This is a genomic window from Lysinibacillus xylanilyticus, assembly GCF_001708185.1.
GTDB lineage: Bacteria > Bacillota > Bacilli > Bacillales_A > Planococcaceae > Lysinibacillus > Lysinibacillus xylanilyticus_A.
The window spans coordinates 57,672-115,342 of record NZ_MDDN01000005.1 but is presented as its reverse complement, the minus strand read 5'-3'; the positions used below and the strand labels follow the sequence as shown (position 1 = coordinate 115,342).

62 protein-coding genes, 1 riboswitch and 1 other annotated feature (2 of these 64 cut by a window edge) are annotated in these 57,671 nt (G+C 37.8%); of the genes, 52 read left to right on the top strand and 10 right to left on the bottom strand.

The genetic code is table 11. The features are described 5' to 3' along the window. The 7 genes from BFJ97_RS12500 to BFJ97_RS12470 form a co-directional block, all read left to right on the top strand. Positions 1–179 carry the 3' end of a FecCD family ABC transporter permease gene (locus BFJ97_RS12500; RefSeq protein WP_068984988.1) on the top strand. Its footprint begins 829 nt before the window's first position, so the window shows 179 of its 1,008 coding nt (coding positions 830–1,008); the start codon falls outside the window, past its left edge; its stop codon occupies positions 177–179. Beyond that, entirely contained in the window at positions 172–1,203 is a 1,032-nt protein-coding gene (locus BFJ97_RS12495; protein WP_302621797.1) for a FecCD family ABC transporter permease, read from the top strand. The genes BFJ97_RS12500 and BFJ97_RS12495 overlap by 8 nt, the downstream gene beginning before the upstream one ends. A 30-nt stretch (positions 1,204–1,233) precedes the next feature. After that, positions 1,234–2,016 (top strand): ABC transporter ATP-binding protein, encoded by a 783-nt coding sequence (locus BFJ97_RS12490; protein WP_068985095.1) that lies wholly within the window; start codon positions 1,234–1,236, stop codon positions 2,014–2,016. Beyond that, the gene (locus BFJ97_RS12485) at positions 2,013–2,792 is read left to right on the top strand and encodes an alpha/beta hydrolase (RefSeq protein WP_068984987.1); all 780 of its coding nucleotides are present in this window, start codon (positions 2,013–2,015) and stop codon (positions 2,790–2,792) included. The genes BFJ97_RS12490 and BFJ97_RS12485 overlap by 4 nt, the downstream gene beginning before the upstream one ends. A gap of 162 nt (positions 2,793–2,954) precedes the next feature. Continuing rightward, positions 2,955–3,611: a hypothetical protein gene (locus BFJ97_RS12480; protein ID WP_175401746.1), complete on the top strand. Its 657-nt coding sequence runs from the start codon at positions 2,955–2,957 to the stop codon at positions 3,609–3,611. Positions 3,612–3,685: 74 nt separating this feature from the next. Then, positions 3,686–4,168 carry a hypothetical protein gene (locus tag BFJ97_RS24185; RefSeq protein ID WP_068984985.1) on the top strand — a complete coding sequence of 161 codons (483 nt, stop codon included), beginning with the start codon at positions 3,686–3,688 and terminating at the stop codon, positions 4,166–4,168. 138 nt (positions 4,169–4,306) lie between these two features. Beyond that, positions 4,307–4,819, top strand: coding sequence for a YfiT family bacillithiol transferase (locus BFJ97_RS12470; RefSeq protein ID WP_068984984.1), 513 nt, complete (start codon positions 4,307–4,309; stop codon positions 4,817–4,819). 271 nt (positions 4,820–5,090) lie between these two features. Here the strand turns inward: BFJ97_RS12470 and BFJ97_RS12465 are convergent, their stop codons facing one another. After that, positions 5,091–5,723, bottom strand: a complete 633-nt coding sequence (locus tag BFJ97_RS12465) for an exosporium glycoprotein BclB-related protein (RefSeq protein ID WP_068984983.1) — start codon at positions 5,721–5,723, stop codon at positions 5,091–5,093. Between the two features lie 250 nt (positions 5,724–5,973). Continuing rightward, positions 5,974–7,338, bottom strand: a complete 1,365-nt coding sequence (locus BFJ97_RS12460) for a hypothetical protein (RefSeq protein WP_068984982.1) — start codon at positions 7,336–7,338, stop codon at positions 5,974–5,976. A 246-nt stretch (positions 7,339–7,584) separates the two neighbouring features. On the opposite strand from BFJ97_RS12460, the gene BFJ97_RS12455 reads away from it, so the two are divergent. The 4 genes from BFJ97_RS12455 (at position 7,585) to BFJ97_RS12440 (ending at position 10,030) form a co-directional block, all read left to right on the top strand. After that, entirely contained in the window at positions 7,585–8,223 is a 639-nt protein-coding gene (locus BFJ97_RS12455) for a hypothetical protein (RefSeq protein WP_068984981.1), read from the top strand. A gap of 121 nt (positions 8,224–8,344) precedes the next feature. Then, positions 8,345–8,920: a hypothetical protein gene (locus BFJ97_RS12450; RefSeq protein ID WP_068984980.1), complete on the top strand. Its 576-nt coding sequence runs from the start codon at positions 8,345–8,347 to the stop codon at positions 8,918–8,920. Continuing rightward, positions 8,913–9,224: a hypothetical protein gene (locus tag BFJ97_RS12445; RefSeq protein WP_068984979.1), complete on the top strand. Its 312-nt coding sequence runs from the start codon at positions 8,913–8,915 to the stop codon at positions 9,222–9,224. Before BFJ97_RS12450 ends, BFJ97_RS12445 begins: the two co-directional genes overlap by 8 nt. Positions 9,225–9,238: 14 nt before the next feature. Continuing rightward, the gene (locus tag BFJ97_RS12440) at positions 9,239–10,030 is read left to right on the top strand and encodes a hypothetical protein (RefSeq protein ID WP_068984978.1); all 792 of its coding nucleotides are present in this window, start codon (positions 9,239–9,241) and stop codon (positions 10,028–10,030) included. 111 nt (positions 10,031–10,141) lie between these two features. Here the strand turns inward: BFJ97_RS12440 and rpmG are convergent, their stop codons facing one another. Continuing rightward, positions 10,142–10,291: a 50S ribosomal protein L33 gene (gene rpmG, locus BFJ97_RS12435; RefSeq protein ID WP_004231780.1), complete on the bottom strand. Its 150-nt coding sequence runs from the start codon at positions 10,289–10,291 to the stop codon at positions 10,142–10,144. Between the two features lie 184 nt (positions 10,292–10,475). Here rpmG and BFJ97_RS12430 point away from each other — a divergent pair, with 184 nt between their 5' ends. Next, a complete protein-coding gene (locus BFJ97_RS12430) occupies positions 10,476–11,669 on the top strand; it encodes a GTP-binding protein (protein ID WP_068984977.1) in 1,194 nt (397 codons plus the stop codon). A gap of 24 nt (positions 11,670–11,693) precedes the next feature. Here the strand turns inward: BFJ97_RS12430 and BFJ97_RS12425 are convergent, their stop codons facing one another. After that, on the bottom strand, positions 11,694–12,236 hold the full coding sequence (locus tag BFJ97_RS12425; protein WP_068984976.1) for an isoprenylcysteine carboxyl methyltransferase family protein: 543 nt from the start codon (positions 12,234–12,236) through the stop codon (positions 11,694–11,696). Position 12,237: 1 nt separating this feature from the next. Then, positions 12,238–13,320, bottom strand: a complete 1,083-nt coding sequence (locus BFJ97_RS12420; protein WP_068984975.1) for a type III polyketide synthase — start codon at positions 13,318–13,320, stop codon at positions 12,238–12,240. 371 nt (positions 13,321–13,691) lie between these two features. Here BFJ97_RS12420 and rsgA point away from each other — a divergent pair, with 371 nt between their 5' ends. From rsgA to metG, 4 genes are all read left to right on the top strand, one after another. Beyond that, a complete protein-coding gene (rsgA, locus tag BFJ97_RS12415) occupies positions 13,692–14,768 on the top strand; it encodes a ribosome small subunit-dependent GTPase A (protein WP_068984974.1) in 1,077 nt (358 codons plus the stop codon). Between the two features lie 163 nt (positions 14,769–14,931). Further along, positions 14,932–15,357, top strand: coding sequence for a FosM family fosfomycin resistance protein (gene fosM / locus BFJ97_RS12410; RefSeq protein ID WP_068984973.1), 426 nt, complete (start codon positions 14,932–14,934; stop codon positions 15,355–15,357). A 54-nt stretch (positions 15,358–15,411) separates the two neighbouring features. Then, entirely contained in the window at positions 15,412–16,059 is a 648-nt protein-coding gene (locus BFJ97_RS12405) for an HAD hydrolase-like protein (protein ID WP_068984972.1), read from the top strand. Positions 16,060–16,776: 717 nt separating this feature from the next. Continuing rightward, positions 16,777–18,411, top strand: coding sequence for a methionine--tRNA ligase (gene metG / locus BFJ97_RS12400; protein WP_068984971.1), 1,635 nt, complete (start codon positions 16,777–16,779; stop codon positions 18,409–18,411). Positions 18,412–18,503: 92 nt separating this feature from the next. Here the strand turns inward: metG and BFJ97_RS12395 are convergent, their stop codons facing one another. Further along, entirely contained in the window at positions 18,504–20,075 is a 1,572-nt protein-coding gene (locus BFJ97_RS12395; RefSeq protein WP_068984970.1) for a 2-isopropylmalate synthase, read from the bottom strand. Positions 20,076–20,202: 127 nt separating this feature from the next. Then, positions 20,203–20,440, bottom strand: a binding site (T-box leader). 218 nt (positions 20,441–20,658) lie between these two features. On the opposite strand from BFJ97_RS12395, the gene BFJ97_RS12390 reads away from it, so the two are divergent. Further along, positions 20,659–21,105: a hypothetical protein gene (locus BFJ97_RS12390; protein ID WP_068984969.1), complete on the top strand. Its 447-nt coding sequence runs from the start codon at positions 20,659–20,661 to the stop codon at positions 21,103–21,105. 84 nt (positions 21,106–21,189) lie between these two features. Beyond that, positions 21,190–21,939, top strand: a complete 750-nt coding sequence (locus BFJ97_RS12385; RefSeq protein WP_068984968.1) for an HAD-IIB family hydrolase — start codon at positions 21,190–21,192, stop codon at positions 21,937–21,939. A gap of 357 nt (positions 21,940–22,296) precedes the next feature. Here BFJ97_RS12385 and BFJ97_RS12380 read toward each other — a convergent pair whose 3' ends face one another. Beyond that, a complete protein-coding gene (locus BFJ97_RS12380) occupies positions 22,297–23,991 on the bottom strand; it encodes a methyl-accepting chemotaxis protein (protein ID WP_068984967.1) in 1,695 nt (564 codons plus the stop codon). Positions 23,992–24,305: 314 nt separating this feature from the next. Between BFJ97_RS12380 and BFJ97_RS12375 the strand changes: the two genes are divergently transcribed. The 5 genes from BFJ97_RS12375 (at position 24,306) to BFJ97_RS12355 (ending at position 27,591) form a co-directional block, all read left to right on the top strand. Then, positions 24,306–24,800: a DUF1648 domain-containing protein gene (locus tag BFJ97_RS12375; protein ID WP_068984966.1), complete on the top strand. Its 495-nt coding sequence runs from the start codon at positions 24,306–24,308 to the stop codon at positions 24,798–24,800. 105 nt (positions 24,801–24,905) lie between these two features. Next, positions 24,906–25,562 carry a YdeI/OmpD-associated family protein gene (locus BFJ97_RS12370; protein ID WP_068984965.1) on the top strand — a complete coding sequence of 219 codons (657 nt, stop codon included), beginning with the start codon at positions 24,906–24,908 and terminating at the stop codon, positions 25,560–25,562. Between the two features lie 144 nt (positions 25,563–25,706). Further along, positions 25,707–26,144 (top strand): DUF1801 domain-containing protein, encoded by a 438-nt coding sequence (locus BFJ97_RS12365; protein ID WP_068984964.1) that lies wholly within the window; start codon positions 25,707–25,709, stop codon positions 26,142–26,144. Next, positions 26,141–26,518 carry a VOC family protein gene (locus BFJ97_RS12360; protein WP_068984963.1) on the top strand — a complete coding sequence of 126 codons (378 nt, stop codon included), beginning with the start codon at positions 26,141–26,143 and terminating at the stop codon, positions 26,516–26,518. The genes BFJ97_RS12365 and BFJ97_RS12360 overlap by 4 nt, the downstream gene beginning before the upstream one ends. Positions 26,519–26,610: 92 nt before the next feature. Next, positions 26,611–27,591 (top strand): GNAT family N-acetyltransferase, encoded by a 981-nt coding sequence (locus tag BFJ97_RS12355; RefSeq protein WP_068984962.1) that lies wholly within the window; start codon positions 26,611–26,613, stop codon positions 27,589–27,591. Positions 27,592–27,631: 40 nt separating this feature from the next. Here the strand turns inward: BFJ97_RS12355 and BFJ97_RS12350 are convergent, their stop codons facing one another. Further along, complete coding sequence (locus BFJ97_RS12350; protein WP_068984961.1) at positions 27,632–28,069, bottom strand: Rrf2 family transcriptional regulator; 438 nt, start codon at positions 28,067–28,069, stop codon at positions 27,632–27,634. A 190-nt stretch (positions 28,070–28,259) separates the two neighbouring features. On the opposite strand from BFJ97_RS12350, the gene hmpA reads away from it, so the two are divergent. The 14 genes from hmpA (at position 28,260) to BFJ97_RS12280 (ending at position 40,798) form a co-directional block, all read left to right on the top strand. Next, entirely contained in the window at positions 28,260–29,426 is a 1,167-nt protein-coding gene (hmpA, locus tag BFJ97_RS12345) for an NO-inducible flavohemoprotein (protein WP_068984960.1), read from the top strand. A 265-nt stretch (positions 29,427–29,691) separates the two neighbouring features. Beyond that, complete coding sequence (locus BFJ97_RS12340; RefSeq protein ID WP_068984959.1) at positions 29,692–29,952, top strand: metal-sensitive transcriptional regulator; 261 nt, start codon at positions 29,692–29,694, stop codon at positions 29,950–29,952. A gap of 94 nt (positions 29,953–30,046) precedes the next feature. Continuing rightward, on the top strand, positions 30,047–30,337 hold the full coding sequence (locus BFJ97_RS12335) for a rhodanese-like domain-containing protein (RefSeq protein ID WP_375200830.1): 291 nt from the start codon (positions 30,047–30,049) through the stop codon (positions 30,335–30,337). Between the two features lie 12 nt (positions 30,338–30,349). Then, on the top strand, positions 30,350–30,646 hold the full coding sequence (locus tag BFJ97_RS12330; RefSeq protein WP_068984957.1) for a rhodanese-like domain-containing protein: 297 nt from the start codon (positions 30,350–30,352) through the stop codon (positions 30,644–30,646). Between the two features lie 71 nt (positions 30,647–30,717). Then, positions 30,718–31,272, top strand: coding sequence for a sulfurtransferase TusA family protein (locus BFJ97_RS12325; protein ID WP_068984956.1), 555 nt, complete (start codon positions 30,718–30,720; stop codon positions 31,270–31,272). Between the two features lie 13 nt (positions 31,273–31,285). Then, entirely contained in the window at positions 31,286–31,681 is a 396-nt protein-coding gene (locus BFJ97_RS12320; RefSeq protein ID WP_068984955.1) for a DsrE/DsrF/DrsH-like family protein, read from the top strand. Positions 31,682–31,755: 74 nt separating this feature from the next. After that, entirely contained in the window at positions 31,756–32,883 is a 1,128-nt protein-coding gene (locus tag BFJ97_RS12315) for an MBL fold metallo-hydrolase (protein WP_068984954.1), read from the top strand. Positions 32,884–32,973: 90 nt separating this feature from the next. Continuing rightward, complete coding sequence (locus BFJ97_RS12310; RefSeq protein ID WP_068984953.1) at positions 32,974–33,201, top strand: sulfurtransferase TusA family protein; 228 nt, start codon at positions 32,974–32,976, stop codon at positions 33,199–33,201. 95 nt (positions 33,202–33,296) lie between these two features. Then, entirely contained in the window at positions 33,297–34,073 is a 777-nt protein-coding gene (locus BFJ97_RS12305; RefSeq protein ID WP_068984952.1) for a sulfite exporter TauE/SafE family protein, read from the top strand. A 14-nt stretch (positions 34,074–34,087) separates the two neighbouring features. Next, positions 34,088–34,792, top strand: coding sequence for a DsbA family oxidoreductase (locus tag BFJ97_RS12300; RefSeq protein ID WP_068984951.1), 705 nt, complete (start codon positions 34,088–34,090; stop codon positions 34,790–34,792). A 233-nt stretch (positions 34,793–35,025) separates the two neighbouring features. Next, on the top strand, positions 35,026–35,976 hold the full coding sequence (locus BFJ97_RS12295; protein WP_068984950.1) for a c-type cytochrome: 951 nt from the start codon (positions 35,026–35,028) through the stop codon (positions 35,974–35,976). A 255-nt stretch (positions 35,977–36,231) separates the two neighbouring features. Beyond that, positions 36,232–37,113, top strand: a complete 882-nt coding sequence (locus BFJ97_RS12290; RefSeq protein ID WP_254660164.1) for a M23 family metallopeptidase — start codon at positions 36,232–36,234, stop codon at positions 37,111–37,113. 169 nt (positions 37,114–37,282) lie between these two features. Beyond that, the gene (locus tag BFJ97_RS12285) at positions 37,283–39,271 is read left to right on the top strand and encodes an ABC1 kinase family protein (protein ID WP_068984949.1); all 1,989 of its coding nucleotides are present in this window, start codon (positions 37,283–37,285) and stop codon (positions 39,269–39,271) included. Between the two features lie 345 nt (positions 39,272–39,616). After that, positions 39,617–40,798, top strand: coding sequence for a C40 family peptidase (locus tag BFJ97_RS12280; RefSeq protein ID WP_302621796.1), 1,182 nt, complete (start codon positions 39,617–39,619; stop codon positions 40,796–40,798). Between the two features lie 113 nt (positions 40,799–40,911). Here BFJ97_RS12280 and ytvI read toward each other — a convergent pair whose 3' ends face one another. Beyond that, positions 40,912–41,970, bottom strand: coding sequence for a sporulation integral membrane protein YtvI (gene ytvI, locus BFJ97_RS12275; RefSeq protein WP_068984948.1), 1,059 nt, complete (start codon positions 41,968–41,970; stop codon positions 40,912–40,914). Positions 41,971–42,061: 91 nt separating this feature from the next. On the opposite strand from ytvI, the gene BFJ97_RS12270 reads away from it, so the two are divergent. From BFJ97_RS12270 to BFJ97_RS12230, 9 genes are all read left to right on the top strand, one after another. Beyond that, positions 42,062–42,610, top strand: a complete 549-nt coding sequence (locus BFJ97_RS12270) for a hypothetical protein (RefSeq protein WP_068984947.1) — start codon at positions 42,062–42,064, stop codon at positions 42,608–42,610. Positions 42,611–42,969: 359 nt separating this feature from the next. Further along, positions 42,970–43,515, top strand: coding sequence for a glutathione peroxidase (locus BFJ97_RS12265; protein WP_068984946.1), 546 nt, complete (start codon positions 42,970–42,972; stop codon positions 43,513–43,515). A 275-nt stretch (positions 43,516–43,790) separates the two neighbouring features. Then, a riboswitch (cobalamin riboswitch) is annotated at positions 43,791–43,982 on the top strand. A 166-nt stretch (positions 43,983–44,148) separates the two neighbouring features. Beyond that, the gene (locus BFJ97_RS12260; protein WP_068985092.1) at positions 44,149–44,691 is read left to right on the top strand and encodes a hypothetical protein; all 543 of its coding nucleotides are present in this window, start codon (positions 44,149–44,151) and stop codon (positions 44,689–44,691) included. A gap of 1 nt (position 44,692) precedes the next feature. After that, positions 44,693–45,655, top strand: coding sequence for an ABC transporter substrate-binding protein (locus tag BFJ97_RS12255; RefSeq protein ID WP_068984945.1), 963 nt, complete (start codon positions 44,693–44,695; stop codon positions 45,653–45,655). 239 nt (positions 45,656–45,894) lie between these two features. After that, a complete protein-coding gene (locus BFJ97_RS12250) occupies positions 45,895–46,662 on the top strand; it encodes a tyrosine-protein phosphatase (protein WP_068984944.1) in 768 nt (255 codons plus the stop codon). A gap of 147 nt (positions 46,663–46,809) precedes the next feature. Then, the gene (locus BFJ97_RS12245; RefSeq protein ID WP_068984943.1) at positions 46,810–48,195 is read left to right on the top strand and encodes an MATE family efflux transporter; all 1,386 of its coding nucleotides are present in this window, start codon (positions 46,810–46,812) and stop codon (positions 48,193–48,195) included. Then, positions 48,195–49,025: a putative RNA methyltransferase gene (locus tag BFJ97_RS12240; protein ID WP_068984942.1), complete on the top strand. Its 831-nt coding sequence runs from the start codon at positions 48,195–48,197 to the stop codon at positions 49,023–49,025. Before BFJ97_RS12245 ends, BFJ97_RS12240 begins: the two co-directional genes overlap by 1 nt. A 302-nt stretch (positions 49,026–49,327) precedes the next feature. Then, positions 49,328–49,936, top strand: a complete 609-nt coding sequence (locus tag BFJ97_RS12235; protein ID WP_068984941.1) for a lysophospholipid acyltransferase family protein — start codon at positions 49,328–49,330, stop codon at positions 49,934–49,936. 96 nt (positions 49,937–50,032) lie between these two features. Next, on the top strand, positions 50,033–50,497 hold the full coding sequence (locus tag BFJ97_RS12230) for a low molecular weight protein-tyrosine-phosphatase (RefSeq protein ID WP_068984940.1): 465 nt from the start codon (positions 50,033–50,035) through the stop codon (positions 50,495–50,497). A 31-nt stretch (positions 50,498–50,528) separates the two neighbouring features. Here BFJ97_RS12230 and BFJ97_RS12225 read toward each other — a convergent pair whose 3' ends face one another. After that, positions 50,529–50,765 (bottom strand): hypothetical protein, encoded by a 237-nt coding sequence (locus tag BFJ97_RS12225; protein WP_068984939.1) that lies wholly within the window; start codon positions 50,763–50,765, stop codon positions 50,529–50,531. Between the two features lie 290 nt (positions 50,766–51,055). On the opposite strand from BFJ97_RS12225, the gene BFJ97_RS12220 reads away from it, so the two are divergent. From BFJ97_RS12220 to BFJ97_RS12195, 6 genes are all read left to right on the top strand, one after another. Next, a complete protein-coding gene (locus tag BFJ97_RS12220; RefSeq protein ID WP_068984938.1) occupies positions 51,056–51,775 on the top strand; it encodes a YebC/PmpR family DNA-binding transcriptional regulator in 720 nt (239 codons plus the stop codon). Between the two features lie 99 nt (positions 51,776–51,874). Continuing rightward, a complete protein-coding gene (locus tag BFJ97_RS12215; protein ID WP_139114435.1) occupies positions 51,875–52,378 on the top strand; it encodes a hypothetical protein in 504 nt (167 codons plus the stop codon). A gap of 363 nt (positions 52,379–52,741) precedes the next feature. Then, entirely contained in the window at positions 52,742–54,484 is a 1,743-nt protein-coding gene (locus BFJ97_RS12210; RefSeq protein ID WP_068984936.1) for a methyl-accepting chemotaxis protein, read from the top strand. Between the two features lie 86 nt (positions 54,485–54,570). After that, positions 54,571–55,146, top strand: coding sequence for a YdcF family protein (locus tag BFJ97_RS12205; RefSeq protein ID WP_068984935.1), 576 nt, complete (start codon positions 54,571–54,573; stop codon positions 55,144–55,146). A gap of 74 nt (positions 55,147–55,220) precedes the next feature. Beyond that, on the top strand, positions 55,221–56,918 hold the full coding sequence (locus tag BFJ97_RS12200) for a M3 family oligoendopeptidase (RefSeq protein WP_068984934.1): 1,698 nt from the start codon (positions 55,221–55,223) through the stop codon (positions 56,916–56,918). Positions 56,919–57,146: 228 nt separating this feature from the next. Further along, a protein-coding gene (locus BFJ97_RS12195) for an AI-2E family transporter (protein WP_083227023.1) crosses the window boundary here: on the top strand, positions 57,147–57,671 show its 5' portion. Its footprint extends 561 nt past the window's final position; only the first 525 of its 1,086 coding nucleotides appear in the window; it begins with the start codon at positions 57,147–57,149; its stop codon lies off the right edge, out of view.

Below are 57,671 nucleotides of genomic sequence, written 5' to 3'. Positions count from 1 at the left end.
ACCGCTTTATCATTCCATGTGCAGCTGTAATCGGTGCGTTCTTCTTAGCACTTTGTGAGGTGCTTAGTCGTTTTGTTAATTACCCATATGAAACTCCAATTGGCGTATTAACAGCATTAGTTGGTGTCCCGTTCTTCTTATATTTAGTTCGTAAACACGGAGGTGAAAAAGGTGCGTAAAAAAACCTCGCGTGTATTCGTTATGACTGTTTCAATACTCATTTTATTTATTTTGGGTGCCAGCTATCTCCATATGACAAATGGGGTCTTTGATATGTCGGTGATGGATGTTGTCAAAACATTGCTACGTATTGAACCAAATCCAAAATTTGATCTTGTCATTTTTGAATTCCGTTTACCACGTATTGTCATTGCAGCGCTTGTTGGTGTTGGCCTAGGGATGGCAGGGGTGGTGCTACAGGGCATAACACGAAATGGCTTAGCTGATCCAGGTATTTTAGGGATTAATGCGGGTGCTGGGGCAGCAGTGGTTATATTCATGTTTTTCTTTCAATTACGTCTCACATCTGCAGATATGAGTAGCTGGTTATCGATTTTAATGATGCCCATGTTCGGGTTTGTAGGCGGTGCTTTGGCTGCGCTACTTATTTTTTCATTTGCCCAGAAAAATGGTCATTTAGATATGCAGCGACTTATTTTAACCGGGATTGCTATAAACAGTGGTTTTGGGGCACTGTCACTGTTTTTATCATTAAAAATGAGTGCTCAAGATTTTGAATCTGCCGCAGTTTGGATGGCAGGCTCTATTTATAATGCAAACTGGATTTTTGTTGTGACTATGCTACCTTGGCTTATATTATTGGGCTTTTATGTCCATCGGAAAGCGTATTTGCTCGATTATTTTCAACTGGAAGAGGATAGTATTACAAGTTTAGGGATAGCGGTAGAAAAAGAGAAAAAGAAGCTGTTATTGGCAAGCGTTGGCTTAGTCAGTGCTTGTGTATCAGTATCAGGTAGTATCGGGTTTATCGGATTGATGGCACCACATATTGCAAAACAGCTTGTCGGTATACAACATCGTTATGTCATGCCAGTAAGTGCATTGATTGGCGCAGGATTGCTTATTATAGCTGATTTTATAGGAAAAACAGTATTTGCACCGTCTGAGCTAGCGGTTGGGATCGTTGTCTCGATTATTGGGATTCCGTATTTCTTATATTTACTAGTGAAATCAAAAGCATAGGAGGAAATAGGTGTGCAAACGGCATTTAGAATGGAAAATTTATCTTCTGGCTATGAGCAGGTTCGTGTGTTTGAAGGCTTAAATTTAACGATAGAGGATGGGAAGATTACGACCATCATAGGACCTAATGGATGTGGAAAATCAACATTATTAAAAACAATTGGTCGTATATTAAAGAAGCAGCAGGGCACGGTTTATTTGCAGGACCAAAACATGCAAAATTTATCGACAAAGGAAATTGCGAAAAAGCTAGCGATCTTATCTCAGACGCCTATTGCACCAGGTCAGCTAAAGGTTGAGGAGCTTATTGCTTATGGTCGTTATCCGCATCGAAATAATGTGAATCGCTTAACAAAGAAGGACGAGGAAATGATTGAGTGGGCCTTAACTGTTACAAATACAAATGACTATCGCAATCGCGAGCTTGGACAGTTGTCAGGGGGACAGCGCCAGCGTGTATGGCTTGCAATGGCCTTAGCGCAAGAAACAAATATTTTGTTATTAGACGAACCGACAACTTATTTAGATATGGCGCATCAGTTAGAGGTACTAGAAATTGTTAAAAATCTGAACGCGCAGCATAGTTGTACGATTGTTATGGTATTGCACGACATTAATCACGCTGCACGATATTCCGATCATTTAATTGCGATGCGACAGGGAGTTGTGATGAAAACGGGAACACCTCAGGAAATTTTATGTGCAGATGTAATGCGAGAAGTATTCAATATAAATGCACGTATTATGGAAGATCCTGTTACGAAAACACCCGTATGCTATGGCTATGATGTTTTGAAGGAGGCCGACAAATGATGATAGACAAAATTGCAGCAGCATCTGATTATACATCGCAGCAAATAACATCGAATTTTACGGATTATACGTATACAGTAAACATTTATGTACCGAACGGAGACGTACCAGAAGGTGGTTTTCCAGTTTTATATGTATTGGACGGTTCATCATATTTTCACCTTGTGAAGGAAGCAGTCCGCCTGCAAAGTCGTAATGCATCGAAAACAGGTATTTTACCAGCTATTGTAGTTGGCATTGGGCATGGAGCTGATATGCACGAACGACGGTTTTATGATTTTACAGGACAAGCTGAGACGTATACGTATCCTGCAAGATTTAAAGGGAAGGGCCATAAGAAACATGGAGGAGCTGAGAACTTTAGTAGATTTTTAGAGGAGGAATTAAAGCCAAGCATTCAGGCGCAATTCCCTGTAAATGTACAGCAACAAGCACTGTTCGGTCATTCATTAGCGGGTTACTTTGTACTTTGGCAATTATTCCATCATCAAGCAAACTTCCAACGTTATATTGCGATTAGCCCTTCTATTTGGTGGAATGAGCATGAACTATTAAAGTATGCTCCAACATTTATAAAAGAGCGTCCATTTGCTTATGAAAAATTATTCATAGGGGTGGGGGAACTGGAAACCTTTATGGTTGATGATGCAAAACAGATTGCCGGCGATTTAGAGAAAATTATGGATATTGCTTTTTATGAAGCGTTGGAGGAAAATCATGCTTCAATTGTTCCAACGGTTATGAGTAGAGCAATTCGTTTTTTAAATAAAAATTAATAGGACAAACTGCATTATCTTGTGATGATGTGGTTTGTTTTTGATTATAAATGCAATGTATTGTATTTTTAATCTAAAGGAGTGTTGACACAGGGAGAAAACTGTAATGGGATTTCTCTTGCTATCGCAACCATGGAAAAACAGCTTACGTAATAGGGGGGACTGCTCTTGAGGAAAAGGCTTGGCTGCTTACATGCACACCATTCAAATATTGAGTATATAGAATATGCATTTCAAAACATTGAGAATGTAGAGCTAGTTCATTTTGTGGATCCAGGTCTTATACAGCAAGTTTCAAAAGGGACTGACGGGTTAGCTTTTGAGGTTAAAGAGCAACTTAAATGGATGGAACGTTGTGATATGGACGCCATCTTAATAACGTGCACGAATTATATTGCAGTGTTAGAGGAAGAACTGCTGGAACTCTCTATTCCAATTATTAAAATAGATGAGCCCTATTTTGAAACCATATGTGAAGAAAAGCAGCCTCAAACGATTCTTTTTACAAATCCGGAAACCGTAGAAGGTACGATGAACAGACTTCAGCAATATGCCGAACAGCATGGAAAGTCGATAGATGTTGTAGCAAAGGTTATCGACAATACGTTTGAGCTAATTATGCAGGGGAAAAAGGAAGCGTATAATAACGCTATTATACAAACCTTTCATGATATAGCGAGGGAGCAACGACGACGAATTTCAGCTGCACAGCTTTCGATGGTTGATGCTGCACAGCAATTCGAAAAGGAGTCTGCGTCAACGATTACTCACCCATTAAAGTCATTAGTTAAATTTGTAATGAGATTAATAGAGGGGTGATTTTCTGAATAATCTGTAACAAAGTGTGTGAAAGAATCGTTTCATAGGAAATACCCTGAACTAGGAGTGATGTTTTGAGGCGATGTATACTTTTTCTTACAGTGATATTATTGTTAGCAGGCTGCGCAAATAACGAGAAAGTAGTCGCTCTGCCAGATGATTTACCTGATTTTGTACAAGAAAGTGACTTTACATCAATTGATTGGGACAAAAAGGCAGTAGAATTTGGAGACAGAGGTATTGTCGGTAATGTGAATAAATCAGGTGTTATCGGGGTCAATATGCCAAGTTTAAGCACTCAAAAATGGATGTGGCATCTTTGGGGAATTGAAGAAGGTCGAGATAGCAAGTTAACCATTGTCGGGTATCATAAAGAATCTAAAACAGTGCATCCTATCTTAGTAGATGGTTGGACTATAGGGCTTGGTGGACCTGTTAATGGTGCAGATGCTCATACACCTTCAAGTGTAAAAATACCGAAATCTGGTGAATGGGCGATTTTACTTTATACGAATGGAAGCTATTTTGATACGTTGATCTATGATATTAATGAATAGAAAAGGTTAATGGTTCAAGCAATGACCTTTGTTTTGTAAGCTACAATTCTAGCAAAATGAGGGTTTTATACATAGTGGCACGGAAAATATTAAATTGGTAATATGAAAAGTAAGAAAATAGAAATGGAGGAGAGCTACATGACCGACTTACGATTTCCAATTGGACAATTTCAATTTCCTGAAGTAGTTACAGCACAGCAAGTACAGGAATGGATGGAGGATATTCGTCTATTACCGAAACAACTAGCAGAGGAACTTAAAGGAGTAAGTGAGCAAGCATTAAAAAAATCCTACCGAGAAAATGGCTGGACGGTTACACAGCTTGTTCACCATATTGCAGATAGTCATATGAATAGCTTTATCCGTTTTAAGTTAGCTTTGACAGAAGATGCTCCAACGATTAAGCCTTACAATGAGGAGGAATGGGCAAAACTTCCGGATGCAGAAATGCCTGTCGCAGCCTCATATCAATTAATTGCAGGTTTACATGAACGTTGGATTTTTTTGCTGAAAAGCTTAACAGAAGACCAATTACAACGAGCGTTTAATCATCCTGATTCAGGGTTAATGACTCTTGAGAAAGCATTAGCCTTATATGCTTGGCATGGGAAGCATCATCTTGCTCATATTCAGATTGCTTTGGGGAAATAATGAACCTGTAAATAACTAAGAGTATTCATTAGAGACAAGATGAAACGACTTCTTGTTTTAATAAAGAAGTCGTCTAATTTTTAAAAGTTGAAAAGGTAAATAACCGGTAACTGGTAACACTGCTTATAATTCCGTATCATAGAGGGTTACCATCAATCAAGTTAAGCTTCACCTTCAGCAGTATTTAAGAAATAAAAGCCCTTTTGCATTGTGAAAAGGGCTCAAATTTAATATATTTCATCTTGTTTTTTTATAAAAAGATATAGCATTCTTAATCAATTGTAATACCAGCAGTTGCAGTACCTTGAACTTCAGCAGCTAAACTCAGTGCTGTTCCTGTAGCAGTAATTGAGAATACCATTAATAAATTATCGCCAGCTACTACTGGTAGTGGTGCGAAGTTATCAGATGTACCATTTAGTACTATACCTGCACTTATTATTCCTGTTAATGCTGGGTTCAAATTAACAGTTACATTTGTAGGGCTGAAGACATTACTTCCTGCAGGTGCACGATAAATTCGAGCATTGACTACTGTTGATCCTGGTAGGCCCGGCGCCGCAATAGCTAGTGTTACTTTAAAGCTTGCAGCGATAGATGTTACCGTACCTGCACGAGGAACCGTAAAGGCCTCGGTAAACGCACCAGTTGTTAAGTTAACATCACTTCCGACTAGAGCAAGACCAGTAACGGTACTACCGAATCCAACAAGGCTTACTGCACCGATTGCACCATTAGCTAAAGTTTGCATAAGAGTCGCTGTGCCAGATGAGAATGGGATAATTGAGCCAGTAGTAACAGGTGTTGGAGTAATACATGCAGCGTCAACCGCTAAGAATGGTCCAAAATTTTCACATTCATTATTAGATGAGAAGCCACACGAAGAATTACAATTCATACACATTTTTACACCCCCTTTCTCCATTATTCTATTCAGCAAAGATTAGGGGGGGAGGGCAGTCATCTAAATTGTAATTTATATATGTGGAAATTTTTGAAGCTTCTTTAGAAGGCTTTGGCATTTTACGAGTACTAACTGGTGGGACTTATTTTTTCAATTGAACATAAAAAAGTCCAATATGTATTTTCATACTTATTGGACGTATTCATCGTACAATCGTATAAATCTGTGCACTGTGCACCGCAGTTTTAAACTAACTCCATTTTCGAAAGAAATTGAAAAACAAAGAGCTCTTTTCTTTTTTATGCCCTTCTTCTGTTACTTCTTCCTTTAGCTCAGGTTGTTTGCTTACCTCTTCAATTTGTATAATAGCTTCATCTTCCTCTATCATAGCTTCAAAGACATCAAATTTGTCACTTTTTAAAGTGGGGGATGTATTTGTGTCGTCTTGCTTATTAACCGCTTCAGAAATGGCAGGTTCATTAACAACTTTAGAAGCTACAGGAATGACAGGTTCATTAACAACTTCAGAAGCTGCAGGAATGACAGGTTCATTAACAACTTCAGAAGCTGCAGGAATGACAGGTTCATTAACAACTTTAGAAGCTACAGGAATGGCAGGTTCATTAACAACTTTAGAAGCTACAGGAATGACAGGTTCATTAACAACTTCAGAAGCTACAGGAATGACAGGTTCATTAACAACTTTAGAAGCTTCGGGGAAGGCAGGTTCATTAATTACTTCAGAAGCTACAGGAATGACAGGCTCATTTGTTATTACAGAGCCCATTTCATCTCTAGTGACAGTGTTATCAACTTTTTCGAGTTCAACGTTATTAACTAAATCTTCCGCTTTAAAGTCATGGTCAGTAGAATAATGGATTTCGGCATGCGGTAAAGTATTAGATTCATAAACACTAATTGGAATTTCCTGTGCATTGGTAGCGTTTTTAAAATGGCAGGTGGATTCGGTAGTGGTATTTTTATATAAACCATTATATATTCGGCTTGGATGAGTATTTTTGGATTGAAAATATTGTTGATTAAAATGACGATCTTCGGGTGTATTTCTTTGATTTCCATTGTGAGTAGGAGGTATACCGTTATTTACATCTAATTGTGCATTTCTTGCTTTACCTGCCAGACTTTGTAGCATTTTATAAGATGGCTGTTTAAATACAATCGCCGATTGGCTTGTTGTCTGTGTAATGATCGGATCCCTTTGTACACCGTTAGCAATAAATTTAGATGTGTTTTCAGTTTTAGGTGTAGTGATTGGAGCTTCAGTATTTTCAATCGTAAGTAATTTGTTTAAAGCCCTTAGTATTTCTTGGTTCATTTCCTCAATCGTTTGATTCAGAGACTCGATTTGCGTCGAAAGAAGTCTTATCTGCCCCTCATAGCCTCTAATTTGTGAATTTTGCTTATCGTCTAATGTTTCCGTTAGCCCTTCTAAATGTGCGATTTGTGTTTTAATCGCATCAAATTCCTTTTTCATAAATAGGTAATCTTCTATTGAAGTCCCCATTTTTAATGAGGTTAACGTTTCCCTATACGTTTCAATCCTTTGCTTCAAATTTTCAATGTCTTGCGTGGAGTACAATTTTGAATCTTCCATAGCAATTCACCCCTTTCAGTCCACTAATATTTTATTAAAAATATTTACTTTCTGTTACAAATATACAGGTCCTTTCAAATATTTTAGTTTCTCTTTTAAGAAAAGGAAATGTAAGCAAAAACGATACATACTGATACTAAGTATTTTAATAAAAATCAGAACGCATTACTTTTTAGCCCATGCACTTTTAGTCAGAACACATAAGATACAAACGAAAGGTAAAAAAATTATGGAGGTGTCAAAAGGATGCAAGGTAGTATGCCATCCCAACTGCAGGAACCAATTTGTATAAATGTCGATAAGGTATTTGACTGGATTGTAAAGGAAGCGTCGTTTGAGTTTTCCCCTACTGGATCAATTACTTTTCCAGGAGTAACAGCAACGACTAGCTTAGCAGGTGCGGTAGTTACATGTAATGTAGTTCCAAGAGCAACTAATCCTGTTGTTATTTTGAACCGTGAGAATCGTCAATTCACCATTGATGGTGCAACGGTATGTCTTCAAAATCTGACTATTCAAAAGAACTTTACTCTTACATTAGTTGTTACTTTACCAAATGGTACTAGGTTTACAAGCAATCCTATTACAGTTTCCCGTTGCGAACAAGTTACATTATGCGCGCCGAAAGGGACAGATGTAGAAATTTTATTCACAGATTTAGATTGTTTCGTGTGTTCAACAGGAACTCTAACTCCTGGAACAAACACAATTACGTTTTCTGCATTAGTAGTTACTATATCAGTTTGCCAAAGTATTCAATCTACATTCCCAGTTACAGTGGAATTCTTAGCAACTTTCTGCGAGCCAAGAGCAGAATTACCGTTCGCATGTCCGGGTGTAGTTCGCCCAGCGCAATGCCCTGCTGTATTCCCACCTGTCGGCTAATGGTACTAACACATAGAACAAAATCATATTGTAAAGAGAGGATAATCCTCTCTTTTTTTTATGAAAGGATTTCAGACAGTGAGTTGATTTATTTAATACTATTGGCAAGGGGGTACTAATTATGACTACTCGTATCGATCGTGTGGAAGAAAAGATCAATGAACTAAAAAAACAAACGGATTATTATGTTCATGAAATTAAAAAAACGGTTGAGGAGCTTATTATTCCGGATAGTGTCAACATCATTAGTTATTTCACATCCTCGTTCAATATTTCTTATAATCCTGATGAGGAGAGCTTATGCTTGGGCTCTTATCATATTCGCAATATAGGTAATCAGCCTATAACAAATCCGCATCTATGTATAAAACTGCCTGAAGACTCTCCATTCTCCTTCTCTGGAAGGTATGTCTATGAACATTTCGCACCAAAATTAAAAGGAAACAGTAGTTGGGAGAGAATCAATGATCAATCAAGCAAGGAGGAGTTCTGGCTTAGACCTATTGGAAAAACAACGTTAGAGCCAAACGAAACATTATCATTTCCTAACTTTCAAATTAAATGGAGTCATAATTTTTCTTATTCAGGAAGTATCATGGGTTTTACATATTGTGATCAGCTAAAAGATGGTGTCGTTGTCTTAAATCCTATTAATCTCAATGGCATTAGTTATGCACAGGAGGATGAAAATGAGTGAGTCTGAAAATATAAATCAAAAAATAGATAGTGTTGTCCATCAACTAATAAAGGAACAACTTACGAATCTATCTAACTCTAGTAATACGAAAAATAACAGCTTTGCGTATCTCGAAAAAGGCACATTGAATCTACTCATTGCCTATTTAATGTCAGGAGAAAAGAGAAAAACTGGAGAAATTGGTCATAAAGAAATTTACAACAAAGAACTAGAATTGAAGATTATAAAGCAGCTTGATGAAATGTTAGAGGATAGTAAGGAGCAATTTGAAGAAGTGATAAGTTTACTTAAAAAAATGTCGTGATAGGAGGTGCAATTGTGGATAATGATATTGTCAAAAACAATGATCCTGCTCAACTGCAGCAAATGATCATTTTTTTAAGAGCCGAATTAGCGAAATATAAAAATGAAGTTAACAGGCTCAGAGATAGCGATTATTATTCATTAGTACTAAGACTAGAGCGAGAAAATGTCCAATTAACCAATCAAAAGAAGGAGCTTTCGATGGAGCTTTTAAAGCTGAAGAGAGACTATGAAAAAGAAACAGAAGCCTACAATGATGATATTCAAATAAGAGAAATTCACAAAAAAAAACAAATTTCTTCGATAGAGACATTATTAAAAGAAATAGAAGAGCTGCGTGCAGAGAATAAACTATTAAAAGACACTAAAGTTGAATTACTTTCAGTGAATACAGATGTTAATTATAAGGCGGACATTGCTGGCCTTGAAAACAAGGTAAGTGATTTTACAAAAGAAATAAGCGAACAAATGGAGGCAATCGTTGAAGCAATGGAGAGATCGCGCTTAGAACAAGCCAATTCAGATAATCTCAATAAATATTTAACTAAAGAAATAGAGGAAAAAAACAGCGAGATAGAAAAATTATCGCAACAATTAGCGAATGAAAAAAAACAAATCTCTTCCTTGAATGGAAAAACGATAATTCATCCGGAAGTTTTTACACAATTGGATGCTCAGGTAAATAAAGTATTGGCTCAATCTGTAGATTTTGAAGGGCAGCTGGATCATAAATTACGTTTTCTTGATGAAATGGAGCAGAAATTGAACGAGCTAGCTATAGAAATAAACACTAATAAAACCGTATAAAGTAGGTTGTTGAAAGGGGATCATATCTTTTTTTCTTCCCGTTTTAAATAAGCTGTTTCAAAAGTAAGTGAAGTCACTTTTGAAACAGCCATTTTTATGTGATTAGGGGAATTATTTCGTTTCTCGGTGCAGTGTGACTCTTTTCAAACGTGGGGAATATTTTTTAAGCTCCAGTCTCTCAGGATTATTTCGTTTGTTTTTCGTCGTGATGTAGTTTTTATCACCTGTTTCGGTACAGGCTAATGTTACTTGTACGCGCATAAAAAGCCTCCTCTTTTAAATAGTAATCATTACGCTTTATACATTATTATTTTTAATGAAATATGTCAATAAGGTAATTTCACTAAATTATGTCGAGGCATAATTGATCGTTGCATTATGTTGGAATATGTGTTTTAATTACAAACTATAAATAGTAATGATTACGATTTGAGGAGTTGTAAAAATGGTAAAAAAAATTCCTGTTACAGTTTTAAGTGGTTATTTAGGTTCTGGTAAAACAACGATGATGAATCATGTTCTACAAAATGAAAAGGATATGCGTGTGGCTGTAATCGTCAATGATATGAGTGACATTAATATTGATGCAGAGCTAATCGCAAATGGAAGCGGCATTTCACGAACAGAGGAAAAATTTGTGGAATTATCGAATGGTTGTATTTGCTGCACGTTGCGTGAGGATTTGTTGCAGGAAGTGGAACGTCTCGCCAAGCTTGGTACTATTGATTACATTTTAATTGAATCGACAGGGATTAGTGAGCCAATACCCGTTGCCCAAACGTTTAGCTATTTAGACGAGGAGCTTGGTATTGATTTAACAAAGTTTTGCCAGCTTGATACGATGGTGACTGTTGTCGATGCGAATCGTTTTTGGCACGATTTCCAATCAGGTGAAAGTCTTTTAGAGCGTAAGGAGGCAGTAGGTGAATTAGATGAGCGGGATGTTGCCGACTTACTCATCGACCAAATTGAGTTTTGTGATGTCCTTATATTAAACAAATGTGATTTAGTATCAGTGGACGAGCTTGAAAGATTAGAGCGTATTTTGCGCGCTTTACAACCTGAAGCTAGGCTAATTCGTACAGTTAATGGTGTCATAGAGCCAACTGAAATTTTAAATACTGGGCGCTTTGACTTTGAAAGGGTATCTGAATCTGCTGGTTGGCTAAAGGAATTAGAGCTAGGTCATGAAAATCATACACCAGAAACAGAGGAGTACGGTATTTCTTCTTTCACCTATAAGCGTAGTAGACCATTTCATCCAATGCGTTTTGTAGAATGGTGTGATCATATGCCAGAATCGATTGTTAGAGCAAAGGGGATTATTTGGAGTGCGAAACATCAAGATGTTGCATTATTACTATCACAGGCAGGCTCGTCGGCAAAAATAGAACCCGTTTCTTATTGGGTAGCCGCTTTGCCAAAGGAACAGCAGCAAGATGTTTTCTTGCAGAGCCCTGAGGTACTAGAAGATTGGGATGAAAAATTCGGAGATCGGATGACCCAGCTTGTGCTCATTGGGATTAATCTAGAGAAAGAATCGATTATAAAAGAATTGGACAGATGTTTATTAACGGAAGATGAGTTTAAGAAACCGTGGGAGAGTTTACAAGATCCATTCAATTGGGAATGGCATTAACGAAAAAAACAAAGAAGATTTCGGCTAGGATTCCGAAATCTTCTTTTGAAATACATGATTATAGTTCGTAGCATCACGCAACGCTTTTTCCTCAATTGGAATGCGTACTGATAATATTGTCATATTTAAAAGTGTAAAGCAAAATGCCGTAAAATATGCTTGAAACATTAAAGGTAGAAGAAGAATTTCCAAACAAACAACTGCGTAATTTGGGTGGCGCATAAATGTATAAGGCCCTTTCTTTACCACCTCTGCGTTAGGTAGAATCAATATTTTGGTGTTCCAAAAAGTTCCTAGTGATCGAATACACCAAATACGCAATGCTTGCACGATCACAAACAAAAAGAACAATAACGGAAATAAGGGCGATAAACCAGTGTCATTAGTAATTACTTCAACAATTAAAAAGAGGAAAAAACTAATGTGCATCGTAACCATATATGGATAATGAGAGGCACCCACTTCATAGGCACCTTGTGAAAGCATCCATTTTTCATTGCGTTTTGCAATTGAAACTTCTGTCAATCTTTGTAGAATGACGAGAAATAAAATAATGTAGAAAATCATGCTACTCCCTCCATTTAAGTAATATAGCTTCAGCACAGAAGCCAGGGCCGAGAGCGACTAGCAGGCCAGTATCTTCCACCTGTCCTTCATTTAACATAAATTGCTCCAATACATATAGCACCGTAGGAGATGACATATTTCCGTGAAATTTCAATATTTCCCGAGAAATATCAGTTTTTTTGGAAGCTAGGTACAAAGTATCCTCATAAGCCTTTAACACTTTTTTACCGCCAGGATGTGCAATGAAATGGTTAAGCTGTTCACTGTATAGCTCATGTTCCAATAAAAATTGTTCAATGAATGGCCCGAACCATTTGGTGATGATGGCAGGGATACTTTTCTGAAAAACGACATGTAGACCATTATTTTTAATATTCCACCCCATCACATTTTCGGAATCAGGCATCCATTTAGATCCAGTCCCGATAATAGCAGGTACTGATTTTTTTACTGTAATTTCCGCCTCATCTCCACAGACAAGTATGCATGCGGCTCCATCTGCAAAAAGAGAGGCACCGATTAAATTACTTTTTGAAAAATCATTGGGCTGAAAGGTTAGACTACAAAGCTCGACACAAACGACTAGAACTTTTGCTTCTGGATGGGCACGACAAAAATCATAGGCTCTACTAATGCCGGCCGCACCACCAGCGCAACCAAGTCCCCAGAGTGGAATACGTTTAAGTCTGTCTGAAAAAGGAAGTTTATTCATAACTCGGGCATCAATACTTGGAGTTGAAATGCCGGTGCTACTCACGAAAATAATGGCATCAATATCTTTAGGAGAAATTGGTGTTTCTAAAAACGCTTCATTTTGTAAACAGGCTTGAATGACCTCAACACTATATTGTGTAGCTAGCTCAATATATAAATTGTTACGTTCCTCAAAGGAATGATCCGTACGATGCCATTCTGGCGGCACACAAAAATGACGTGTTTCAATACCACCATTCTCAAAAACTTTTAAATAGCGCTCTAATTTAGGGATTTTTGCATGAAACAGCTCCTTCGTTAGCCCCTCCGCGTTTGTCTGTTGTAATGTGTATGGTGGTTGGTATGTACTGATAGAAGTGATTTTTGACAATTCAACATCTCCTTCGCAAATAGTGGTCTAGTTTATTGTATGCAATGGAGGAGGGGATACATGCTTGTAAGATTGTAATTGACATTTTAGGAAAATTCCGATATATTAAAAACAACTAATATCGGAAGTAGGTGATGTGACATGATGAATAGATCCGTTTTTAACGAACTGCAATTCGGTTTGTTCAATTTCACACGCCTAAAATATATAAATTAACCACGCAGTGTATTTAAATCACAATGGTGGTGATTTGTATATTCTCTTAAATGTGCCTGTGAATCTTGTAACTGCCGAATTGCGCAGAGACAAGGTTTTTTTATGTTTTTTATCAATTGATGACAAATGATATGCACATTTAGGAGGAAAACAAATTGAATTTAACAACTTTAGGATTTTCAACATATTTTGAAGAGCAAATGACTGGATTTAAACAGGAGGCTAAGTTAGCGAATTGTGTGCCGGCAAGGGTAACTTTAGAGCATAAGCATTCCTATCGTGTACTCGCTGAAGAAGGAGAGTGGCTAGCGACGATTGCTGGACATTACGCGTATACATCATTGGCACGTGAGGATTTCCCAGCAGTGGGAGATTGGGTGCTAGTTGAGAAAATGCCAGGTGAGGAAAAGGCGATTATTCATAAATTATTTACACGAAAATCAGTCTTCTCCCGCAAGGTCGCAGGGCTGGAAATACAAGAGCAGATTGTAGCGTCAAATGTTGATATTGTGCTGTTAGTTATGAGCTTAAATGCAGACTTTAATATTCGTCGTTTAGAACGCTATTTAGTAGCTGCTTGGGATTCTGGTGCAAAGCCGGTTGTTGTATTGACGAAGGCCGATTTATGTGAAGATATTTCTAGTATGATACGTGAGGTTGAGTCTGTAGCGTTCGGCGTGGATGTTTTTGTCACTAGCGCTTTGTCGGGTGAGGGCTTAGCAGATATTCGCGCGCTATTTACAGAAGGCGTGACAGGTGCTTTGCTCGGCTCTTCTGGTGCAGGGAAATCCACATTGACAAATGCTCTAAGTGGTGAGGACTTTATGAAGGTTGCGGGTATTCGTGAAGATGATGCAAAGGGGCGCCACACAACAACACATCGTGAGTTAGTTGTATTGCCGAGTGGGGGCTGTTTAATCGATACACCTGGAATGCGAGAGCTACAATTATGGGATCAGGGTGATAGTTTATCCTCTAGCTTTAAGGATATCGAGGAACTTTCGGCAGCCTGTCATTATCGGGATTGCACACATCAAAAGGAGCCACATTGTGCTGTACAGCAAGCGATTACAGATGGTGTGCTGGAACAATCGCGTCTCCAAAGCTATTTTAAGCTACAGAAAGAGCTTGCCTTTATTGAACGAAAAACAAATGCGCAGGCAAAACTAACTGAGCAACGCAAATGGAAGCAAATCTCGAAAGGCTTAAAGAAAGGTAAAAAATCAAAATAAATGACTCTTGATCTAAGAACGAGCGAGTTATCAGCGATATTGAAGGTTTTATCAGCGCAGATAGTAATTTATCAGCGGTGGGATAGGATTTATCATCGATTTTAAACAGTTTATCAGCGATAATCACACTTCTATCAGCGATTTCAAAGTTAGGGGCACAGGCATGACAATCCAAAACATTAACCATTTATTATTTTCGGTGTCAAATCTAGAGGAATCCATTGCATTCTATGAAAAAGTTTTTGACGCAAAGTTATTGGTGAAGGGGAGCAGTACAGCCTATTTTGATGTAAATGGGCTGTGGCTTGCTCTTAATGTAGAAAAGGATATTCCACGCGATGAAATACATCAATCCTATACTCATATCGCATTTTCTATCCATGAGGATGATTTTGACAAAATGTATGAAAAGCTAATCCAACATAATGTCAACGTTCTAGAAGGTAGACAAAGAGATGTAAGAGATAAAAAGTCGATTTATTTCACAGATCCAGACGGTCATAAATTCGAATTCCATACAGGGACTTTACAGGATCGATTGGATTACTATAAGAAGGAAAAAACGCATATGGAGTTTTTTGATGCCTAATAGTTGAAACACTCCTTCTAATAAATACGTTGATACTATAGAAGGGGTGTTTTTATGAAAAAAGCGATTATTTTTGATATGGATGGTACTTTATTTCAAACAAATCTAATATTAGAGCCTGCGCTATCAGCAACATTCGATGTATTGCGTGCAAAGGGCTTGTGGCAGGGAGATACACCGCTAGAGAAGTACCGAGAAATTATGGGTGTTCCATTACCTGTTGTGTGGGAAACGTTATGTCCTATGCATACGTTAGAGACACGTGAAGAGAGCAATGCATTATTCCATGTTAAGCTGATTGAACAAATACGTAATCACCAGGGCGCACTGTATCCAAATGCAGAGCAAACACTTGAGGCTTTGGCAGAAAACTTTCATTTATTCATAGCAAGTAATGGACAAACTGAGTATTTACAAGCGATAGTAGAAACTTATCAATTACAGCGTTTTATTAAAGGTACATATAGCATTCAGTCTATTTCGAGTGGCCATAAATCTGATTTGGCCAAAAAGGTCATCGAGGAAAATGCTATTCAAAGTGGAGCAGTTGTAGGGGATCGTTCCTCTGATATTCAGGCAGCTCATGACAATCAGTTACTCTCAGTTGGAGTACGTTTCGACTTTGCACAAGAAACGGAATTAGAAAAAGCAGACATCGTCATAAATAATTTAAATGAGTTACTCTATTTAAAACTAGGATAAAATTTTATCGACTACATTTTCTATTTTACCGCCCAACTTTTTCATTTTATCGAGAACTATGAATAGTTTATCGAACGTTTTCAGTCATTTATCGACATTCATTGCAATTCATAAGGGAAAATAGTAAAATGATACCAATCTATAGTGAAAGCGTTGATAAGGAAAAGTAAATTGGGTAAGCGTTAAATAGAGAGCCTCTGTTGGTGGAAATGAGGTAAATGACCCCTTTTGAAAATGACCTTTGAGCTTCGTACCGAAAGCAAGTTTGTGAGTAGATTACGACGAGATGGGCACTCGTTACAACAGCGGTAGTATCTCTCACTTCTTCCAGCAGGTGTCTAAACATCCGCTGGAAGAAGTTCAAGCCTCCGGCGGATGTCACGGAATCGGAAAGGAGTTCTTAGGGGATGTTAGCCTAAGATCATCGCATCCATGCGATAACGGCTAACTGACCTGCATCGTGCAGGCCTAAGCACAAAGCCGATTCCGGACGCAATTATGCCGAGGCATAATTGATTAAATAAAATGAGACGCACTGATGGAGGCAAATAGTGTGAGCTATTTGTAAATATAGGTGGTAACACGGGTATACTCGTCCTAATCAATTTTGATTAGGGCGTTTTTTTATACACTTTTTTAGGTATGTTGATTAGATAAAAATGGTTAATCAACACACCTTACACTTTTTTATAATTTTTTCGAGGGGAGCAAGTTAGGATGACGATTGTTATTGGAGGAGCATGGCCATATGCAAATGGTTCCTTGCATTTAGGGCATGTTGCCGCATTATTACCAGGTGATATTTTGGCTAGATATTACCGACAAAAGGGCGAGAAGGTTTTATATGTTTCAGGTAGTGACTGTAATGGTACCCCGATTTCGATTCGGGCTGCACAGGAAAACACGACAACGGAGGCTATTGCTAATCATTATCATGAGGAGTTTACGCAATGCTTTAATGATTTAGGATTTACGTATGATTTGTATACGAGAACAGACGCTAAGCACCATCATGAATCTGTTCAGACAATTTTTTTACAACTACTAGCAAACAATTTTTTATATAAAAAGAAAATTGAACAAGCCTATTGTGAAACGGATAATCAGTTTTTACCGGACCGATTTGTAGAGGGGGTATGTCCAAACTGTGGTGCGAAGGCACGAGGTGACCAATGTGATCATTGCGCTACAATTTTAGATCCGCTCGATTTAATTGATAAACGCTGCAAAATTTGTGGGAATGAGCCAATAATCAAGGAGACAGAGCATTTTTATTTTGCATTTAGTCAGTTTCAAGAGAAGCTCGAAACTTATTTAGCAGAAGCAAAGGCAGAGAAACGTTGGCGAGACAACGCTATAGGTTTAACGGAGCGTTACTTAGCAGAAGGGGTTCCAGACCGTGCTGTAACGAGGGATTTGCCAAATGGAATAGATGTACCAGTACCAGGCTTTGAAGGTAAAAAAATATATGTGTGGATTGAAGCAGTAGCAGGTTACTTCACAGCAAGTATCGAATGGGCAAAGCAACATCAAATAGCTATTGAAGATTTATGGAATGAAGAAACGATTTCGTATTATGTGCATGGGAAGGATAATATCCCGTTCCATACCGTTATTTGGCCGGCCATTCTAATGGGAATCGGAGCAAAGGCTTTACCTTCACATATTGTATCCAATGAATATTTAACATTAGAAAAACGAAAATTATCGACGAGCCAAAACTGGGCGGTATGGGTGCCGTATATTTTAAGTCGTTATGATGCAGATTCTATTCGTTATTTTTTAACCATGAACGCACCTGAAAACCGTGATACTGATTTTTCTTGGCGAGAATTTATTTATAGTCATAACGGTGAGTTACTTGGCGCTTATGGTAATTTTGTTAATCGTACATTGAAGTTTTTAGAGAAATCATTCGATAGTAAAGTTCCTCATGCAGAGGTAGATGGTACTATTCAAAAGCACACGACTCAGCTGTTTCATGATGTTGGGGCACATATTGAAGCGGGTCATTTTAAACAATCTTTAGAGGCTATTTTTGAATATATTCGTGCAGCTAATCGCTATTTTGACGAGCAACAGCCATGGCTACAGGTGAAGGACAATGTGGAAGCTGGGAATCAGACACTTGCAACATGTGTTTATATAATTGCTAATCTAGGTCAGCTACTCCATCCATTCTTACCGTTTTCAGCTGAGAAAGTGAGAAAAATGTTAGGCATGGATGAAGTGAAGTGGCGTGAGCAAGTAGAATTGCCAGAAAGCATTAGTGAAGTGACACCACTGTTTGAACGTCTTAATGTTGAATTGATTGAAGAGGAGTATCAAAAGTTAGTGGAAGGCAGTCGATAGGAAAAATACGAAAGCAGTATGACTCAATAATGTCATACTGCTTTTAACTTCTTTCCGAAGGTAATTATGCCGAGGTATAATTGATCTATTATTTAGTTCATAACAGGCGTTAATTTAGCAACCACAATGCTATTGATGGCATTAATATAAGCTAGCGCACTGGCTTTTAAAATATCTGTATCTGCAGCTTTTGCGATATACTTTTCGCCTTCGTGCTCGATTGTAATTTTTACTTTACCAAGCGCTTCTTTACCACGAGAAACACTATTGATATTATATTCCACAAGTTTTACATCAATGTTTGTAATTTCTGCGATAGCTGAATAAAGGGCGTCAATTGGACCTGAGCCAACTGCACTTGCTTTATATACCTCGTCACCTTTACGAACTTTTACACTGGCTGAAGGGAAGCTCGCGTTGCTGACGACTTGTAAATCATCGAAATTAAAGAATTGATCGCTATAATGAGTGGCATTCGCATTGTTTGCGTCATGTTTTTCATAGTAGCTTTCCACAATAACGTATAAATCGTGATCGTAAACTTCTTTCTTCGCATCCGCAAGCTTCAGGAAGCCTTCGAAGATCCCTTCAAATTCATCGGTCGACAGGTTTGAGAAGCCAAGTTTTTCAAGGGCATTTTTCACTGCGTGACGCCCCGAGCGAGCTGTAAGAACCAGCTCCATATCGTCAAGACCTACATCTTCTGGATGAACAATTTCATAAGCATCACGTGATTTAAGAAGACCGTCCTGATGGATACCAGATGAATGTGCAAAGGCATTATCTCCAGTAATGGCTTTGTTTACTTGCACGTCTAGACCCATAAAGCTAGAAACAAGACGTGATGTATTCATAATCTCTCTTGTGTTGATACGTGTCTCAGCATTGTACACAGAGCTACGTGTTTTTAGCGCCATTACAACTTCTTCTAAGGCCGCATTACCTGCACGTTCGCCAATGCCGTTAATTGTACATTCTACTTTGTCAGCGCCATTTTTAATTGCAGCAAGTGTGTTAGCAGTTGCCATACCAAGATCGTTATGACAATGAACACTTAGTAAAACACTATCGTTTAAATTTTTCATGCGATCATTTAGTTTACAAATCATGGCCCCGAATTCTTCTGGCTCTGCAAAGCCGACTGTGTCAGGTACATTAATCATTGTTGCACCAGCCTTCATAACGGCTTCAATCGTTTTCCAAAGATACTCGAAATCTGAACGAGATGCGTCTTCTGTTGAATATTGGACTTGCGGTAGAAGCGTTTTTGCATACTTTACGGCATCCACGCCAATTTGTAGAATTTGATCTTTGGACTTGCTAAATTTTTTCTCAACATGAATATCAGAAGTACCAAGTACCATATGAATCATAGGATTTTCAGCGTATTTTACAGCGTTATAAACAGCATCAATATCTGACTTTACAGCACGTGCTAAAGCAGTAATCATTATGTCGCTTGTATTACCAACTCTTTGTGCAACAGCTTTGACTGCATCAAAATCACCTTGTGATGAAGCAGGGAAACCGGCTTCGATAATATCGACGCCTAATTTTTTGAGTTGCTGTGCTATCTCTACCTTTTCGTATAAATTCAGTTTTGCACCTGGCACTTGCTCGCCATCACGTAAAGTTGTATCAAACACCCAAATTTTTCTTCCCATTTTCAAACACTCCTTTTGTAGTAGTTGTTATTATATTGATCATGTCTCAGCCTTGCGCAATAGAGACGAAATCTACACCTAGGCCAATGGATTTTTACAAAAATAAAAAAACCCGTCTCTATAAAAATATAGAGACGAGTTTATGCTCGCGGTACCACTCTAATTGACCCTCTCTTTACAGAGAAAGTCCCCTTATCGACAGCCATTACTGTCTATCCCGTTAACGGAGGAAACCGACATCCCTTACTTAAGGTTCGGGGAGTAGCTCATGGACGAGTTCAAAATGTGTGTCTATCGGTTTGCACCAACCACCGACTCTCTACAAGTACACTTGCATTTCTACTATTTCCAATCTTGGCCTACAATGTGTTGTTGAAAGCAATATTACTTGGATATCGCGTGAATGTCAATAATATTCTAAAAATTATTTTTTTTCTGTCTTGTCGTAATGGGGCAACAATTTGTTATAAAGTTAATCATTTGATAGTAATAAAAAACCCCCTTATTTATGACTTATCTCCGGAATTTGGGGATGGTGTTGTTAAATCGTATGCCATGTATATAGGTTGATTGGAGTGGAGACTTGGCGACTCCTTGGGGATCAGCGAATAGAGGAACGAAGGCTAAAAACATCACGTCCTGTGATAACGCCTTCGTGACCAACATCCTTTTGGCCCAAGCGGCTCATCGGACGCCCCCAGGAAGCTCTGCTCTGCGCGAAAGCGAAGCGACAGCAACAAGGTTTTATCTGTGCGAAAGCGAAGCGACAGCAACAAGGTTTTATCTGTGCGAAAGCGAAGCGACAGCAACAAGGTTTTATCTGTGCGAAAGCGAAGCGACAGCAACAATGTTTTATCTGCGCGAAAGCGAAGCGACAGCAACAAGGTTTTATCTGTGCGAAAGCGAAGCGACAGCAACAAGGTTTTATCTGTGCGAAAGCGAAGCGACAGCAACAAGGTTTTATCTGTGCGAAAGCGAAGCGACAGCAACAAAGCGCCCAGCCGGAACGGAAATCAATCCCACGTTATGATAATAATCGATATTTTTCGCAATAAATGTAAAAATTTATGAGATAATATTTAGGTAATTAACAGTTTAGAAAGAAGGTGTGACTATGAAATTTGTATTTGATTTAGACGGTACGATTTGTTTTAAGGGACAACCATTAAGTGAGGGAATTACTAGTACTCTAGAAGCTTGTATAGAGAATGGGCATGAAATCATCTTTGCATCAGCTCGTCCAATTCGTGATTTATTGCCGGTATTACCTGAAACAATGCGTCAATTTCCAATGGTCGGGGGAAATGGGGCATTTGTTGCACGAAATGGCGAAACACTTGAGGTAACAGCATTTGAGGCAGAAATAGTAGAAGCGATTCAAAACATTATTTCAGCATACCAACTGCCGTATTTAGTAGATGGTGATTGGGATTATGCATATACAGGTAGTGAGGCACATCCAATTTATCAAAATTTAGATCCGTTAAAGCTTGCAAGAAAAGTAGCGTTACAGGACCTTAAGGATATAGTGAAAATTGTATTATTTCCTGGAGAGCATCTAAATGAACTATTAGTAGAGTTAAAGATGTTACCAATCTCGATATATGAACATACATCAGAAAATATTGTAGATATGAGCCCAAATGGCATAGATAAATGGAATGGTTTAACGAAGCTAGGTATTGCTGAACGTGATTTCATTGCATTTGGTAATGACGCGAATGATGCGTCTATGTTTGTAAAGGCCAAAGAAAGTGTTTGTGTAGGTGAGCATAAAGTGCGTGAGCTTGCGTCCTTACAAGTATCAAGTGAGGAAGCAGCAGTAATTGAAATGCTACAAACGTTAAGTGAAAAGTACAAATAAGCGGCTTTTCCTAAGCGGATTCCTTGGCACCTGAACAGTTGATGGGCGCATCTTCCCGTAGTATCTCAATGGTGTATCAAGTTGGTTTCGTAATTGAGCATGAAATGACATAAGAAGTAGATAAAAATAATATAGAAGGGAGAGGCATCATATTTCCTCTCCCTTTTTAGAGAAAAAACAAGATAGATTAATCAAGTTTCTTAGAGTTCATTTGAATTATCAAATTATGCTTGAATACCTGAAAAAATGGATTTTAACAGTTTTGAAATTAATGCTATTATTTCGTTAATAAATTTAGGTTAAGGTCGTTAATGTTAAGCTTTGCTGAAAGGGGAGTTTCACTTACTCTTATCATTTTTACTCCACCTTAAAACGTGAAACCTGTGTTTGTAATTCTTCGGCCATGTTTGATAATGTAGCAGCAGAAGCGGCAACTTCTTCAATAGTTGCTAGTTGTTCTTCAGAAGCAGAAGCTACATTTTGTAGATTTGAAGAGGACGTTTGTGCAATGATTGCAATTTCATCGAAGGATGCATAAATTTGCTCAGCACTTGATGACATTTCTTCAGAAACTGTCGTTGCCTCTTGAATTTGATTGGATACTTGTGCGATCAGGTCAACGATTTTTGAAAAGCCTTCTTCAGCCACGTTTACAACTTGCATACCTATTTGAACCTCTTGTGTTCCATTATCCATTACGGTAACTGCACGATTTGTCTCTCGTTGTATTTCTGAAATCAGACTGGCAATTTGTTCAGCAGATTGCTTGGATTGATCCGCTAATTTCTTTACTTCTTCGGCAACTACAGCAAAGCCACGACCGTGTTCCCCTGCGCGAGCTGCTTCAATTGCAGCATTCAGTGCTAGTAAATTTGTTTGCTCCGCGATATCCGTAATGAGGCCAATAATATTTCCGATTTCAACGGAATGATTTCCTAAATTTTTCACAACGCTAGCAGATTCTAAAACTGCTGAATTAATTGTGTCCATCTGTGCAATCACACGGTGTAGTGATTCATTCCCTTTGTAAGCTTCTGTATTTGTTTCTATAGCCAGTTCAGAAACGGCAGCTGTGGTTGTAGCTAATTGTTGAATGCCTTTTGTCATATTTTTCATAGCCTCTGAGCTCTCAGTAGCATTTTTGCCTTGAGCTTCGGAGCCACTTGCAACTTCTTGTATGGAGGAAGTAATTTGTTCTGTTGCTTGGATTGTTTGCTCGGCACTTGCGGTTAACTCAGCAGCAGAGCCACTTACCTGCACGGTGTTATGACGTACATTTGTAATAAGATCCTTTAAATTTAGCGCCATTTGATTAAAGGCAAGCGCTAAATCACCCACTTCATCTCGATTTTTTATGTGAATTTGTTCAGCTGTTAAATCGCCCTCAGCAATCTTTTTAGCAGTCTTTGCCATACCTTTAATAGGGCGGGAAATAAGTCTTCCTATGACAATAGCAATGATCAGACTAAGGACAACAGCAAACACGCCAAGAATAATCATTTGGGATTTAATGGCTTCTATCTCTTTTGATGTAGCAGCGATATTCCCTGCTATATATTCTTCTTGATAGTCGGCAAGGTTTTCTACGCGTTCGTCAAATTGTTTAATAATAAGGCGGCCTTGTGTGCTATCCAGTTTTTCATATTTCTCTGTTTCTCCGGCAGCCCTTAATGAAAACATGCGATCTGCGAACCGTTGGACATCTTGCTCACTTTTATGGATAGCCTCTAATAATTCAATAGATTTTTTAGAATCGAATGATGCCATTAATTCATCATATTTCTTTTTAAATTCTTCACGTGACTCTGTATTACTTTGAAGATTGTGTTTATCCCCAAGTAATAGATAACCCCTCATACTTACAATTTCTTGTTTAGCAATCACTTGTAGTTCTTGAATACTAAGAGATTTAGTTGTTTGTTCTTCGAGTAACAAACGATACGTCTCGTTTACGGAATTAAGTTGTTTGATATTTAATCCGATTGTGCCGACCAACACTAAAATAACAATAAAAAAAGCGAGTATTAATTTCTTATAGATTGTAAATCGCATAGTTGTAGTTCCCTTTCTCAGTAATTTAGTAGAAATGTTACAAAAATTTGAAATATGTATATATACCATTTATATCAGATTATATGAATTTTACAAAGTATTATGAGTATTTTCACATTGATCAATAGTATTAAAAAAGGAAGTAAGTTGTAGTTAGAATAATAAAAAAAGCAGAATAAATTGCCGTTTTGCTGTTAGTGGAAGCGGATAATTACCGATAAAACATTTTTAATTATGACAATTTTCGTAAATTTGAAACTTGATAAGCGATAGCAACGCAGAATGAATAAAGAAGTAAGCGGGGGTGTGGGAAGATGTATAGACCTATTTTAAAATTACCAAAAACAAAATATGAAAAGATATGGGACTGTATTGGTGGCGGGTTATTTGTGCTATCCATTTTTTATATTTTTGTCATGTGGGGCAAATTACCTAAAGAGATTCCAGGTCATTTTAATGGTGCAGGAGAAGTTGATCGTTGGGGCTCAAAAATAGAATTATTCATACTTCCGTTTATCGGAATTTTTCTATGGATTTTCCTAGGTTTACTCGAAAAAGCCCCGCATATGCATAATTACCCAGCGCGCTTAAACGAAAGAAATGTAGAGGCATTTTATTTGAATAGCCGCAAAATGTTAAACGAATTAAAAAACTTCTGCCTAATTTTATTTGCAGCTATATCATTCCAAATGGTGCGTATTTCTCTAGGAGAGGCAGCGTCTCTAGGGTGGTGGTTCCTACCAATAGTGCTGATTGGAACAGCTATTCCGATTATTAAAGGAATAGTGGCCACTATAAAAATAAAGTAAATCTCAAACGCTCGAGAAAATGTTCGAGCGTTTTTTGGTGCGAAAATTTCACTAAATCAGCTATACTATCAAAACCAAGAGGAAAATTAGAAGAGGGCCAAAGCTATGCAAAAGAAATTTAAACTTAAGGATGGATTATCCATTGCAATTCATCATCAGCCACAGGATTTGATACTAGAGGGGGTTTCTCAATCAGGGGAAATGCCATATGATCGTATTATTGCTTTTGTGTTTAATATTGACGAAATGGTAACGTACTTACAAAATGCATTAGAGTTAAACACGCTCACAGAACAGGGCTATTTATTTTTTGTTTATCCGAAAAAGGGAAATAAGAAATATGAACAGTTTATCCATCGGGATGAGATTTTCCCGGCTATTCAAGTGGACGATGAAAAATATATTGTAGGCAGTGATTATAAATTTGCAAGTCTTATGTCGTTAGATGAGACGTTCTCTATATTGAGCATCAAGAAAGATGGCAAGGGGCGAGGTAAGAAAAAAACCGCCAGTAGTCAGTGCGTAAGTGACTATGAAAGTATGGTTCCTCCATTGCGTAATTCACTTGCAGAACATCCAGATGATTTAGCATTTTACGATGGATTAACACCAGGCTATCAAAAGGACTGGGCTCGTTATATTTATAGTGCGAAAAAGGAAGAAACACAGGTAGCACGCTTGGGGGAAATGCGTGAAATTATAAGATTAGGCTACAAAACAAAGAAATTGTATCGTAAGGCAAAAGCAGAGGGTAAGGCGTAAATGACGAATGGTCTTTAGGATGTTTGAGGTGACCTATTGACGATGCTAAATTCAATGTAAATTGGTCATCCTATCATTTAATTTATCGCGTAGTGTGAAGGTTCATCAGGTAGCACTAATACTATGTTGAAGAGAGGGCAGAGTATGAAAAACACATATATTGAACAAGTAGATGAAAAATGGCGAGAGAGTTTTGCCAAACTTGTGGATGTGGTCGAAAGTAACTTACCAGAAGGTTTTGAAGAAAGTATGAATTATGACATGATCAGCTACGTTGTCCCTTTATCAACGTATCCGAAGGGTTATCATTGCACACCGAATACTCCGTTACCCTTTATAAGCCTAGCTACACAAAAACGTCATATTGCGGTTTATCATATGGGTATTTATTCAGATCCAGCGTTGCTCTCTTGGTTCCAAGAGGAATATGCGAAACGAGTACCAACAAAGCTCAATATGGGGAAAAGTTGTATTCGTTTTACAAGCACTAAAACTATTCCGTATGAATTAATTGGAGAGCTTGTTTCAAAAATGACACCAGCACAATGGATTTCAAAATACGAGGGAGAGATTAATAAATGAAAAGTGCCACTACATTTTTAATGTTTCAGGGACAAGCCGATGAGGCTATTCAGCAGTATCAACAGTGGTTTTCTGATTTACAGATAGAAAGCTTAACTTATATGGAAAACTCACAACAGGTTGCAATGGCTGTTCTTCATTTAAAAGGTTTGAAAATTATGGTCAATGATAGTGTGATAAAGCATAACTTTACATTTACGCCGTCAACATCTATTTATGTGGAATGTGAGTCTGCTGAAGAAATCGGCAGTCTTGTAGCTCAAGTTTTAGAAGGTGGACAGGCGTTAATGCCACTTGATAATTATGGATTTTCTAAGCAATTTGCCTGGGTTCAGGATCGCTTCGGTGTGTCCTGGCAGCTAACGTATAATTGAACTGAATAATAACTTAACTTCATATGCCGGTAGAGGATGATACAAAAAATCCGATGCAATAAGGCGAAATTACGGTAAAAGGAGAATAGAATATGACAGTAACTTTAGTAAGACACGATATAAAATATGCTGAAGCAATGCATGCGTTGTCTTCCATGCCACAGGTTCGAGATGCACTAGGGTTACCTGTTGGCAAAGTTGAAGATACGATTAACTTTATTAAACGTGAATGTGTGGACGAAGAGGCTGGAAAGACAGTCCCTCGTGTTGTTTTAGATGAAGAAGGACAACTTATTGGTGTGACGGCGTTAATGTTTATTGATCACAATAAAAAGAGTTGTCATATTGGTTCATGGCTTGGCTATGAATTTTGGGGAAAAGGCTACAATCTCCAATCTAAAATGGCCATTTTAGATATAGCATTTTTTGAGTTAGGGCTAGAGCGTGTTTTTGCAGGCGCTAGAATGGTCAATATTCGCTCGCAAAAGGCACAGGAGAAGTTGCCTTTTATTCAATTAGGAGTAGAAAAGGATTTTCCTGAGGAGCATTCATGGTTAGAGGTTAAAGAAAAGCAGCCGTGTGTTTTAAATGTTTTTGAGCGCGAAGATTTTGTTCGATATCGCACAGCCTTAAAGAAAGTGGAAGGTGTACGGGAAGACTATGTACCACAATTATTATTAGCTGATGAAAGTGAAGTCGCTGTTCGAGAATATTTAAATGATGGTGAATTATATGAGATTAAATGTGGCGAGCAGTTAGCGGGTGTAGCGTTACTTCTTGAACAGTCTGATACGACAGTTGAGTTAAAAAATATTGCGATTGTACCGAAGTATCAAGGTAAAGGGCTTGGGAAAGAAGCACTACGACATATAACAACAGTTTGTCGATCTCAGGGATATAAAACGATAATAGTTGGAACTGCAAATTCTAGTATTGATAATATTGCCTTCTATCAAAAAGCTGGTTTTCGTATGGAAGCAATTGAAAAAGATTTTTTCAGTAATTACCCAGAGCCAATCTATGAAAATGGAATTCGTGCACTAGATATGATTTTCTTTTCTAAGGCATTATAATAAAGAAATACCCGTCCAACTTTGAGTTGTGCGGGTATTTTTATTCGCCAAGCAACAGTGCCATCAACTTCTCTTTCGAATGTAAAAAATCATCAAGTGTATAGCGATCTAGGACGGCTAAATAGGCTTGTAGTGCTTCATATAATACGCCTTTTAGCTGACATTCTGGTGCAATTTTACATAGATTATTTTCTTTATCAAAGCATTCGACAAGATGAAAATCCTCTTCTGTATGACGTACTATTTCACCAATTGTGATAGTTGTTGGATCAATTGCTAGACGTATACCGCCACCGCGCCCACGAATCGTTTCAATATAGCCTAATAACCCAAGTTGGTGTGTCACCTTCATTAAGTGGTTTTTCGATATATTATAAGCATCCGAAATTTCTTGGATCGTTGATAATTGGCCTTCATCCTTCGCACCCAAATATATGAGTGTTCGAAGAGAATAATCTGTGTATAAAGTTAAGCGCATAAGAACACCCTACTTTCTATAGTTCAAAATAATTATAGCATTTTTACATTGAAGTATAATAAATTCAATACTTTTTTAAAGATGTATTTATAATACATCAATTATGTCTATTTTGTTAAAGATGTATTTTATATATTGCTTTAACGTGTTGATAGCGTTATATTGTAATCACGAAAGGGTGGTAAGCGATATGTTAAAACAAGAAACAGTTCAAATTATTAAAGCAACAGTTCCTGTATTAGAGGTTCATGGTGTAGAGATTACGAAGACGTTTTACAGAAATATGTTTCAAGCTCATCCGGAATTATTAAATATTTTTAACCATACAAACCAAGAAAAAGGTCGTCAGCAAACAGCGTTAGCAAACACAGTTTATGCTGCTGCAGTTCATATTGAAAATTTAGAAGCTATTTTACCGGCAGTTATGTTAATTGCTCATAAACACCGTAGTCTAGGTATTTTACCTGAGCACTATCCAATTGTTGGAGAAAACTTATTGAAAGCAATTAAAGAAGTGCTTGGTGATGCGGCAACAGACGACATCATTAATGCTTGGGCTGAAGCATATGGTGTCATTGCAGATATCTTTATTCAAGTAGAAGAAGAGCTCTATCAAAAAGCTGAGGGTAATGGTGGATGGCGTTTATTTAAACCATTGAAAGTGGCGAAAAAAGTAGTAGAAAGTGATCTTGTCACATCTATTTACTTTGAAAATGAAGATGGTTCTCCTCTACCAGCGTATGAGCCAGGTCAATACATCAGTATCCGTGTGAAAGTACCAGGCGAAGAGTATTTATTGAACCGTCAATATACACTTTCACAAGCGAGTGCAGAAGAGGGCTATCGCATTTCAGTGAAGCGTGAAAGCGATCATACACCAAATGGTAAAGTATCAAACTTTATTCACGACGTATTACAAGTTGGAGATTTAGTAGATGTAAGTGCTCCAGCAGGGCTATTTGTTTTAGAAGAAACTGCTGCTCCAATTACATTTGTTAGCGGTGGTATCGGTGTAACACCATTAAACAGTATGTTGCAATCATTGAAAGATGATGCGGCTAATGAAGTGAACTTTATCCAATGTGCGCGCAATGAAAAAGTAGTGGCATTTAGTGATGATATTCAAGGGAAAGTGAATGCACTACCAAATGCAACTTATACAGCGTTATATTCAGATGAAGATAAACTGATCACAACAGAATTATTAGCTGAAAAAGTAGCCAATAATACAGATGTTTACGTTTGTGGACCTGTTGGTTTTATGGAAGCAGTTATTAAAAAGTTACATGAAATTGGCGTGAAAGACGAAAAAATTCATTATGAATTCTTTGGTCCGGCAATGCAGCTAGCAAAATAATAATAATGGATTTCCCTGTTATGAGTAACGGCTCATGGCAGGGATTTTTTTTGTTGGGGATGTTGAGCGACGGATAGAAGTGGCAAGGTGACGGATAGAATCTTCAGAGCGGATAGAGGTAGCGGAGCGACAGATAGAACAAGAACTCTCCAGATCGTGCGCTTCAAAAAGTCCAAGCATTCACGTTGACAATATACCTAATGGGGTATATTATAAATCTCGTAAGCGAGTGCAATCAATCGTTTTGAAAGGGGGCGTGAACGGTATGGCTTACGGTATAAAAACAGCTAATCGAGTGAAGCGTATAGAAGGTCAACTGCGTGGTGTCTTACGCATGATGGAAGAAGAAGAAAACTGTAAAGATGTGATTACACAGCTATCTGCCGTGCGTTCTGCGGTTGATCGGACTATTGGAGTTATTGTTAGTGAAAATTTATTGGATTGTGTAACGACTGCTGAAGGGGATGCTGAAAAAATGAATGAAGTCATCCAGGAGGCAATGGATCTAGTCGTGAAAAGTAGATAAATTTTATATACCCTAAATAGTATAAGAGAGGAGGCGATACTACTTGGAAACATGGGTGATACTTGCTGTTGTAATAGCATTCTTCGTGTGGCGAATGAAGCCAACGAAAGGGGTAAAGACAATTTCAGCGGCACAATTGAAAAATATACTGAATGACAAGGATAAAGTTTTTATCGATGTACGCACACCGGCTGAATATAAGGGGCGAAACATCCCGCAATTCAAAAATATTCCTCTCGGTTCTAGCTTTGACAAATTACCAAAGGATAAAGAGATCATTGTCATCTGCCAAAGTGGCATGCGTAGTAGTCAGGCGTGTAAGCGATTGAAAAAACAGGGTTTTGAGCGTGTAACAAATGTCCGTGGTGGTATGAGCGCATATTAGGAGGAGAATAGTATGAAAGAGATTTCAGCAAAGGAAGTACAACAAGTTATAGAACAAGGTCGGGCATTAAATTTAATTGACGTACGTGAATTAGACGAAGTGGAGTCAGGACATATTCCGGGTATCATTCATGTTCCACTAGGCTTACTTGAATTTCGGATGCATGAGCTGAATAAAAATGAACCATATGTTATAGTCTGTCGATCTGGTGTTCGCAGTGGTAATGCTACTCGTTTTTTAGAAAGCCGAGGTTTTGATGTATCTAATATGGTAGGAGGTATGCTCGCTTGGGAAGGTGAAGTAAAGTAAGGGAATCAGTAGCGTTTGCTATATTTTTTTAGTAAAAATAATACCCATATAGGTATTAAGGGGCGGAAGTTATGAGTATTAAGGTGGATTTTCAGCTGGATGCCAAAGGTTTTTCTTGTCCGATGCCGATTGTTAAAACAAAGAAGATGATGGCTGAGTTAGTGGATGGTCAAATTCTAGAGGTGTTAGCAACAGATAAAGGTTCAAAGGCGGATCTTACTGCATGGGCTGAAACTGTGGGTCACCAATATATTGGGACAGTGGAAGAGGAAAATGTGCTTAAGCATTACATTCGTAAATGTTCAAATGACATGTTGGATGAAAAAACGTTTGAACACACAATTGAGTTAGAGCAAGTCACGAAAAGAGAAGGGTTAATTCTTGATGCGCGTGAGGAGGTAGAATTTGCTTTTGGTCATATTGAGGGAGCAAAGTCTATACCGATGGGGGAGCTGGAGGCACGCCTTTCTGAGCTAGATAAAGAGCAAGAGATTTATGTTATTTGTCGAACTGGGAAGCGCAGTGATTTAGCTGCACAAAGGCTCTCGGCACATGGCTTTGCGAGGGTATATAACGTTTTGCCAGGTATGACATCCTGGAAGGGTACTTTAATAAAAAACATTTAGGAGGAATTTTATTATGTCAAATAAAGTAGCGATAATTGCAAGTAACGGTGGTCTTTTCGATGCGTATAAGGTGTTTAATATTGCAACTGCGGCGGCAGCTTCAGAGAAAGAAGTGGCTATTTTCTTCACATTCGAAGGGTTGAATTTAATTCATAAACAAGGAATGTATGCATTGCCGATGCCTGCGGGGGCGGAGCATTATGCAGAAGGCTTTGCGAAAGCCAATGTACCAGCAATTTCGCAATTAGTAGAAATGGCACAGGAATTAGGCGTGAAATTTATCGCGTGTCAAATGACGATGGATGTAATGGGTTTAACGACAGAGGATTTTATTGATGGTATCGAAGTTGGGGGAGCGGTGACATTCTTGGAGTTTGCTAAAGATGCAGCACCATCATTAACATTCTAATTTAACTTCTTTTAGCGGGTATCCAAACACCCGCTAAAAAAATCAACAGAATAATACTGCAGGGGGTAAGTGAAGTGTCAGTTCTAAAATGGAGCGCAGCCCAAGTGGCGGAAAAGGTAATTAACAATGAAGAGTTAATTATTTTAGATGTTCGAAATGCAGATGCATTCGAAGATTGGAAAATTGATGGGCGTAAATTTGAGTATCTTAATATTCCGTATTTTGAGCTTTTAGATGGTGTCGAGGATATTTTACCGGAGATTCCAACGGATAAAGATGTGTTAGTCGTTTGTGCGAAAGAAGGTTCATCGATGATGGTAGCTGAGATGCTATCAGAAGCAGGACGTACAGTTGCTTATTTAGCAGGTGGAATGAAAACGTGGAGTGAATATTTAGAACCGATTAAAGTAGGGGATTTAACAGGTGGTGGTGAGCTTTATCAATTTGTTCGTTTAGGGAAGGGTTGTCTTTCTTATATGGTCATTTCTGGTGGCGAAGCGGCTATTATCGATGCTGTGCGTTTTACAGACGCATTCACAAGCTTTGCAGATGATAAAAACGTAAAAATTAAATATGTATTTGATACACATTTGCATGCGGATCATATATCTGGGGGACGCCATATCGCAGCTGCAACTGGTGCTACGTATTATTTACCGCCAAAAGATGCAGAAGAGGTTGTGTTTGACTATGCACCTTTAATTGATGGAACAACTGTCCAAATTGGCGCATCCCAAATTGATGTAGGAGCGATTTATTCACCTGGTCATACAATTGGTTCAACGTCATTCGTTGTGGACAACAAGTATTTATTAACCGGAGATATTTTATTTATTGATTCAATTGGACGCCCTGATTTAGCGGGTCTTGCTGAAAATTGGGTGGGTGATTTGCGCGAAACACTTTACAAGCGATATAGAGAATTATCGGATGAACTGATTGTTTTACCAGCTCATTTTATGATTATTGATGAATTAAATGGAGATGGGACTGTTGCAAAACGTCTCGGGCGATTATTTGCAGAAAATCACGGTTTAAATATTGAAGATGCAGTTAATTTCCGTAGCATTGTGACAGATCATTTGCCTCCGCAGCCAAATGCTTATCAAGAAATTCGTCAAGTAAATATGGGGAAGCTGACCCCTGCGCAAGATGAGCAAACAGAGATGGAAATTGGTCCGAATCGCTGTGCAGTTCGATAATATGCTATATCCTATTTTTGTAAAGTTGTGTGAAAACAATTAGAACTGGCAAAATGGTTTACAACCTTTGCTGTTCCAAAGGAGAAAAATATGAAATCAAACTTACATTTAGATGCAAAGGGCTTATCTTGTCCAATGCCTATAGTGAAAACAAAAAAAGCTATCGATACATTGGCTTCAGGTGAAATTTTAGAGGTTCAAGTAACAGATAAGGGATCTTTGGCGGATATTCCTGCTTGGGCAAAAGCTGGCGGTCATGCAATTTTAGATAAATGTGAAGAGGCTGGTGTCATTACATTCTTTATTCAAAAAGCTTAAGGCTAGTGAGGGTTGTTTCTTCGGTTTGAAGTTTAGAACACCCCTCCTTTCATTTGATATTGGTAGGGATGAGTGGCTAGAAAGAAGGAAAAAAGATGGATTTGGCATGGGTCATTACAATATTTTTGATTGGCTTTGTGGGTTCATATATATCGGGAATGCTAGGGATTGGCGGGGCGATTATAAAATATCCAATGTTATTATATATCCCGCCTTTATTTGGTTTTGCTACATTTTCGGCACATGAGGTATCAGGCATTAGTGCAGTAGAAGTATTTTTTGCTTCTATTGCTGGGGTATGGGCATATCGAAAAGGTGGCTATTTAAATAAATCACTGATTATTTATATGGGTGGTGCCATATTAGTAGGAAGCTTCGTTGGTAGTTATGGCTCCAAATTTTTATCAGAAGCGGGGGTTAACGTCGTTTATGGTGTGTTGGCATTGATTGCCGCGGTGATGATGTTTATTCCTAAGAAGCAAATTGACGACAAGCCGTTGGATGAAGTAACGTTCAATAAGCCAATAGCAGCTATATTAGCGTTTATTGTTGGTGTTGGGTCGGGGATTGTTGGGGCAGCTGGTGGCTTCTTGTTAGTACCTATAATGCTAGTGATATTAGGGATACCAACACGTATGACAATCGCTACAAGCCTTGCCATTACCTTAATATCCTCAATAGGTGGGACAATTGGAAAATTGATGACGGGTCAAGTTGATTACTATCCTGCATTCATTATGATTGTAGCTAGCTTAATAGCAGCCCCGTTAGGTGCAAAAGCAGGGAAAAAATTAAATACAAAAGTTTTACAAGGCAGTTTAGCGGTGCTTATTTTAGCAACGGCCATTAAAATTTGGATGGATATATTGTAGAGGGGTTGTAGAAAATGAAAATTGAGGTTTTCTCAGATTTTACATGTCCGTTTTGCTACATTGGCAAACGAGAATTGGAACGTGCCATTGACATAGCAGGTTATACAGGGCAAGTAGAAATTGAATACAAAGCATATCAAATTGGTTTAGATACGCCTAAGGAAAATGCGCCAGCTTTATATGAGAGTATGGCTGTAAAATATGATTCAACTTTAGAAGAAGTAAAGGAACTAACTAAGGGTATAGCAATGCGTGCTGAAGAGGTTGGGTTACATTACGATTTTCAAAATATGAAAACAGCGCATACTGAAAAAGCGCATCGATTGGCAAAGTGGACAAAGCAGTTTGACAAAGAGGGAGCCTATACAGAGGCACTTATGAGTGGCTATTTTACAGAAGGAAAAGACTTAAATGAGGATACATTTTTATTAACAGTCATAAAAGATTTAGACTTAGATGTTGAAATAGCGAAGAGTGTTCTTTCGTCAAAGGACTTCAGTGAAGATTTTGATAAGGATCGATATGATGCTCAACAGCTAGGTGTAGAAAGTGTACCGTTCTTTGTTTTTGAAAATCGTTACGGAATTAAAGGGGCGGAGCTGAATGAGGTTTTCGTACGAACTTTGCATCAAGCGGCAGAGATAGCGGGTATTCAGCCGGTCTTAAAGATGGTAGGCGACGGTGAAGCTACTTGTGCTGATGGTGAATGTAAATTATAAGGGAATTCTAAAATGCCGGGTACAATGCTGTGCTCGGCATTTTTGGAGGAATTTATACATACTGCGACAGGTATTAAGTTGTGTTTGTTGTGTTATATAACAATAATTACTACAAAATTTATCCATTTTTATCATCTGAATGGTTCTATTTGCACGAGGTGTGAGGAAAATCACATCGAAAAATATGCTATCTTGCTAAAATATAGGTGATTATACAAAGGGGGGTATTGTAGATGAAACCTATAGTAGCAGGAGTAGCGGGGACAGTATTATTAGCAGGTACACTTTTTGTCGGGGCAGTCATTAGTGATAAAATTTTAGGTGATGCTAACGGAGAAAGCAAAGAAGCCGCAGAACAGGCAAAAATACCAACAACAGCAGCTGCTCAGTCAGCTGTCTATGCACCGCCGAGTATTGAAGAAGTACCAGATGGACCTATGAAAGAAACGATATTAAATGGCTATGAGCTTGTCAATAATACACATGTAGCTGCAGATGAATATGTTGGGAATCAATTGTCTTGCACAAGCTGTCATGCAGGAGCAGGCATTGATGAGCAAGCTGCGTCATTAGTTGGGGTTACAGCGAATTATCCGCAATATATTGCACGATCAGGAGATGTTGTAACGATTGAAGAGCGTATTAATGGTTGTATGGTTCGTAGTATGAACGGTAAAAAATTTGACATGAACAGCGAAGAGTTAGAAGCTATGGTCTCATACTTCACCTATATTTCAGAAGGTGTACCTATTGGAGCGGAGCGTGAATGGGCAGGTACAAGTACTATGAAAAACGTTCCTATACCGGACGTAACGAACGGTGAAGAGTTATATGCCCAGTCTTGTATTACTTGCCATGCAGTTGATGGTTCAGGTACTGGTGCTAATACAGGTCCGGCATTATGGGGTGAAAATTCATTTAATGATGGAGCGGGTATGGCACGTATGTCAAAAATGGCTGGCTACATTAAAACCAATATGCCAATAGGAGCAGCTGGAACTTTGACAGATCAAGATGCTGCAGATTTAGCAGCCTATATTTTATCGCAGGATCGACCTGAATGGGCTAATCATGATAAAGATTGGCCAAACGGTGGACGTCCTAATGATATTATGAATAAAGAAAAACGGGAACAAGTTAAAAATGGCACAATAGATTGGGAGAAGGTCCTTTCAACAAATTAAAGGATGCTGTGAATTGACAGAATTTCTTACAAGCTATTTAGAAACGATGAGATAAATTACGTAACAAATTCGAAAAAATTATAAAACGTTCAATGCCTTTTACCTTTAGACAATTTTTGTTTAAAGGTATTTTTTATTATAGCTTTCTAAATTTACATCTCAGGTCGTATGGGCACTTTATCCTTAAATTGCTATATTTAGTAATGATGATTGTGGATTTTTGACATAGGGAGGAACGAGTTTATTTTAAAAAAATTGTTGCGGAAGTATGGTTATACAAATGGTGTGTTAATAGCGCTTATTTTATTATTATGGATCAGTGCATTTTTTATTGGTGATCTATTCGGTGTATATTCATGGACAATACTTAAATTAATTTTACCAGTAGTAGGAGCTATAGGATTGATGATTAATTTTGTCATGTTAATCATATTAATTGTTAAAAAGCAAAGAAGTGTTAAGTTGTTTATGAATATAGTGATAAACATCATATTCATCTTTCCAATTTTAATGACTATGAATATTATTCTTTGTGCTTATCCGAACACTATTGAACGTACTCAACCATCTATAACTGTAGGTTGGCCTTTAACTGAAGAAACTGTTGTTGGGTGGGGCGGTAATCATGTTAAAGATAATTTACCACATGCAGTATGGGCATCAGAGCGATGGGCCTATGATTTAGTAATGGAGCCTTATAACATTAACAGTGATAGCAATGAGGATTACGGGATATGGAATAAAGAAATTAATGCACCGGTTTCTGGAATTGTTGTCGCTGTTTCAAATGATGAAGTTGACATTACACCAGGGACAGAAGATTTTACGTCAATAGAAGGAAATTATGTGTACATAAAAATAAAAGAATCAGGCACTTATCTTTTACTTAATCACTTGAAAAAAGATAGCGTCACCGTTGAAGTGGGAGATACTGTAGAGCCAGGAGATGTCATTGGACGTGTTGGGAATAGCGGTTCATCCTCAGAGCCTCATTTACATATTCATCATCAAAGACAAGATCCTACTAAAGTTATTCACCCTGTCTTAGCAGAAGGACTGCCTCTATTTTTTGAAGAGATAGATGGCGATTTAATGCCGAAAAAAGGTGCAATGATAAAGCCGCAAATCGATAAATGATACAGTAAGTAACAAGAGTGAGTAATCTTTTGTAAAAACAGATATTTAAATATACAGAATCCATTTTGAGAGATCTTTTTTCAAAATGGATTCGTTTTATATTAAAAGAAGTACAGATCGTAATTTGTTATACTAGCAGTATTAGGAAGTAGCATCGGAGGTGACGCTGTTGATTTTTTTGAAATTTTTAATCCAAATCATTGCCGTATCAGGGATTATTTATTTTGTAAGTGGTCGATTAATTGGCTCAAATATCAATTTTGTTCGTAGGGTTCTTTCTGTAGTTATTAGTGTGACGCTGACGTCCTTTGTCTACTGGTATTCTTATTTGCGCCATACAGATTTTTTGTCTGAAACAGTGATGCAAACGGTGACAGAGGTCAGTACACTTATTTGGCTTGGTAGCATGCTGCTAATTTCTATGCTGCTCTACCTTGTTTTTGAGCTTTTTGACTCAAGTGGTATTACAGCTGGAGATCGTCGTAATGACCAAAAAAATTTATTGTTGCGCCTTCGTAGCTACTGGCGACAACAAAAGCGCTTACGACAGGTGTTAAAAATAGCTGTGACAAATGGTGTTGTGCAAACGATTAAATACGCAAGACAACGAGAAAATGAAAAGGAGCTTGCGATTGCTTTAAGGTCTACTTTGGAGCAATGTGGTGGGATATTTATTAAATTTGGTCAGGTGCTTTCTACACGTAAGGAACTGTTTTCACCCATCTTTATTGACGAATTGGAGAGGCTGCAGCATCGTGTGAAGCCTTTACCGTCAGAGCAGGTAACTCAAATTTTAGAAGGTTCACTTCCTAAGCCGGTGAATGAGATATTTGCAAGTTTTCAAATGGAGCCTATTGCGGCAGCGTCTATTGGACAAGTACATAAGGCGCGATTAAAGAATTATGATGAAGTCGTGGTGAAGCTACTGCGACCAGAAATAAAGGGGATCATGCGAGACGACCTTGAGATTTTGGAGGAATTTTCTAATTGGCTAACAAGCAAGTCTACATGGGCTGAATCGTTGGGCTTTCGAGAACTTGCTAGAGGATTTGCAGATGGATTACGCGAGGAAATTCATTTAGATATTGAGGTTCGGAATACATTGCAAGTGACTAATGCCCTTGCTAAAAGCGATTATAAGGTGCGTATTCCTAAAATCTATACAGCATATTGTGATGAAAATATTATTGTCATGGAATACGTACGGGGGAAAAGTGTTGCAGATGGTGCGGCTGTTTTTAATAGTTTAGAAATTGATCGTAGGCAGTTTGCGCGTACTGTTTTATATTCCTTCTTTGAGCAGATGCTATTTTCAGGTATATTTCATGCAGATCCTCATCCGGGAAATATTCATATTGATGAGAAGGATGGTACACCAATCCTCCTTGATTTTGGGGCTGTTGGTCGTTTGGGGGCTACACAACAAGAGGGCTTAAAGCTATTTTTAATGGGGATTCAGCTAAATGATTCAAATATTTTATATGATGGTCTAACACTATTGGTTGAAAATGCTGATCATGCAGAGCGTGCAAAGATGGAGCAAGCCATTGATCAAATTTTGTTGAAGATTTCTTACGTGGATCGAATTCCAACAGAAGAATTGATACATGCGTTATTTACGGTTGTCCGTGATTTCGGTCTTGCTTTCTATCCCGCAGTAGGTTTAGCGCTACGATCATTAGTAACATTAGATGGGACGTTACGGGTAATTGATTCGCGTTTTGATATTTTTATGGAAGCGAAAGATTTTTCATCTACGTATATGCGGGCATCTCTCCTAAAGCCATTTAAAGAACCGATGGCAACAAAGGAACGCTTGCAAGAAGAACTATCAATGCTTATTCCGACATTACGCAAAATGCCAAGACGGGTTGATCAGCTTATTCAACGAGTAGAGAGCGGAAAAATTATTTTACATCACGATGTTTTTTCGGATGAGCATAATGCACGTTTTATTACAAATCTGTTTTCCCGTTTGGTCTTACTTCTCGTTGGTATTACCTTTGGTATTATTTCTGTAGCACTTTTAGCAATCTCACAATTTATTCACGATTCATACGCCGTTTACTTAAATACAGCTGCATACATAGGTTTATTTTTGTGTGCTATTCTGTTAGTTCGGCTTTCTATTCAAGCGTTACGTTCTATGAAGCAATAGGTAGGGGAGATGTTCCCTTACCTTTTTTTATGTTCAAAACGTCGTCGAGAAATATTACAAAAACATTACAAATTAGTGAGCGAATCTAATAGGAAAGTAGCTGAAAATGATATTTTGTAGAAAGAAACGGTATTTTGTAGAATATTTTAGATTTTACACAAATGTTACAAATATATTTCGAGTTTTACTAAACGATTAAATAGGTGTGAAATAGTATAAAAGTTGTGCTGATAATGCTAAACTTTAAAAGGCTAATATAAATATAAGAAATTACAAAATAAATCGTTCAATTGATTACATTAAAACTCCAAGAGCGAAATTGACTAATGAAGGGAAAGAAGTAACGTGGGTAAGCGCAATAAATGGCGTAAGTCGATGGTGCTAGCATTAGCGCTAGCTGGTGGCTTATTATTTAACACAGTTCAACCGACAGAAGTGCACGCAGAAGAAACATCTCAACAAATGATTGATAAGAAAGCTAAAATAGATACAGAAGTTAAAAAGCTACAAGAAGAATTAACAAATTTACAAAAAGAGATCGATGAAAAAGTAAAAGTATTTAACAAAGTACAAACAGATATTAAAGACGTTGATGCAGATATTACAGAAACTGAAAAGCGTATTGAGCAACGTTCTAAAATTTTAAGTGAGCGTATGGCTGCGTATCAAGCGCAAGATGACACTGTGGGTGTTTACTTAAACGTTGTTCTTGAATCAAAAAGCTTTGCAGATTTAATGGACCGTGTCGTAGCGGTAAAAACATTAATGGATGCTGACCAAGAATTAGTAGATCAACAAGAAGCAGATAAGGCTAACTTAGAGAAACAAAAAGCAACATTAGATGAAAAACAAAAAGAGCTTCAAAAGCAATTCCAAGAGCTTCAACAAAAGGAAAGCGAAATGGAAGTAAAAAAAGCTGAAAACGAAGCGAAATCTCTTGCATTAAAGGCAGAAATTGCAACGAAACAAGAAGAAGAACGTTTAGAAGCAGAACGTAAAAAAGCAGAGGAAGAAGCAGCTCGTTTACGTGCGCTTCAAGCAGTTACTCCAGTTGTACAAGCAACAAACGGCAATGGTAACGATAATAGCAATAGTAACAATGAAAACAATGATAGCGATGGTAAAAAAGGTAATTCACAAAAAGTCGTTGTTGGGTCTGGCGCAGGGACTGCATCTTCAGGTGATGCTATTTCCACTGCGAAGCAATTCCTAGGCACTAGCTATGTTTGGGGCGGCAATAACCCATCGACAGGATTTGACTGCTCAGGTCTTGTACAATGGTCTTACAAGCAAGCAGGTGTATCTTTACCGCGTACAGCATCACAACAATATTCAGCAACACAACGTATTTCAGCAAGTGAAGCCCGTGTAGGTGACTTAGTATTCTTCAGCTATGGTTCAGGTGTAGCGCATGTTGGTATTTACTTAGGTAACAACACGATGATTGACGCTCAAAATAAGGGTGTTGTCGTTGAGTCACTTGACTGGTGGAACCAATATTTAGTAGGCTTCGGTCGTGTTCAATAAGCCTTACATTATATAGACGTTTGAAATGACAAAAAAGTCATCTTTGTAAAGAAAAAATACAAAGATGACTTTTTTTGTTTAGGGGATGATTGAATTGATGTTTATATAAAATGCTATATTTTAAAATTCAGCTTGATAATACCTGTTTCTTTTAATGCAATAAAAAAAATAATGACAAAAGGTCCTGCGAGTAAACCGATCACACCAAATAACTGAAGACCAATAAACATGGCAATTAATGTAGGTAAAGTTGATAAACCGATATGGTGACCCATTAATTTAGGCTCGACTACTCGACGAATAATGAGTAAAATAGCAGCTAGGATGAATAATTTTACAGCTATAGATATATTTCCTACTAACAGGTGATAAAGCCCCCATGGTGCCAAAATAATAATAGAACCGAGGAAAGGAATAATATCAATTAGCCATATAATAATTGTCATCGTTATCGCGTATTTTGGTTGGATTAGTAATAGCCCAATAAGTGTGACGCCACCAATAATAAAGCTAACGAGTAAATGTGCCTTCATATAGCCGAAAATAGCATCCTTTAAACGATTCGCGACGATTTTTAATTTATTTGCAGTGCTAGGCTTTAAATATTTATAGGTGATTTGTTTTAACTTGGGTAAATCTAGCATAAATAAAAATAGAGCAATCGTATAAACGAGAAGACTGATAAATAGGCTTGGGATTTCAGCAAAGAAGGCTGTAACTTTAGTATAATTAAAAAAGTTTAAAAAAGATTCTTCGATTTTCTTTATGAAATCCATTGTTGTACTTTGAAGCGAGGCACTTACTTCAGGAGGGAAGTCTTCTGTGTATTTAGAAATGTTTTCTTGCATACTAAGCCACATTTCTGATAGTTTTGAAATATAATAGGGAGCTTGCTTTGAAATTGAAATTATTTGCGACATAAGTTGTGTAATAGTAAAATAGCAAATAATGGAAATTAAAATAACGCTCACTATATAAATAAACGCAACTGCAATTTTCCGAGACATTTTCCATCGCCGTTTAAAGAACATAACAATTGGCTCTAAAAAAAATGCAGTAACACCAGCTAATATAACGGGAACGGAAACTGGGATAATAAAATATGCAGCTACAATTAAAGTAATAATCATAATCATTCTAAAAATCAGTTTCCTAGAATTAATTTTATTCATAAACTCACCTTCTTTGCGCAAAGTAAGTTAAGTGTACCATAAAACATAAAAATATTATTACGGTCTGAAACAATAAAGGTAGGGATGAATCATGGAAAAAAAGATTATGCAACTTTTTAGTAATTTAACAGAACGTGACAGCGATATTCAATATGAATCTTACGAAGAATTGATGAAAATAATGCAGGAACCAGTTGATTGGACATATGCAGTTTGGGAACAACTTGTTCAGGCTCTTACATACAAAAATGGGCATGTTCGTGCAAGCGCGGCACAAATTTTATGCGCATTGGCAGCAAAAAGTGATCCAGAAGAGAGAGTATTAGAGGATTTCTTAAAGATTTGGGCAGTGACCTATGATGAAAAAACAGAAACGGCGAGACATACTTTGCAGGCAATTTGGAAAATAGGTTTAGCGGGGAAAGTACAAAAAGATTTAGTCGTTTCATATTTGGCAAAAAGATTTCAAACATGCTTAGACGAAAAACAACCGGCATTAATGCGCTATGATATTATTGTATCTTTTAAAAAGCTATTTGATGAAACGAAAGACCCGAAGCTACTAAAAATTGCGGAGCGTTTAATTGCGGAAGAAAAAGATGTTAAATACAAAAAGAAATATATGAAAGCCATCCATTAAAGACGTGGAATGGCTATTTGTTTTGTGAAAATTCTTTCGCTAATAGAGAAATAGTTTATAATATATCAGGCGTGCTGAGTAGGAAAATATAGGTTTATTATTGACCGATAATATGATTTTTTGTGGCTGTTTCACTATTGTATGCCTATTTTTAAGGTCCATCGGCATAACATAGGGTTGATTTCGTCTGTACTGAATGAAGATTAAATGACATACGTCTAAACAAATGTCATTCGCAACTTTTGGTGATGAACATGATGAACCATGTTTAACTGATTGTGGCAGAAAATTACATATTCTAATCAATTAATATTGTTAATCAACATTCCTGACAATTTAGGGAAAAAGGGAGTTAAACAATGAGTATTTATAATTATTTAGTTAAGAAGCCAAACGGTGAGATACTATCAATGGAAACTTATCGAGGAAAAACGCTGTTAATTGTTAATACAGCAAACAAGTGCCGTTTTACATATCAATTTGAAGACTTGCAAAAAATGTATGATAAATATGGGAAGGATAATTTTGTCGTTTTAGGTTTTCCTTGTGATCAATTTGATAACCAAAATCCTGAAGATGGCGAACAAACTACACACCTATGCAAAATCAACTATGGGGTAACATTCCCGATTTTTGAACTCGTGCAGGTAAACGGAGATGCGACACATCCATTATTCAATTATTTAAAGCACGAGATAGACTATCGTGAATTTGGCAAGGCAAGTATGCAGGAAAAAATGTTAGCAGAAGCAATTATCCAAATTGCACCTAGTTTTTTAGACGGTCGTAATATTCGCTGGAACTTTACAAAATTTTTAATAGATACAAATGGTAAAACAGTTGCCCGCTTTGAACCGACAGATTCACAGCTTGATGTTGAGCAAGCTATTGAAAAAATTTTATAAAACTTTGAATCAATACTTGGATCTGTTCTTGATTAAAGAAGTATGCTGATGAAAGTACATATTGTGGAGGGAGGATACGTTTGCAGAGAGCGTTTCCCCACAGAATGTGCAGTCAAGTTGAAGGGACATACTTCAAATGTCTTGAATTTAGATTAGAGAATGATTTTGTATAGCTATGTAGAAATAGGCTTACTGTTGTTCGTATTCATTTGTTTTCCGTTCATTTCAAAGCTATTTTTTCCTATCAATATGTGTTAAACTGCTTTACAAGTGAATTATTTTTGCAAAATAAAGGTGTTAACAAGCATAATTGGGAATTCGGTGAAAGACCGAAGCTGTTTCCGCAACTGTAAGTACAGGAATCATAAAGATATACCTTTGTCGAAATATCGGATGGGCAGGTTTTTATGACTCATAACATGATTGGATGTACAAGCCAGGAGACCGACCTTTATTTGAACGTATAGATGCTCTTCGGAAGCTAGGAGGATATGCGGCAAATACATAGGCTTTGTCGTGTCTATGCGACACTATTTATGCTATTTTCGTCGTCCCTTAGGAGTAGGGGCGACGTTTTTTTATGTATACTCACTTTTAGTAAGAATTTTTCACGAAGGAAAGCGGGGACTAGAGTTGAAAAAAGATGCACGTTATTCTTGTTATCCATTTATGCGTGAAAAGGCATCAACAGTAGATTTTGAAATTCGAACAGATAGTCTTACAACACATATGGGTGTCGCTTTAGTAGCAGTAAATAAAGAGACAGTAAGGGTAGTGGCAGATGATTTATTAGCTATTTTGCCAATGGCTTACCATGTTAATGGCTCCGTCCGAGGGAAATTAGCAGTAACTGAAGATGACTTAGCGTGGCTTAGTGATCGTTATGATTTTTATGTTAGTCATGTGAAAGATGAGATTCAGAATTTTGTATTACCACAAGGAACAGAGGCTGCTGCTGCATTACATGTATGTCGTAGTGAGTCGAAAAAATCATACCGTATTTTACACAAAGTTTCTGAGGAACGGGAAGTACCAGCTATTCTGTTTGATTATATAGGATTACTAGCCAATGTATTTTTTGTTATGGCTGTCTATATGAATCAGCGCGCTGGTATTGCTGAAATACCGTTTATTAGTAAGTCATACCCAATGAAAAAGAAAAAGGAGAATCAATGAAATGAAGAAATTGTTTAATCTACAATGGCTTTCTGTATTAATGTTAGCACTCGTATTAGTAGGCTGCGGCACAAAAGAGGATGCTAACAAAGACACTGTTTCTAAGGACGAGCAACAAACTGAGAGCACAAGCTATAAAGTTACGGATGATCGTGGTGTAGAAGTAGCGTTTGATGCAGTACCTAAAACTATTGTTTCATTACAACCAAGTAATACAGAAATTTTGTTTGCCCTAGGTGTTGGTGATAAAATCGTCGGTGCAACAGAGTATGATACGTATCCAGAAGAAGCGCAAAAAATTGAGCGCGTCTCTACTGCTGCAACTTTCAATAGTGAGCGTATTTTAGCGTTAAAGCCAGATGTTGTTATTGCCTATACAACTGGTGGTGATGATGAAAACTTAAATGCTCTAAAAACTCTTGAAGATGCAGGAATTAAAGTTTTTGCTATCAAATCAGCTGCTTCATTTGATGATGTTTACGGGGATATCCAACAAATTGCATCTGTTATGGGGATTGAAGATAAAGGCGAAAAGTTAAACGAAGATATTAAAGCTAAAATTGCGGAAGTCCAGGCAAAAGTCAAAGATGTAAAAGAACCAAAAAATATTTACTTAGAAATTAGTCCAAAGCCAGACATCTATACAGCTGGTTCTGATACATTCCAACAAGAGATTTTAAATGCTGCTAATGTGAAAAATGTATTTGCTGACGTTCAAAGCTGGGCAAAGGTATCTGAGGAAGATGTCATTGCGAAAAATCCAGAAGTCATTTTAACAACAGTAAGCTATGTAGAAAACTCAGTGGGAGAAATTCTTGCACGTGATGGATGGAATTCAATCACAGCCATTCAAAACAAAGCGGTTTATTATATAGATACTGATATTTCGAACCGTCCAGGTCCACGTATTGGTGAAGCTGTTGAGCTAGTAGCAAAAGCAGCATATCCTGAGTTATTTAAATAATCTATATTGAAAAGTATTTTAGAGCTGTCCTTTATCCAGGGCAGCTTTTTTTGATGTTGGTCGAATCTAATGATCATTGTACAGGTGTTTCGCTTCGATGAAGAAGTGCTCGGATAGAACCATACATCACTCGGCTTGAGACTAGCTGATGACATTTCCTAGTGTGAAAATTGGTATTATAGCGAATTGTTTTATAGAATATAAATAAGAATGTTTATTAATAGAGGGAGGTGCAGTAAATGAAACAGTTTGATATGAAGATTATTCCGTTTGAGGCTGTTCATAATTTTCGTGATATGGGTGGATATAAGACGAGAGATGGGCGTTCAGTAAAGAATGGCTTGTTTTATCGTTCAGCGGCGCTTGGGAAAATGACGAAAGCAGATAAGGAGCTTTTTGGAACGCTAGGTGTGAAAACAATTTTCGATTATCGCGACAACCATGAGGCACAAAATAATCCTAATCCGATCTTCCCGCAAGCTAAATATATTCAAATTCCAGCAAAGGGCAATCATGCTTTTGAGATGCCTACAAACGCTGGAAAAAAAGATTTTTATAAGGTTGTAAATCCAGAGATGTTCCGAGAATTTTATGCACAAATGCCTTTTAATAATGCGTCGTTTAAGGAGTTAATGGTAACGATTCAAAACCCTGAAAATTTAGGGCTTGTACATCATTGTGCGGTAGGAAAGGATCGAACAGGTATCGGTGGTGCACTTATTTTGCTCGCTTTAGATGTGCCTGAGGAAACAATCATGGAGGACTATTTAGTTACAAATATACATTTACGGTCCTTGGTAGAACAGATGGCTCAGGCAATTCAGCAAGATTACAATGATCGAGAATTACAGCAATTTTATGCATTAATGTCTGCCCGTGAGGATTATTTACAGGCGGCATTTGATGCAATGGATAACCGATTTGGCTCAAAGACAGCATTTTTAGAGCAAGAATTTGGTCTAACAAAAGAAAAGCGTGAGCAATTGCAGGCGCATTGCTTAACTTAGTAGGCAACCCTTTCACACGGTCTTGTGAAAGGGATTTTTTTGTGAAGTGTTAATCTTTTTGATAATAAATACTAAAACTCTTTACAGCCTAATAATCTATGATAAGATACTATTATTTTATGACGCGTATAGGAGAAGTGAAACGTATTGGCAGATCCATTAAGAGAAAGTGAGAGAAAAGAGACTAATAAGTTAAGTTTGTTTCATTTAACGTGGCCGATATTTTTAGAAGTATTTTTATTTATGTTGATGGGACTAGCCGATACTTTTATGCTCAGTGCTTTATCAGATAATGCTGTATCAGGGGTGGGTGCTGCCAATCAATATATTCATATTGCCATTTTAATACTTGAAGTAGTTGGTAATGGTGCTTCAATTGTTGTGTCGCAATATTTAGGCTCAAGGCGTTTTTTGGAAGCTGCGAAGATATCCGCTTTAGCAGTAACGATGAATTTGATCGTTGGACTCGTGATGAGTATTTTATTTTTCTTCTTTTCAAGTCATTTAATGACGATGATGAACTTGCAGGGGGAAGTGCTTCAATACGCACAAAGCTATTTAGCTATTATCGGAAGTTTTATTTTTTTACAGGCAATTATAAATGCGTTAGCAGCGATTATCCGTGTACATGGTAGGACAAAGCAAACGATGTATGTATCACTAGGTATGAATGTGCTGCATGTTGTATTAAATTACGGTTTAATTTTTGGTAACTTAGGATTACCGGAGCTAGGTGTAAAAGGTGCAGCTATTTCCTCAGTTATAAGTCGTGGATTAGCAGTTCTTATGTTTTTCTGGCTGTTGTATCAAGTTATGGAAGTAAGGTTGAAGCTAGATTATTATTTCGAGTATTCAAAGGAATATGTTCGAAAAATATTAAATATAGGCTTGCCGTCTGCATTTGAACAAGTTCTTTATCAGTTTTGTCAGATTGTCTTCCTATATTATGCAACGTACTTAGGCTCAGAGACGCTTGCAGCAAGACAATATGCCATGAATATTTCGATGTTTACGTATTTGTTTGCGATTGCAATCGGTACAGGAACAGCTATTATTATTGGGCGTTATGTTGGTGCTGGTAAAAAGGATGAAGCTTATCAGCAGCTTTGGTTAAGTGTGCGTGCAGCTTTTATCTTTACGATCATTATGGTTGCAGTTGTGACAATATTCCGGAAGCAACTTATGCACGTTTTTACTGATAATCCAGAGGTAATAGCCATCGGAGCATCTGTGCTAGCATTAAGTATTCTGCTTGAGACAGGCCGTACAATGAATATTGTGGTTATTAACTCTTTGCGTGCCTCAGGGGATGCGAGATTTCCAGTGAAAATAGGTTTTTTATCGATGGTTTGTATGAGCCTTCCACTCGGTTACTTGTTCGTTTTTGTTTTAGATTGGGGCTTAGTAGGTATTTGGCTAGCGATTTCGGCAGATGAATGGATGCGAGCCATTATTGTATACTTTAGATGGAGAAGTCGTAAGTGGGAGCGTTTCGCACTTGTTTCACCTACAGAACAGAAGGAGGTAAATTAATGGGGGCACTTTCAAAAAGAGCTGCAGGGGCAGCCTTAATGGATGAAAATATAACGCTGTTCGCTTGTCCAATATGTCAAGAGTCAATAGGTGTTTTTGAACAGGGGAGACTAGTATGTTCCTCAAATCATTCATTTGATATTGCCAAGCAGGGCTATGTCAATATGCTGACACATGGTGCTATTTCTAAGTACAGTAAAGAACTCTTTGAATCTCGAAAAGCGGTTATTGATAGTGGGATCTATGATTTAGTAGAAGATAAGATTGGGGAGCTAATTGCTAATGCAGAAACCGTGCTTGATACAGGATGTGGTGAAGGTTCACATTTAGCACGTATTATGGCGAAGAAACAAGGGATTGGCATTGGTATTGATATAGCAAAAGAAGGCATACTTGCTGCAGCTCGACATTATCCAGAGCAAATTTGGTGTGTTGGTGATTTAGCGAAAAGTCCATTTGCAAGATCAAGCTTCGATGCCATATTAAATATTTTATCTCCTGCAAATTACGAAGAATTTAAACGTCTATTAACTCAGAATGGTTGTGTTGTTAAGGTTGTGCCTCAAAGTGGGTACTTACATGAGCTTCGAGCACAATTGTATGCGGATTCTACCAAAGAGTCATATTCGAATGAACAAATAGTTGCTCGTTTTAAAGACAGCTTTGCCGATGTTAGTGTAGAGCGTATTACTTATACGGTACCGCTTGCTACTGAGCTTGTACCGGCATTGCTTGAAATGACACCAATGGGCTGGCATAAAAAAGAGGAAGCCAATATCCAATTAGAAGAAATTACGATTGATGTGGATGTATTAGTGGGAAGGGTTTAACTTATTTCAGCAGATGCAGGCGGATGTCACGGAATTCGGAAAGGAATTCACAAAGGATGTTAGCCTAAAATCATCGTATCCATGCGATAACGGCTAACTGACCTACATCGGTAATAACGCCACGTCCTGTGGCATTACCGAAATGACCGACATCGTGTCTGCCTTCGTGCAGGCCTAAGCACAAAGCCGAATCTGGACGTAATTATGCCGAAGCATAATTGATTTATTTCACATGCAATTGCAGTACATGGACATTTTCGATTACAATGGGAGTAACTATTGAATAAGGTAGGAATAAAACAGTGTATAAATTTATAGCAAGTGTTGTAAAAGTGATATTAAAATTATCGGGCTCAAAAGCGCGTGTATATGAAGAGCAAAACTTACCGAAGGAAGGTGGGTTTATTATTGCATGTACACACACGGGTTATGTTGATATTTTAAATCTTGGTGTTGCAGTATACCCTCGGGAAATTCACTTTATGGCTAAAAAGCAATTGTTTGATATAAAGGGTCTTGGTTGGCTTATAGAGCGTTTAAATGCCTTTCCGGTTGACCGTGACAATCCAGGACCAAGCGTTATTAAAATTCCTTCACAGTTATTGAAAGAGGGTAAAATTGTTGGGATTTTCCCATCTGGTACGCGAAATTCTGAAGGTACGGATTTAAAACAAGGTGCAATTACAATAGCACAGCTGGCAAAAGCGCAAATTGTCCCAGCCGCGTATATTGGTGCGCGTAATGCTGGTGATCTTTTTAAGCGTGGTAAAGGCTATCTAATTTATGGCGAGCCATTTTATGTAACAGGCAAGGGTAAAGAAGGGCGAGAGGAATTTACGCATCGCCTTGAGCATGAATTAGTAGCATTAACTGAAGAATTAGAGAAGCGAGTTACAGCGGAAAAGAAATAACTTGAAACATCATTCATGCCAGTAAAATGTGGGACAACTTAGAAGGCACTCAGAATCAAGTTGATTTTGAGTGTCTTGTTATAGGAGGAGCAAAAAATGATTCGAGTACTTTTTGTATGTTTGGGAAATATTTGTCGCTCGCCAATGGCTGAAGCGGTCATGCGTGATTTGGTAGAGAAGGAGCATTTAAGTCATAGAATTGAAGTAGATTCGGCTGCGACAAGCTCTTGGCATATAGGAGAACTTCCTCACAGAGGAACACAAGATAAGCTAAAAGAATATGACATCTCAACGAAAGGGATGCAGGGCCGACAATTACAAAAGGCTGACTTTAACCATTTTGATTACATTATTGGCATGGATGAAAGTAATATACGTAATATCCGAACGATGGTAGGCAATCCTGATTCACCAAAGATTTTTCGCTTTTTAGATTTAACTGACCATCAAAAAGATGTACCTGATCCGTACTATACAGGAAATTTTCAAGAAACCTATGATTTAGTTTTAGAGGGTTGTCATGCCTTGTTAGAAAAAATCAAAATAGAAAACCAATTGTAAAGTGACTATAAATGACACATTTTTTGATCCATCACCGAAAGCCAGATATGACATTTGTTAAAGTTGATTGGAGTGGAGACTGGGGGACTCCTTGGGGATTAGCGATAGAGGAACGAAGGCTAAGGGCGTCACGTCCTGTGATAACGCCTTCGTGACCAACATCGTGCTGTTGCTGTCGCTGCGCTTTCGCACAAACAAAACCCTCTGCTGCCGCTACGTTAGCACTACGCTTTCGCGCAAAAAACATCTGTTGGCCCAAGCGGCTCATCGGACGCCCCCAGGAAGCTTTGCTCTGTGCGAAAGCGAAGCGATAACAACAACAACAAAGCGCCCGGTCGGAACGGAAATCAACCACACGTTATGTTGAAAATTCTATTTTTTTGACAATCAATCCTTAAGAAAGTCACCTTAAACATTGACATATCTAGCTTTGTAATCATCATTTATGATATTATTTGCAGAGTAAAGATACGATGAGTATTTAATTACCATTTACAGATGTGCAGCTGCGCATCTATGATTTTTTATAAACTTAAACATTGAAAGAGAGTGGAAACTATGGGTCGTAAGTGGAACAATATTAAAGAAAAGAAAGCGTCTAAAGACCAAAGTACAAGCCGTATTAATGCAAAATTCGGACGCGAAATTTATGTGGCAGCTAAATCAGGCGAGCCAGATCCTGAGTCAAACCGTGCCCTTAAAGTTGTTCTTGAACGAGCAAAAACATACAGTGTTCCTAAACATATTATTGAAAAAGCCATTGATAAAGCGAAGGGTGGCGGCGATGAAAACTTCGACGAATTACGTTATGAAGGTTTCGGACCAGCAGGCACGATGTTAATCGTTGATGCTTTAACGAATAATGTTAATCGTACAGCTTCTGATGTACGTGCGGCATTTGGTAAAAATAATGGGAATATGGGTGTCAGTGGATCTGTTGCCTATATGTTTGATTCAACAGCGGTTATCGGTTTAGAAGGTAAATCAGCAGATGAAGTTCTTGAAATTTTAATGGAAGCAGATGTTGATGCTCGTGATATTCTAGAAGAAGATGAGGCTGTCATTATTTATGCAGAGCCGGACCAATTCTTTGCAGCACAAGAAGCATTAAAAGCGGCTGGTGTTCAAGAATTTACAGTAGCAGAGCTTTCAATGCTGCCGCAAACAGAAGTAACATTAACTGGTGACGATGTAGCGAAATTTGAAAAACTAATTGATGCATTAGAAGATTTAGAAGATGTACAAAATGTTTACCATAATGCAGATTTAGGCGAATAAGAAAATAATTAATAGAACCAGTAGCGTTTAAAGCTACTGGTTTTTTTATTATGAAAAACTATTACGTCAATGAAATTAAGATACCATATTAGATAAAGTATGACTCTTCGGCAAAACGAGGGGGTGATTTCCGTTAAGGCGTTATCACAGGACGTGATGCTCTTAGCCTTCGTTCCTCTATCGCTGATCCCAAAGAGGGATAGAACCTCCAAAATCGTGGATAGAAACGTCAAAGTGGTGGATAGAACCTCCAAAATCATGGATAGGAATGTCAAAATGATGGATAGGACGTCCAAAATCGTGGATAGAAACGTCAAAGTGGTGGATAGAACCTCCAAAATCGTGGATAGAAACGCCAAAGTGGTGGGTAGGACCTCCGAAATCGTGGATAGAAACGTCAAAGTGATGGATAGGACGTCCAAAATCGTGGATAGAAACGTCAAAGTGGTGGATAGAACCTCCAAAATCATGGATAGGAATGTCAAAATGATGGATAGGACGTCCAAAATCGTGGATAGAAACGTCAAAGTGAGGGATAGAACCTCCAGAATCGTGGATAGAAACGTCAAAGTGGTGGTTAGAACCTCCAAAATCATGGATTGAATCTCAAACTAGGATAAAAATCAAAAAACTATTTTTCTAATAGGGTATGCCTCTGTAGAAAGATAGTTTTTTTCTTAACTATTAAAACATATTCCGTGTACATAAGTTGATTGGAGTGGAGGTTGGGCGACTCCTTGGGGATCAGCGTCACAGATGAGACCCTGCAGCGAAGCGGCTCATCGGACGCCCCCAGGAAAGCGCCCAACCGGAACGGAAATCAATCCCTCATTATTAATCCGTATTTGGCTAAAAAAGCAAATAATTCGTCCTTGTATTGCAATTTACCCATTGTGAAAAAATTCAAACCATAACATAATATAGATTAATAGTCTTGGTTAATGAAGAAGAAAAGGGGGCTAAAGCATGAAATTTTTACGTTCGATACAGGGAAAACTAATTATTATTTCATTAGCATTATTAATTATACCAAGCCTGATTATAGGTTTGGTTAGTTATGGTAAAGCTAAAAATGGTATGGAGGATATTGGAGAACAAGTTATTCAGAATAGTGTTGAAACTACTTTGCAATTAATCGAGTTAGCCAATGAAAGTGTTGAAAAGGGTGATATTCCTTTAGAAGTTGCACAGGAGCGAGTGCGGGAGGCGATACTCGGACCGAAGGATAGTGAAGGAAAGAGACCAATCAATTATCCTGGGGATTTGGGAGAGAACGGATATATATACATCTTAGATGAAAAAGGGACATTAACAACTCATCCGACTCGAGAAGGGGACAACCTATGGAATGATCAAGATAGTAGTGGTAACTATTTTATTCGGGAAGTAACCAAAAAAGCACTTGCTGGTGGGGGCTTCACGCAATATGAATTTGAGTTGCCGGGTCAAGATGTAATCGCTGATAAAATCATTTATTCTGCAAAAGATCCTCACTGGGGATGGATCATAGCATCAGGTACATATATGCAAGACTTTAATAAAGAAGCGAACTCATTATTACTCATTATTGGTATTACATTAGTAGGAGCTATCATTATGGGTACAGTAGTTGTCATAATGGTCTCTAGACATTTGGCTTTACCAGTCCAAAAACTATCTAAACGCGTACGTGAGGTAGCCAAGGGGAATTTGACTGTAGAAATTGAAGATCTACAACGTACAGATGAAATTGGTCAGCTAAATGAAGGCTTTAACGACATGGTACATCAATTAAAAACACTAATTACAGATGTTGAGGAAGCTATTGTAGAAATTCAATCGACATCGTCAAATTTAACATCTGTGGCAGAGGAAACAAACGCTTATGGAGATGAAATAGTAAAAGCAATTAACGAGGTTTCAAGCGGTGCATTAAAGCAAGCTTCAGATGCTGAGGATACAAATAGAACTGCCATTGAGTTTGCTCAGCAGATTGAAATATTACATGATAAAAATGAAGTAATGCTTGATGCATCTCAACATATGAAGCAATCAAATCAAAAAGGTCTCGTTAATGTAAATGGTTTAAAAGAGAAATCACATGAGTCTTCTGAGTTGATTAATAACGTTCAGGCTGTATTTAATAGCTTAATTGTGAAAGTTAGGGAAATTGAAGGTATTGTCGGTACCATTACTGAAATTTCAAATCAGACGAATCTACTTGCATTAAATGCATCAATAGAAGCAGCTAGAGCCGGTGAGCATGGTAAAGGATTTGCAGTTGTTGCTGAGGAGGTACGTAAGCTTGCGGATCAAACATCTGTAGCAACCGAGCTAGTGCGTACAACCATAAAGGGGATTGAAAGTGAAACTAATTTAGTAAACGATGAGATGAAAAAAACAAATGTCATTGTTCGTCAGCAAAATGATTCGGTTGCCATAACAGAATTATCCTTTAAGGAAATCGAATTAGCCGTAGAGAAAATTATTGCTGTCATTGGGGACATGACTGCGGGCGTAGAATATTTGAATAGCTCAAAGGATAACATTATACAATCTATCGAAAGTATTGCGATGATTAGTGAGAAAAATGCTGCTGCTTCAGAGGAAGTAACGGCATCTGTTGATGAACAACAGCATGCCATTCAAATTGTTAGTGAATCTTCCAATGATTTAACAGATGAAATAACGGCATTACAGGACTCTATTAAGCGCTTTATATTAAGATAATCAATCAGGATGCTTGTACAAAATTACTCGTACAAGCATCCTTTTTCTTCACTTATCGTTAATAAAAGGTAAAGGAGGGGGGAATTGTGAAAAAATGGGTGTTATGGGTTGGTATTTTGCTACTCGCTGTGGGTGGTGTTGTTTATATTTGGCTTGGCGAGGAGATGAAACAAGGTGTCCAGCCGGTTGCAAACGGCACAGCTGAATACGTGATTGTGCTAGGGGCGAAGGTAAAACCGGGGGGAGTTCCATCGCTTTCTTTGAAAAATAGATTAGAGGAGGCTGTTAAGTATTTAAATAAGTATCCTCATGTGAAAGTGATTGTTTCAGGCGGGCAAGGAGCGGATGAAGATCGAACAGAGGCTTCTGTAATGCTTAAGTACTTACAGGATAACGGTATTGATACGAACAGAATATTAGTGGAAGACCAATCTACATCCACTTATGAGAATTTATTGTTTTCTAAAGAACTATTGCCTACAGGAACAAAGCGAATCACGATTGTCTCTAATGATTTTCATTTAAAACGTGCAAAATATTTAGCTGAGACTTTAGATTTTGAAGTAGATGTCGTTGCAGCAAAAACACCAAAATCAGTGGAAGCAAAGCTAGAACTACGTGAAAGAGCAGCACTATTAAAAACATATATAATTGGTTACTAAATTGTTTCTTAATATGATAGATTTGGCATATAATAGAGAGATAACGGGGTATATGACAGAAAGAGGGGATTTCTATGAAAACGTTTAAAGACTATGAATACAGCCGTCCAAATATTGAGGTAATGAAAGAGCAACAATTATCTTTAATTGAGCAATTTAAAAATGCTCAAACGATGGACGAACAAAGTGGGGTAATCGGCAAGTTAAACGCATTAAGTAATGATTATGCTACAATGGCGAACTTAGTGTATATTCGTGCTTCAATTGATACAAATGATGAATTTTATCATGCAGAACGCGATTATTTCGACGAGGTTGGCCCTGAGCTAGAAGAGGTAACGACAGAATATTATAAAGCACTAATCGCTTCTCCATTCCGTGAACAGTTAGAAGAAAAATGGGGTCAGCAGTTATTCGATTTAGCAACCTATCAAATTAAAGGCTTTTCACCAACAGTCATTGATTTAATGCAAAAGGAGAATAAGCTTGTTTCAGAATACAATAAACTAGTTGCCTCTGCGCAAATTGATTTTAATGGTGAAACATTAACACTTGCACAGCTTGGACCATATGCGGAGTCTACTGATCGTGCAATGCGTAAAGCGGCAACAGATGCACGCTTTGGCTTTTTTGCGGGCCATGAAGAGGAATTTGATCGATTGTATGATGAACTTGTCAAGGTGCGTCATGAAATTGCTGTTAAATTAGGATATAAAAACTATGTTGAGTTAGGCTATGTTCGAATGAATCGCATTGATTATAACGCAGAAATGGTACAGAAATTCCGTGACCAAGTTCGTGATTTGATCGTACCACTTGCAACAAAATTATACGAACGTCAGGCGAAACGTATTGGTATTTCTGACTTTAAGTTCTATGATGAAGCATTAAACTTCTTATCAGGAAATGCTACACCAAAAGGCGATCCGGAGTGGATTGTTGCGAACGGTAAAAAAATGTATGAAGAGCTATCACCTGAAACTGGTGAATTCTTCAACTTCATGATTGACCATGATTTAATGGACTTAGTGGCGAAGAAAGGAAAAGAGAGTGGCGGTTATTGTACATTTATCGAAAACTATCACTCACCATTTATCTTCTCGAACTTTAATGGTACTTCAGGCGATATCGATGTGTTAACACATGAAGCAGGACATGCTTTCCAAGTTTATTCAAGTCGTAATATTGGTATCCCAGAATACTTATGGCCAACATATGAGTCTTGTGAAATTCATTCGATGAGTATGGAATTTTTCACATGGCCATGGATGGAGTTATTCTTTAAGGAAGATACAGAAAAATATAAGTTTACACACTTAAGTAGCGGTTTATTATTCCTTCCTTACGGTGTTGCAGTTGATGAGTTCCAGCATGTTATCTACGAAAATCCGAATATGACACCAGCTGAACGCAAGGCTGCATGGAAAAAGATTGAGGAAACATATTTACCGCACCGTGACTATGATCATAATAGCTATCTAGAGGCGGGTGGTATATGGCAACGTCAGGGACATATTTATGCGAGCCCGTTCTATTATATTGATTACACGTTAGCACAAATTTGTGCATTCCAATTCTGGAAACGTTCACGTGAAGAATTTGAAGCTGCTTGGAAGGATTATATCCATTTATGTGGTTTAGGAGGCTCTATGTCCTTTACAAAGCTTGTAAAAGAAGCAGGGTTAATTTCGCCATTCGAGGACGGCTGTGTTGAATCTGTAATCGGTGATATTGAAGATTACTTAAATTCAGTAGACGATACAAAATTATAAACAGTTAAGTTATGCAACAGAAGTGAAGATTCGCTATACTCCTACGGGAAAACAAGTTATGCAAGCCCTTTTAGATGCTTTTGCATAGAGAGGCTTGCGGAACGTCCGTGGGAGGGGAGCGGATTTTTTTGTTTCAAAACCTATTTTATTTGATAATAAATAATAGGATACTTGCGAAATGGTAAATATATAAGTAGTATTCTCATTATATGTGATAAAAGGAAGTGAATGAAAGTGACGAGGAAAGTTTGGTTTCAAGTAGGTGTAGGGTTTTTACTTGTTCTATTAATCATTAAATATTTTGTAGAGATTCATTGGATCTTTTCACCGCTTGTCATTATTTTAAAAACTATTTTTGTCCCTTTGTTACTTGGTGGTGTTTTGTACTATGTAACAGAGCCAATTCAAAGGTTTTTAGAAAAACATGGATGGCCGAGATGGTCAAGTATATTGGCAATAGTTGTTGGACTTATAGCAATCGCTGTTGGCTTTGGTTGGGTTGTTGGTAATCCGATTGCGGAACAGTTAAATAAGCTAGTGAAAAATGCACCAATGATTAGTAAAGGTATTCAGGATGCAACTGACTACGTGGTGAGAAATATGGAAAATTTCCCACCACAGTTAAAAGAGATGATCGATAGTATCGCGAATTCTGTACAAGATATTGCCATTGTGGCAAGTAAGGGGCTAGTTTCGTTTTTACAATCAATTGTATCTGCCTCTTTATTAGCTATTTTAATTCCATTCTTCTTT

Excerpts from the sequence above, each read along its gene's own strand:
- BFJ97_RS12490 (WP_068985095.1), top strand. The coding sequence starts at position 1,234 with ATGGAAAATTTATCTTCTGGCTATGAGCAGGTTCGTGTGTTTGAAGGC.
- BFJ97_RS12485 (WP_068984987.1), top strand. The coding sequence starts at position 2,013 with ATGATGATAGACAAAATTGCAGCAGCATCTGATTATACATCGCAGCAA.
- BFJ97_RS12470 (WP_068984984.1), top strand. The coding sequence starts at position 4,307 with ATGACCGACTTACGATTTCCAATTGGACAATTTCAATTTCCTGAAGTA.
- BFJ97_RS12465 (WP_068984983.1), bottom strand. The coding sequence starts at position 5,723 with ATGTGTATGAATTGTAATTCTTCGTGTGGCTTCTCATCTAATAATGAA.
- BFJ97_RS12460 (WP_068984982.1), bottom strand. The coding sequence starts at position 7,338 with ATGGAAGATTCAAAATTGTACTCCACGCAAGACATTGAAAATTTGAAG.
- BFJ97_RS12455 (WP_068984981.1), top strand. The coding sequence starts at position 7,585 with ATGCAAGGTAGTATGCCATCCCAACTGCAGGAACCAATTTGTATAAAT.
- BFJ97_RS12450 (WP_068984980.1), top strand. The coding sequence starts at position 8,345 with ATGACTACTCGTATCGATCGTGTGGAAGAAAAGATCAATGAACTAAAA.
- BFJ97_RS12445 (WP_068984979.1), top strand. The coding sequence starts at position 8,913 with ATGAGTGAGTCTGAAAATATAAATCAAAAAATAGATAGTGTTGTCCAT.
- rpmG (WP_004231780.1), bottom strand. The coding sequence starts at position 10,291 with ATGCGCGTACAAGTAACATTAGCCTGTACCGAAACAGGTGATAAAAAC.
- BFJ97_RS12430 (WP_068984977.1), top strand. The coding sequence starts at position 10,476 with ATGGTAAAAAAAATTCCTGTTACAGTTTTAAGTGGTTATTTAGGTTCT.
- BFJ97_RS12425 (WP_068984976.1), bottom strand. The coding sequence starts at position 12,236 with ATGATTTTCTACATTATTTTATTTCTCGTCATTCTACAAAGATTGACA.
- fosM (WP_068984973.1), top strand. The coding sequence starts at position 14,932 with ATGACAATCCAAAACATTAACCATTTATTATTTTCGGTGTCAAATCTA.
- BFJ97_RS12405 (WP_068984972.1), top strand. The coding sequence starts at position 15,412 with ATGAAAAAAGCGATTATTTTTGATATGGATGGTACTTTATTTCAAACA.
- metG (WP_068984971.1), top strand. The coding sequence starts at position 16,777 with ATGACGATTGTTATTGGAGGAGCATGGCCATATGCAAATGGTTCCTTG.
- BFJ97_RS12395 (WP_068984970.1), bottom strand. The coding sequence starts at position 20,075 with ATGGGAAGAAAAATTTGGGTGTTTGATACAACTTTACGTGATGGCGAG.
- BFJ97_RS12385 (WP_068984968.1), top strand. The coding sequence starts at position 21,190 with ATGAAATTTGTATTTGATTTAGACGGTACGATTTGTTTTAAGGGACAA.
- BFJ97_RS12380 (WP_068984967.1), bottom strand. The coding sequence starts at position 23,991 with ATGCGATTTACAATCTATAAGAAATTAATACTCGCTTTTTTTATTGTT.
- BFJ97_RS12375 (WP_068984966.1), top strand. The coding sequence starts at position 24,306 with ATGTATAGACCTATTTTAAAATTACCAAAAACAAAATATGAAAAGATA.
- BFJ97_RS12370 (WP_068984965.1), top strand. The coding sequence starts at position 24,906 with ATGCAAAAGAAATTTAAACTTAAGGATGGATTATCCATTGCAATTCAT.
- BFJ97_RS12365 (WP_068984964.1), top strand. The coding sequence starts at position 25,707 with ATGAAAAACACATATATTGAACAAGTAGATGAAAAATGGCGAGAGAGT.
- BFJ97_RS12360 (WP_068984963.1), top strand. The coding sequence starts at position 26,141 with ATGAAAAGTGCCACTACATTTTTAATGTTTCAGGGACAAGCCGATGAG.
- BFJ97_RS12355 (WP_068984962.1), top strand. The coding sequence starts at position 26,611 with ATGACAGTAACTTTAGTAAGACACGATATAAAATATGCTGAAGCAATG.
- BFJ97_RS12350 (WP_068984961.1), bottom strand. The coding sequence starts at position 28,069 with ATGCGCTTAACTTTATACACAGATTATTCTCTTCGAACACTCATATAT.
- hmpA (WP_068984960.1), top strand. The coding sequence starts at position 28,260 with ATGTTAAAACAAGAAACAGTTCAAATTATTAAAGCAACAGTTCCTGTA.
- BFJ97_RS12340 (WP_068984959.1), top strand. The coding sequence starts at position 29,692 with ATGGCTTACGGTATAAAAACAGCTAATCGAGTGAAGCGTATAGAAGGT.
- BFJ97_RS12335 (WP_375200830.1), top strand. The coding sequence starts at position 30,047 with ATGAAGCCAACGAAAGGGGTAAAGACAATTTCAGCGGCACAATTGAAA.
- BFJ97_RS12330 (WP_068984957.1), top strand. The coding sequence starts at position 30,350 with ATGAAAGAGATTTCAGCAAAGGAAGTACAACAAGTTATAGAACAAGGT.
- BFJ97_RS12325 (WP_068984956.1), top strand. The coding sequence starts at position 30,718 with ATGAGTATTAAGGTGGATTTTCAGCTGGATGCCAAAGGTTTTTCTTGT.
- BFJ97_RS12320 (WP_068984955.1), top strand. The coding sequence starts at position 31,286 with ATGTCAAATAAAGTAGCGATAATTGCAAGTAACGGTGGTCTTTTCGAT.
- BFJ97_RS12310 (WP_068984953.1), top strand. The coding sequence starts at position 32,974 with ATGAAATCAAACTTACATTTAGATGCAAAGGGCTTATCTTGTCCAATG.
- BFJ97_RS12305 (WP_068984952.1), top strand. The coding sequence starts at position 33,297 with ATGGATTTGGCATGGGTCATTACAATATTTTTGATTGGCTTTGTGGGT.
- BFJ97_RS12300 (WP_068984951.1), top strand. The coding sequence starts at position 34,088 with ATGAAAATTGAGGTTTTCTCAGATTTTACATGTCCGTTTTGCTACATT.
- BFJ97_RS12295 (WP_068984950.1), top strand. The coding sequence starts at position 35,026 with ATGAAACCTATAGTAGCAGGAGTAGCGGGGACAGTATTATTAGCAGGT.
- ytvI (WP_068984948.1), bottom strand. The coding sequence starts at position 41,970 with ATGAATAAAATTAATTCTAGGAAACTGATTTTTAGAATGATTATGATT.
- BFJ97_RS12270 (WP_068984947.1), top strand. The coding sequence starts at position 42,062 with ATGGAAAAAAAGATTATGCAACTTTTTAGTAATTTAACAGAACGTGAC.
- BFJ97_RS12265 (WP_068984946.1), top strand. The coding sequence starts at position 42,970 with ATGAGTATTTATAATTATTTAGTTAAGAAGCCAAACGGTGAGATACTA.
- BFJ97_RS12255 (WP_068984945.1), top strand. The coding sequence starts at position 44,693 with ATGAAGAAATTGTTTAATCTACAATGGCTTTCTGTATTAATGTTAGCA.
- BFJ97_RS12250 (WP_068984944.1), top strand. The coding sequence starts at position 45,895 with ATGAAACAGTTTGATATGAAGATTATTCCGTTTGAGGCTGTTCATAAT.
- BFJ97_RS12240 (WP_068984942.1), top strand. The coding sequence starts at position 48,195 with ATGGGGGCACTTTCAAAAAGAGCTGCAGGGGCAGCCTTAATGGATGAA.
- BFJ97_RS12230 (WP_068984940.1), top strand. The coding sequence starts at position 50,033 with ATGATTCGAGTACTTTTTGTATGTTTGGGAAATATTTGTCGCTCGCCA.
- BFJ97_RS12225 (WP_068984939.1), bottom strand. The coding sequence starts at position 50,765 with ATGAGCCGCTTGGGCCAACAGATGTTTTTTGCGCGAAAGCGTAGTGCT.
- BFJ97_RS12220 (WP_068984938.1), top strand. The coding sequence starts at position 51,056 with ATGGGTCGTAAGTGGAACAATATTAAAGAAAAGAAAGCGTCTAAAGAC.
- BFJ97_RS12215 (WP_139114435.1), top strand. The coding sequence starts at position 51,875 with ATGACTCTTCGGCAAAACGAGGGGGTGATTTCCGTTAAGGCGTTATCA.
- BFJ97_RS12210 (WP_068984936.1), top strand. The coding sequence starts at position 52,742 with ATGAAATTTTTACGTTCGATACAGGGAAAACTAATTATTATTTCATTA.
- BFJ97_RS12200 (WP_068984934.1), top strand. The coding sequence starts at position 55,221 with ATGAAAACGTTTAAAGACTATGAATACAGCCGTCCAAATATTGAGGTA.